The sequence below is a fragment of the Adhaeribacter rhizoryzae genome (assembly GCF_008629685.1).
GTDB classification, from domain to species: Bacteria; Bacteroidota; Bacteroidia; order Cytophagales; family Hymenobacteraceae; genus Adhaeribacter; species Adhaeribacter rhizoryzae.
The window spans coordinates 1-57671 of the sequence record NZ_VWSF01000002.1 but is presented as its reverse complement, the minus strand read 5'-3'; the positions used below and the strand labels follow the sequence as shown (position 1 = coordinate 57671).

At 43.5% G+C, this 57671-nt stretch carries 40 protein-coding genes and 1 tRNA gene; 26 read left to right on the top strand and 15 right to left on the bottom strand.

Going from position 1 to position 57671, the window contains the following annotated elements; all coding sequences use genetic code 11:
- Positions 1-28 precede the first annotated feature (28 nt).
- From F0145_RS03445 to F0145_RS03350, 20 genes are all read left to right on the top strand, one after another.
- Positions 29-589, top strand: a complete 561-nt coding sequence (locus tag F0145_RS03445) for an NUDIX domain-containing protein (RefSeq protein ID WP_150086913.1) — start codon at positions 29-31, stop codon at positions 587-589.
- Positions 590-666: 77 nt separating this feature from the next.
- A complete protein-coding gene (locus F0145_RS03440) occupies positions 667-1467 on the top strand; it encodes a lysophospholipid acyltransferase family protein (RefSeq protein WP_150086912.1) in 801 nt (266 codons plus the stop codon).
- Entirely contained in the window at positions 1409-1696 is a 288-nt protein-coding gene (gene gatC / locus F0145_RS03435) for an Asp-tRNA(Asn)/Glu-tRNA(Gln) amidotransferase subunit GatC (protein ID WP_150086911.1), read from the top strand. The genes F0145_RS03440 and gatC overlap by 59 nt, the downstream gene beginning before the upstream one ends.
- 28 nt (positions 1697-1724) lie before the next feature.
- On the top strand, positions 1725-4775 hold the full coding sequence (locus F0145_RS03430) for a hypothetical protein (protein ID WP_150086910.1): 3051 nt from the start codon (positions 1725-1727) through the stop codon (positions 4773-4775).
- 93 nt (positions 4776-4868) lie between these two features.
- Entirely contained in the window at positions 4869-5585 is a 717-nt protein-coding gene (locus F0145_RS03425) for an ABC transporter ATP-binding protein (RefSeq protein ID WP_150086909.1), read from the top strand.
- Positions 5586-5633: 48 nt separating this feature from the next.
- Positions 5634-6182: a cob(I)yrinic acid a,c-diamide adenosyltransferase gene (locus F0145_RS03420; RefSeq protein WP_150086908.1), complete on the top strand. Its 549-nt coding sequence runs from the start codon at positions 5634-5636 to the stop codon at positions 6180-6182.
- Between the two features lie 88 nt (positions 6183-6270).
- Positions 6271-7335, top strand: a complete 1065-nt coding sequence (locus tag F0145_RS03415; protein WP_150086907.1) for a branched-chain amino acid aminotransferase — start codon at positions 6271-6273, stop codon at positions 7333-7335.
- A gap of 164 nt (positions 7336-7499) precedes the next feature.
- Positions 7500-7958: a hypothetical protein gene (locus F0145_RS03410; protein WP_150086906.1), complete on the top strand. Its 459-nt coding sequence runs from the start codon at positions 7500-7502 to the stop codon at positions 7956-7958.
- A gap of 132 nt (positions 7959-8090) precedes the next feature.
- Positions 8091-9168, top strand: a protein-coding gene (gene prfB / locus F0145_RS03405; RefSeq protein WP_150086905.1) for a peptide chain release factor 2 whose coding sequence is annotated in 2 segments (ribosomal slippage) — positions 8091-8150 and positions 8152-9168 — 1077 coding nt in all. Because the reading frame shifts where the segments join, the coding sequence is not laid out codon by codon here.
- A gap of 1342 nt (positions 9169-10510) precedes the next feature.
- Complete coding sequence (locus tag F0145_RS03400) at positions 10511-13726, top strand: SusC/RagA family TonB-linked outer membrane protein (RefSeq protein ID WP_150086904.1); 3216 nt, start codon at positions 10511-10513, stop codon at positions 13724-13726.
- 16 nt (positions 13727-13742) lie between these two features.
- Positions 13743-15227, top strand: coding sequence for a SusD/RagB family nutrient-binding outer membrane lipoprotein (locus tag F0145_RS03395; protein WP_150086903.1), 1485 nt, complete (start codon positions 13743-13745; stop codon positions 15225-15227).
- 68 nt (positions 15228-15295) lie between these two features.
- Positions 15296-15796: a lipid-binding protein gene (locus F0145_RS03390; protein WP_190277462.1), complete on the top strand. Its 501-nt coding sequence runs from the start codon at positions 15296-15298 to the stop codon at positions 15794-15796.
- Between the two features lie 922 nt (positions 15797-16718).
- On the top strand, positions 16719-19880 hold the full coding sequence (locus tag F0145_RS03385; RefSeq protein ID WP_150086901.1) for a SusC/RagA family TonB-linked outer membrane protein: 3162 nt from the start codon (positions 16719-16721) through the stop codon (positions 19878-19880).
- 16 nt (positions 19881-19896) lie between these two features.
- The gene (locus tag F0145_RS03380; RefSeq protein ID WP_150086900.1) at positions 19897-21366 is read left to right on the top strand and encodes a SusD/RagB family nutrient-binding outer membrane lipoprotein; all 1470 of its coding nucleotides are present in this window, start codon (positions 19897-19899) and stop codon (positions 21364-21366) included.
- 25 nt (positions 21367-21391) lie between these two features.
- Positions 21392-22096 (top strand): immunoglobulin-like domain-containing protein, encoded by a 705-nt coding sequence (locus F0145_RS03375; protein ID WP_150086899.1) that lies wholly within the window; start codon positions 21392-21394, stop codon positions 22094-22096.
- Between the two features lie 56 nt (positions 22097-22152).
- Positions 22153-22647 carry a lipid-binding protein gene (locus F0145_RS03370; protein ID WP_150086898.1) on the top strand — a complete coding sequence of 165 codons (495 nt, stop codon included), beginning with the start codon at positions 22153-22155 and terminating at the stop codon, positions 22645-22647.
- Between the two features lie 106 nt (positions 22648-22753).
- Positions 22754-25246 (top strand): TonB-dependent receptor, encoded by a 2493-nt coding sequence (locus F0145_RS03365; RefSeq protein WP_150086897.1) that lies wholly within the window; start codon positions 22754-22756, stop codon positions 25244-25246.
- A 14-nt stretch (positions 25247-25260) separates the two neighbouring features.
- Positions 25261-26316: a DUF4249 domain-containing protein gene (locus tag F0145_RS03360; protein ID WP_150086896.1), complete on the top strand. Its 1056-nt coding sequence runs from the start codon at positions 25261-25263 to the stop codon at positions 26314-26316.
- Positions 26317-26551: 235 nt separating this feature from the next.
- Positions 26552-27031 (top strand): hypothetical protein, encoded by a 480-nt coding sequence (locus F0145_RS03355; RefSeq protein WP_150086895.1) that lies wholly within the window; start codon positions 26552-26554, stop codon positions 27029-27031.
- A gap of 119 nt (positions 27032-27150) precedes the next feature.
- Positions 27151-28044 (top strand): alpha/beta fold hydrolase, encoded by an 894-nt coding sequence (locus tag F0145_RS03350; protein WP_150086894.1) that lies wholly within the window; start codon positions 27151-27153, stop codon positions 28042-28044.
- Between the two features lie 417 nt (positions 28045-28461).
- Here the strand turns inward: F0145_RS03350 and F0145_RS03345 are convergent, their stop codons facing one another.
- The 5 genes from F0145_RS03345 to lon all read right to left on the bottom strand — a co-directional run bounded on the left by F0145_RS03345 (position 28462) and on the right by lon (position 34447).
- On the bottom strand, positions 28462-29187 hold the full coding sequence (locus F0145_RS03345; RefSeq protein WP_150086893.1) for an SDR family NAD(P)-dependent oxidoreductase: 726 nt from the start codon (positions 29185-29187) through the stop codon (positions 28462-28464).
- A 135-nt stretch (positions 29188-29322) separates the two neighbouring features.
- Positions 29323-30720 (bottom strand): ATP-dependent protease ATPase subunit HslU, encoded by a 1398-nt coding sequence (gene hslU / locus F0145_RS03340; protein ID WP_150086892.1) that lies wholly within the window; start codon positions 30718-30720, stop codon positions 29323-29325.
- Between the two features lie 166 nt (positions 30721-30886).
- The gene (porQ, locus tag F0145_RS03335) at positions 30887-31621 is read right to left on the bottom strand and encodes a type IX secretion system protein PorQ (protein ID WP_262719580.1); all 735 of its coding nucleotides are present in this window, start codon (positions 31619-31621) and stop codon (positions 30887-30889) included.
- A complete protein-coding gene (locus tag F0145_RS03330; RefSeq protein WP_150086890.1) occupies positions 31603-31914 on the bottom strand; it encodes a PorV/PorQ family protein in 312 nt (103 codons plus the stop codon). The genes porQ and F0145_RS03330 overlap by 19 nt, the downstream gene beginning before the upstream one ends.
- Positions 31915-31939: 25 nt before the next feature.
- Positions 31940-34447, bottom strand: a complete 2508-nt coding sequence (lon, locus tag F0145_RS03325; RefSeq protein ID WP_150086889.1) for an endopeptidase La — start codon at positions 34445-34447, stop codon at positions 31940-31942.
- 310 nt (positions 34448-34757) lie between these two features.
- Here lon and F0145_RS03320 point away from each other — a divergent pair, with 310 nt between their 5' ends.
- Entirely contained in the window at positions 34758-36695 is a 1938-nt protein-coding gene (locus F0145_RS03320) for an OmpA family protein (RefSeq protein WP_223815794.1), read from the top strand.
- 561 nt (positions 36696-37256) lie between these two features.
- Here F0145_RS03320 and F0145_RS03310 read toward each other — a convergent pair.
- The 4 genes from F0145_RS03310 to F0145_RS03295 all read right to left on the bottom strand — a co-directional run bounded on the left by F0145_RS03310 (position 37257) and on the right by F0145_RS03295 (position 42497).
- A complete protein-coding gene (locus F0145_RS03310; protein ID WP_150086887.1) occupies positions 37257-38351 on the bottom strand; it encodes a LysM peptidoglycan-binding domain-containing protein in 1095 nt (364 codons plus the stop codon).
- Positions 38352-38355: 4 nt separating this feature from the next.
- Complete coding sequence (gene rseP, locus F0145_RS03305) at positions 38356-39669, bottom strand: RIP metalloprotease RseP (protein ID WP_150086886.1); 1314 nt, start codon at positions 39667-39669, stop codon at positions 38356-38358.
- Positions 39670-39766: 97 nt separating this feature from the next.
- Positions 39767-40924 (bottom strand): 1-deoxy-D-xylulose-5-phosphate reductoisomerase, encoded by a 1158-nt coding sequence (locus F0145_RS03300; protein ID WP_150086885.1) that lies wholly within the window; start codon positions 40922-40924, stop codon positions 39767-39769.
- A gap of 76 nt (positions 40925-41000) precedes the next feature.
- Entirely contained in the window at positions 41001-42497 is a 1497-nt protein-coding gene (locus F0145_RS03295; RefSeq protein ID WP_150086884.1) for a GH3 auxin-responsive promoter family protein, read from the bottom strand.
- A 200-nt stretch (positions 42498-42697) separates the two neighbouring features.
- On the opposite strand from F0145_RS03295, the gene F0145_RS03290 reads away from it, so the two are divergent.
- The 5 genes from F0145_RS03290 to F0145_RS03270 all read left to right on the top strand — a co-directional run bounded on the left by F0145_RS03290 (position 42698) and on the right by F0145_RS03270 (position 50628).
- Complete coding sequence (locus F0145_RS03290; protein ID WP_190277461.1) at positions 42698-43132, top strand: OsmC family protein; 435 nt, start codon at positions 42698-42700, stop codon at positions 43130-43132.
- Positions 43133-43236: 104 nt separating this feature from the next.
- Positions 43237-43725, top strand: coding sequence for a hypothetical protein (locus F0145_RS03285; RefSeq protein ID WP_150086882.1), 489 nt, complete (start codon positions 43237-43239; stop codon positions 43723-43725).
- Positions 43726-44339: 614 nt separating this feature from the next.
- Positions 44340-47351 carry a SusC/RagA family TonB-linked outer membrane protein gene (locus F0145_RS03280; RefSeq protein ID WP_223815793.1) on the top strand — a complete coding sequence of 1004 codons (3012 nt, stop codon included), beginning with the start codon at positions 44340-44342 and terminating at the stop codon, positions 47349-47351.
- Between the two features lie 11 nt (positions 47352-47362).
- Positions 47363-49015 carry a RagB/SusD family nutrient uptake outer membrane protein gene (locus F0145_RS03275; RefSeq protein WP_150086880.1) on the top strand — a complete coding sequence of 551 codons (1653 nt, stop codon included), beginning with the start codon at positions 47363-47365 and terminating at the stop codon, positions 49013-49015.
- Positions 49016-49368: 353 nt separating this feature from the next.
- Entirely contained in the window at positions 49369-50628 is a 1260-nt protein-coding gene (locus F0145_RS03270; RefSeq protein ID WP_150086878.1) for an alpha/beta hydrolase fold domain-containing protein, read from the top strand.
- Between the two features lie 109 nt (positions 50629-50737).
- On the opposite strand, the gene F0145_RS03265 is transcribed toward F0145_RS03270, so the two are convergent.
- From F0145_RS03265 to F0145_RS03240, 6 genes are all read right to left on the bottom strand, one after another.
- Positions 50738-51718, bottom strand: coding sequence for a sulfite exporter TauE/SafE family protein (locus F0145_RS03265; protein ID WP_150086876.1), 981 nt, complete (start codon positions 51716-51718; stop codon positions 50738-50740).
- A 234-nt stretch (positions 51719-51952) separates the two neighbouring features.
- Positions 51953-52588: a peroxiredoxin gene (locus tag F0145_RS03260; RefSeq protein WP_150086874.1), complete on the bottom strand. Its 636-nt coding sequence runs from the start codon at positions 52586-52588 to the stop codon at positions 51953-51955.
- A 74-nt stretch (positions 52589-52662) separates the two neighbouring features.
- Positions 52663-52734: transfer RNA gene (locus F0145_RS03255), tRNA-OTHER, on the bottom strand.
- A 6-nt stretch (positions 52735-52740) separates the two neighbouring features.
- Positions 52741-53304, bottom strand: coding sequence for a hypothetical protein (locus F0145_RS03250; RefSeq protein ID WP_150086872.1), 564 nt, complete (start codon positions 53302-53304; stop codon positions 52741-52743).
- A gap of 138 nt (positions 53305-53442) precedes the next feature.
- Positions 53443-56346 (bottom strand): TonB-dependent receptor, encoded by a 2904-nt coding sequence (locus F0145_RS03245; RefSeq protein WP_150086870.1) that lies wholly within the window; start codon positions 56344-56346, stop codon positions 53443-53445.
- Positions 56347-57075: 729 nt separating this feature from the next.
- The coding region (locus F0145_RS03240) for a transposase (protein WP_150086868.1) at positions 57076-57671 on the bottom strand (596 nt) is incomplete at its 5' end.

Genomic DNA, 57671 nt, shown 5'->3' with positions numbered 1-57671 from the left:
AATACGCTTTATCTAGGCCAATATTTTCATGCACGACGAACACGTTAACCCCTGGCAAACCCTTTCTACCGAATCTGTTTACGACAACCCCTGGATTAGCGTCCGCGAACACCAAGTAATTAACCCTAAAGGAGGCCGGGGCATTTACGGCGTGGTACACATGAAAAACAAAGCCATTGGCATTATTCCCATAGATGCGGAGGGCAATACGTACCTGATTGGGCAATATCGCTATGCCCTAAACGAATATTCCTGGGAAATACCCATGGGCGGCGGCTTAATAGAAATAGATTTGCTGGAATCGGCCAAGCGAGAGTTGAAAGAAGAAACTGGCTTTACGGCCCAACGCTGGACCAATATTGCCCGCCTGCACACCTCCAACTCCGTTACCGACGAAGAAGGTTTTGTTTTTCTGGCCGAAGACTTAATTGCCGGCGAAACCGAATTTGAAGAAACCGAAGACCTCAAAATAAAAAAATTACCTTTTGCCGAAGCCGTGCAGCTAGTGATGGATAACCAAATTACCGACTGCATTAGTGTAGCCGGCATTTTAAAAGCGCACAAAATATTAAGCGAGCGGCAGCCTTAAATGGGCAAAATGCAACATTACGGAATTTTTGGGCCTACCCTGTGGTTTTAACTACAATATTCCTAATTTTGAGGCTGATGAGATTTGTAGTTGCGCTATTCCGGAAAATTTATGCCGCCTGGTGTGTGGTTTCTTTCCTGGTGCCGTTTTTCCTGTTTTATCCGCTATTCTTGCTTTTCACGTCGCGTCCGGCCTGGTACAAATATGCCCATACCCTCAACCGGCTTTGGTCGGCGGTGCAACTGAGGCTCTACGGCTTATCGGTTACCATACACGGGCGGCAGCATATAAACCCCAACAAGACTTACGTATTCACGCCCAACCACAGCTCTTACATCGATATTCCCTTGCTCCTGCAAACCATACCGGGCTTTCTGAATTTTGTAGGGAAAGAAGGTTTGGCCAAAGTGCCTCTGTGGGGACCTATTTACAAAAAATTATATATTACCGTCGATCGGCGCAACCCCGTAAGCAGCGCGCGTTCTTATATTCGTTCTAAAAAAACCGTAGCCGAGGGCCGGAGCATTGTTATTTTCCCGGAAGGTACTATTGCCGAAACGGCCGGCGTAGAAATGCTGCCCTTTAAAGACGGACCTTTTAAATTAGCCATCGAAACGCAAACGCCATTGGTGCCTGTTACCATGCCGTTTAACCATATATTTTTACCCGATGTAGACGGCAAATTTATTGTGCGGTGGCACCCGCTTAAATTAATCATTCACGAACCAATCTCAACGGTTGGTTTAACACTGGCCGATTTACCTGCTCTGAAAAATAAAACTTTTACCATTATTCAAAACGAATTAACCAAACACGTACATGAACATCGATATACAAACCATCCGGAAACTAGCACACTTAGCCCGTCTGGAATTTGACGAAACCAAAGAACAGGAAATGCTGCAGGACCTGAACAAGATTCTGGACTGGATGGATAAACTGCGCGAACTGGATACCTCGGCCGTAGAACCTTTAACCCACATGTCGGAAGAAGTAAACGTGCTGCGCGAAGATGTAGCGTTTAATGCCATTTCGCACGAAGAAGGTTTGCGCAACGCGCCTAAGAAAGATTCCGATTATTTTAGAGTACCCAAAGTACTAGATTAATATTCCGGAATAATATTAACCCGCTTACATGAATATTTCCGTTTTTAGTAATGCCATGAATAAGGATACCCGGTATCCTTTTCTTTTTTTAGTGTTAACCACCTTGGTTGCCCTGGTTGCCGCCGTTTATTATTATTTCACCGGCGAAGACCTGACCGTGCCCTGGGAAATTATTTCGGAAGCCGAAGCCGTTAATTTGCCAATTGACCGCATACAGGTGCTGCTAACAGAAATTCCGGTACAGCTAAAAGGGTTTATTATTACGGAGCATTTCGAAGCCGGACTGCCGCGGCCCAATATTATAGCGGCTACCTTGTTCCTGGATATTTTAGCCATTAGCCTGGTATATTTTCTAACCCTAATCAGCACGTTCCGGCAGTTGGCTTTTTTTGCGGCCATTCTGCTGCTGATGCTGTTTTTAACCACTTTCAACTTCGATTTATTAGGCATTTTTGGCAGCCAGGAGCAATATTTATTAATTTCGATTATTACCTTGCTGGGCGGCACTACCTTTTTATTGCAGGCTTTTTTTACGCAGGTTACTTTTACCGTCCGGTTAATTATATTCACGTTACTCGTAGGCGGCATTGGAATATTTCTCTACGTAGCCTCACCGCTTACCCCCGACCAGGTTACGCTCCATTTATTACATTATAGTTCTTCGGGATGTATAGTAGCCGCGCTGTTGTTTATTTTTTGGGTGGCTTTCGAAAATATTCATGGGCTGCTTTGGTTTAATACCCAGGCCGAAAACCCGGCTCGTCGGTTTGGTTTGTGGCAGTTTTTGCTGATTTGCGGTTTGTATTTATTTAATTTAATTCTGCTGTACGCCCGCATAGCCAATTTATTCGATGTCGAAATTATTCTACTTAACAGTTTCTTAATTCTGCTAATCTCGGCTGTAATTGGTTTTTGGGGTACGCAGCGGCGGGAAAGCGTGTACGCGGGTTGGTTGCCTTTCCAAAACGGAACTTCTATTTTGTACCTGGTGCTGGCGGCTGTTACTTTTTTGAGCATTGGTTATGCTTTTGCTACCGCCAACGATGCCCTGGCCCGCACCTTCACCGACCTGATTGTTTATACCCATTTGGCCTATGGTCTTATTTTTCTGGTTTATATTCTCATTAATTTCGGGAGATTGATAAACCAGCGGTTGCGCGTGTACCGGGTAGTATTTCAGCCAACGGTAATTCCGTTTTATACCGTGTATATCATGGGTACTATTTTGCTTGTAGCCCTTTTATTCCGGACTAATTATGCTACTTACGACCGGGCCGTTGCGGGTTATTATAATTACTTAGGCGATTTTTATAAAGCTACGGATAGTGATATTCTGGCGCTTAAATTTTATTCCGAAAGCAGCGTTTATGAGCACAACAATGTAAAAGCGGCTTACGCGCAATCGGCTATTTACCGCGAAAAAGATTATGTACAAAGCGAAATAAACCAGCTAAACGAAGCTTTAAAACTTTATCCGAACCCTAAATTATACGTGCGGCTGGCGAATAAATACCCTGATCAGCAACACTTTTTCGACAGGATGTTTGCTTTAAAAGAAGGCCTGCGGAAATTCCCCAACAGTGTGCCGCTCCTAAACAACCAGGCTTTGGTTTATGCTTCTACTTCTATGGTCGATTCGGCGGATTATTTCTTTGACCGGGCAGCAAAGCAAGGTAACTGGGAAAGCACCATTACGAGTAATAAATTGGCCTTTTACCTGCTCAGCGGTTTAGGCAAACAAGCCACAGGTCTGGCTAAAGAACAAAAAGCTAAACCACATTTGCCCCTTACAAGTAACTTGTTGCTGCTGGAAAGTTTTACAAAACAAAAACTGGAAACCGCAAACTTAACCATACCTACCGCCAAAATATTAAGGCCCGAAGATTTTACCAGCTTCTACCACGGTATTATCCAGAACCGGATTCCGGCAAATAAAAAAGCGTTGGATCAAATAAACTTCTACTTAGCCAGCGAAGCTAACCAGCAATATCACCTGGATTTAAAACTGATGAAATCGTTGGTGCAGCAACGCCTGAACCAAACTTTGGCCGCTCGCACTACCTTAGAAAACATGGCCGGTACCGAAGAAAATTATTCGGCTTACCTACTGGATTTAATTGGACTACATTTACTGGACCAGAAATTATACCAGGCGGCCGCCAATCATTTTGAGCAAGCGCAAGCCAAAGGCTTACCCGATGCAGCTTTGCATAACCTCTACGCGCTGGCTTTCCTCCCCGACCGGGCCACTGATGCTTTACTGCTCGCCAGCCAATTAGCCGAATCGGATAACCCTACTATTGCGGCCCTGGCTAATCGTTTAGCTTTTCTTTTGCAGGCATCACCCGCGCAAGTAATAGCGAACAACAGCGATACCACCAAAGTACAGTTTCTGCAACTAAACCAATTTAACAACAGCCTTTCCGGCGAAGAATTTGCGTCGGTTGCGAGTACCGTTAAAAATCCGGAGTTGAAAAAATTAGCTCTGAAAGAACTAGCAGCTTACCACATAGCTTACCAAAACTGGCCGGTGGCTATGCAAACCCTTGGAAATTTACTACCGCAATTAGATAAAGAAAACAAATTATTATCGGAAGCAAACGTACTGCAAGCCGAAATAATGCTGGAAAACAACCAATTACCGCAACTGGAAAAAGCCCTTGCGCGCATGTATTTTGAAGGGCCGGATTTGCACCTGAAAAAATATTACCAGGGCGCATTGGCAGAGGGCACCGGCAACATGCAGGAGGCCGGCAAATATTATAACCAGGCCGTTACGGCCATGCCTTACCACGTACCTACTGTACTAGCAGCCGCAGATTTTTTCAGCAACAAGGTCTCGCGCAAAAACCAGGCTTACGATATTTTACTCAACAGCATTACTTATAACCCCAACGAGCCTGCTGTTTACAAAGCCTATATTTTGCAAAGCGTAGAAGTAGGTTATGGCGGTTTTGCCGAAACTGCTTTGGAAGAACTGGCCAAGTTAATTTCACCGGCCGAAATGGTTGAATTCCGCCAAGCTTACGAAGCAAAAGTTACAGAACGACTTAATTCTTTGGGTATTGGCGCGCAATAATAACCCCCGCCGGTAAAGTATAAGCAAGATTAAGTTCTAAACTTTTAATTTAGGCTTCAAAAATGTATCTTGCCAAAGTAACGGCTTTTAGCTATGAGCAAATCACTTATCCTGACACAAGATTTATCGCGGGTTTATCGCATGGGCAGCGAGACTATTCACGCCCTGCGGAGTGTTTCGATAGAAATTGCGAAAGGCGAGTACGTAGCTTTTATGGGTCCGTCCGGCTCCGGCAAATCTACGCTCATGAATATTGTTGGCTGCCTCGATACCCCATCGGGCGGCAAATATATTCTGAACGGTAAAGACGTGAGCAACATGACCGATAATGAACTGGCCGAAGTCCGGAACAAAGAAATTGGTTTTGTTTTCCAAACGTTTAATTTATTACCCCGTTCCTCCGCGCTCGAAAACGTAGCGCTGCCATTAATTTACGCCGGCTACGGCAAAACGGCCCGGAACGAAAAAGCCATGCACGTGCTCGAAAATGTAGGCCTGGCCGAACGTGCCAAACACAAACCCAACGAATTATCGGGTGGGCAGCGGCAACGGGTAGCCATTGCCCGGGCACTGGTAAACGACCCCAGTATTATTCTGGCCGATGAGCCCACGGGTAACCTCGACACCAAGACCTCGTACGAGATTATGGATTTGTTCGAAAACCTGTACGCCAAAGGCAATACCATTATTATGGTTACCCACGAAGAAGATATTGCCAAATACGCGCACCGGATTGTGCGACTGCGCGATGGATTAGTAGAAACCGACCACCTAAATACCGAGATAGCCACCCACCACGAACACGTTTAACCGTACTTGTTTTTGCCGGCTTTGTTTTTAAGCCACTGCCCCACAATTATGAAAATATACACCAGAACCGGCGATCAGGGTCTTACGTCGTTAATTGGCGGTACCCGGGTTCGCAAATCGCACTTGCGCATAGACGCTTACGGCACTGTAGATGAACTAAATTCTTATATTGGTTTGGTTAGCGATCAGCCGGTAAACGCCGCGCGCCTTAATATTTTGCGCGAAATTCAGGACCGGTTATTTACCATTGGCGCTACTTTGGCTTCTGATCCGGATAAAGAAACCAAGCGCATACCGGATTTACACGATGCCGATATTACCTTACTGGAAACCGAAATGGATGCGATGAATGAAGAAATCCCGCCGCTGAAAGTTTTCGTATTGCCCGGCGGACACCAATCGGTTTCTTTTTGCCATGTGGCGCGCACGGTTTGCCGCCGCGCCGAGCGTTTAGTAATTGCGTTGCAAGAAGAATCTTTTGTGGCCGAACTGGTAATTAAATATTTAAACCGGCTTTCTGATTATTTATTTGTGCTGGCCCGGAAAATGGCTTACGAACTCGGAGCCGAAGAAATTCACTGGAAACCACGACTGTAATAAAAATTTAAATTAATATATTAGTTTTGCCGCGTAAACTGCTTTCTTATAAAGCCGTAATTCATAATTTATAATTAATAATATAGTTATGCTCTCGACCCAAACCATCCATATAGAAAAAACTAATACCTCGCGGTTGCCGCAGGTAGATTTTAGTAACCTCGAATTTGGCCAAACTTTTTCTGACCACATGTTTGTGGCCGATTATGCCAACGGCGAATGGCAAACACCCGAGATTGTGCCTTTCCAGAATTTTAGCCTAAGCCCAGCCAACCCGGCTTTGCATTATGGCCAAGCTATTTTCGAAGGCCTGAAAGCTTATAAAAACGAAGACGGTGAAATCAGCATTTTTCGGCCAGAAGCCAACTTGCGCCGCATGAATCTATCGGCCGATCGCTTGTGTATGCCGGCTTTTCCAGAAGAAATTTTTATGGAAGGGTTAAAAGAATTATTGCGCGTAGATGCCGATTGGATTCCGACTACTGCCGGTAGTTCGTTGTATATTAGGCCATTTATGTTTGCCACCGGCGAATTTCTGGGCGTAAAACCTTCCGATACTTACCGGTTTGCCATTATTACTTGCCCCGTAAATGCTTATTATTCTTCGCCGTTGCGCGTGAAGGTAGAAGAAACCTTTGCCCGGGCCGTAGAAGGTGGTTTTGGTTTTGCCAAAGCAGCCGGCAATTACGCGGGTTCTTTGTACCCGGCCAAAAAAGCGGCCGAAGAAGGTTACCACCAGTTACTCTGGACCGATGGTAAAACCCACCAGTACTTCGAAGAATCGGGTACCATGAACCTGATGTTTATTATTAATGATACGCTTATTACCCCGGCTTTAAGTACATCTATTTTAGCCGGCGTAACCCGCGATACGATTATTCAGATTGCCAAAGACCGGGGGTTACCGGTAGAAGAACGCAAAGTTTCGGTGGCCGAAGTTATGGAAGCTGCTCAGAACGGTACCTTACAGGAAGCTTTTGGCTGCGGCACGGCTGCTGTTATTTCGCACATCGAAACCATTGGTTACCGGGGCACCGATTATCAATTGCCAGCAGTTGTTAACCGTAAATATTCGCCGGCGCTAGCCCAGGAATTAAACGACATTCGGCTCGGAAAAAAAGCGGATGTACACGGCTGGGTAGTAAAAGCCTGAAGTAAGTTTTAAGTAATAAGTTGTAAGTAATAAGTCCGGAATGGCTTTGGCTGCCGGGCTTACTGCTTACAACTTTTGCTTTTTACAAGAAACAGTTATCAGTAAACAATTAACAGTTAAAGATAAGAATGCGAATATTGTCTTGTATAGCTTTCCTTTTAGTCATGGCTGGTTGTTCAGCACCTAGAAACGTTGAAGGAAGATATATAAGCAGATTTGCCATATCAGGTTTCTTTATAACAAGCCTAACATTAAAACCTGATTCTACTTTCTGCTATCAATTTGCGGGAGACTTGTTTTTTGACCAAGCAACTGGCAAATTTAATGTTAACAAGAAATTGCTAACTTTAAAATACGATAAAATTAAGGATGATTCCTCCCAAAATTATTATACCTATCAAGATTCATCCGGACAAAATAAGACAGTTTATTTAGGACTGAAGAGAAATCCAGCGGAAAGTTCTAGACCTGAAAAACTTAAGTTTAAAAACAATAAACTGTATATTCTGGATAGTGTAAACAAAATAGTTTCTAAGGAGTCTGGCCATAGTAAGAGAAAAAAGTTCTTATTGTGGGGTGACCAATATTTTAGAAATAGAAGTTATTATCTTGAAAAAAAGTAAGTCCTACTGCTAACTCCAATTAAAGCACATTAAAACGTGCCTTGCAGCGGCTCGTTAACAGTAAAAGCACTTACAGCTAATAGCTAACTGCTAAAAACTAATCACTAACAACTAAATACTAATAACTATAAAATGACCCAAGACCAAGTAAAAGAATTAAAAAGCCGCACCGAGGCTTTGAGGAGGTATCTTTGACTACGATGCCAAAAAAGAAGAAGTAGACGAAAAAGAAAAAACCACTACTGCACCGGGCTTCTGGGACGACCCTAAAAAGGCCGAGGCCTTGTTAAAAGAAATAAAAGCTACTAAAGTCTGGACGAACCAGTACGAAGAAGTAGAAAATGCTGTTTCGGAGTTTGAGGTGCTCTTTGATTTTCATAAAGAAGGCGATGTTTCGGAAGAAGATATTCAGCAGGAATTTGCCAAAGCCGAAACCGCCATTGAGCAACTGGAATTTAAACGGATGCTCAGCAACGAAGAAGACCAGCTCAGTGCCGTACTGGAAATAAACCCCGGTGCGGGCGGAACCGAAAGCCAGGACTGGGCCGAAATGCTCATGCGCATGTATATTATGTGGGCCGAAAAACAAAAATATACTGTACGGCAGCTAAACTACCAGGCCGGCGATGGGGCGGGTATAAAATCGGCGACTTTAGAAATTAACGGCGACTTTGCTTACGGTTATCTGAAATCCGAGATTGGCGTACACCGGCTCGTTCGCATTTCACCCTTCGACTCTGGCGGCCGGCGGCACACCTCCTTTTCCTCGGTGTTTGCTTACCCGCTCGTAGACGAAACCATTAATATTGAAATAAATTTAGCCGACATTGAATGGGATACTTTCCGCTCGGGCGGAGCCGGTGGCCAGAACGTAAATAAAGTGGAAACAGCGGTACGCCTGAAGCACAAGCCATCGGGTATTGTAATTGAATGCCAGATAGAGCGCTCACAGCTCATGAATAAAGAGCACGCGATTAACATGCTTCGGTCCCGTTTGTACCAGATAGAAATTGATAAACGTAACGAAGAGCGCGATAAGCTGGAGAGTACCAAAAAACGCATCGACTTTGGCTCTCAAATCCGGAATTACGTACTGCACCCGTACAAGCTGGTAAAAGATTTACGCACCGGCCTCGAACGCTCCGATGTGCAAAATGTGTTGGATGGCGATATTGATGATTATATTAAAGCATTTTTAATGCAAAGCTGAAAGTAAAATAATTTGCTAATCCAATAATTCAGATAAATGTTACGCTTTAATTAAAATATTACGCAACCTGTAAACCAGTTAAACTTGTTTATGATATCTTATACCAAATAGTAAAAACTAGTTTGCATAGCAGAAAAGAATAGCTAATCTCACTTATCTGGGTCATTCTGGAAGAATCTTCTGAGTTATCTAATTAGAAGATTCTTTCAGAATAACCGAGTTGAGCAGAAGGCAAAAGTATCTTTCATCTATGGCAGGTTATTCATGCTATTTAATATTTGCCTATTCTATAAAGTAGCTTTTCCGGAATATTTTAAAGTTGTTGATATTATCATGCAGAAGATTACTGGTTTTACCTCTTTGTTTAAATCTACTGCCTTTCTAACACCTTAAAATAACAAATTCAACCCTCACATTTTTAACGCCTTGCAGCAGTTTAACCACACAAAGTTGATTTAAAATATTGGCTTTTATTTTTCGGTTTAACTGGCAGATATAACGTTCTGGTAAGTGGTATTACGAATTAATGCGTCGATGCTAATAACTGATTCTGGTTAGTTAAAAATATCCCTTTTATCCCAAAAGACTCGTTCCTATTAACCTATTATTAAGCCAGCATGCACCCGGGATAAACTAACCTCATTTTTTAATTATTCTTATTTTATCAATCTCAGGTTCACTAATTACCTGCACGCTCAACTGCCATGCCCGGGAGCCAAAAATTAGTTAAAAAAATTTGTTAAAGCAGGTAAATTATCTTAAAATTATATATTTAAAATATAGCGCAACTATCTTAAAACCAGTCATCAAAACAGCCTTTTTGTTTCAGATTTTGTAACCTATAATTGAAGTATATATAAATTTTTAAATATTAAGTTAAACTCCTATACTTTTAAAAAAAAAATCCGTATAATTGGGGTAGAAAAGTATGCATGTAGTACTAAATTTAAAAAGATAACTTGTAAACTATGGGGTAACTTTTACATAACTTTTCGAAGGTTGATCCGGCCTGTACAATTAATATTCATAGCCTCTCCATTAGAATTTTGGATAAGGTTTTAATCCATGATTTCTAACCACACCACAAACTGCATAAGTAAATTCATCAAACCTGTTTATAGTTATAGATATTGTATTCCATTTTTTTATAAACCTTATTAGTGTTGTACCATAAATTACTTAAAGTAGTTTATGCAGTTCAACAATTTTAATGTTGAATATTCGTTTAAAAAAACCCTATTATTTTAAAGTTAAATTTATGTTCAGATCAAATCCACCCTAACACAACAACAAACCATTTATTAATTTTATCCTAATTATTAAAAAATTAAAACAAACAAACATGAAAAAAATTCTATTACTAAGTCTTTTTCTGTTAACCATGCTTTCTTGGGAAGCGGCGGCACAGGCAAGGACGATTACTGGCCGGGTTACCGATGCCACTAATAACGAAGGGTTACCAGGGGTTACGGTACTGGTAAAAGGCACACAAGCCGGAACTGCCACGGATGTATCGGGTAATTATTCTATTAATGTACCCGAAGGCGGCACTACCTTGGTATTTAGCTTTGTGGGTTATACCACAACCGAAAGAATAATTGGTAATGCTACTACCATTAATATTAACTTAGGTACCGATGCCAGACAATTAAATGAAGTAGTGGTAACGGCTTTGGGTATTGCCCGGGAAGAAAAAACTTTAGGTTATGCCGCCAGTACCATTAAATCGGAAGATGTAACGCAGGCCCGGCCAAATAACGTAATGAGCGGTATTCAGGGCAAAGTGCCTGGGGTAGCAATCTCCAGTTCCGGTTCGCCAGGTGCTTCTACTAAGGTTATCATTAGAGGGGTTTCTTCTTTTACCGGTGGCAACAACCCGCTTTACGTGGTAGATGGTGTGCCTATTAACAACATCAACTACAACAATGCCAACACCGGTAGCAACGTAAACCAATCTACCAGAGCGGTAGACTTTGGTAACCAGGCCAACGACATTAACCCGGAAGATGTAGAATCGGTTACTGTTTTAAAAGGTGCCTCTGCTACTGCGCTTTACGGTTCGCGGGCTGCCCACGGGGTAATAATGATTACTACTAAAAGAGGTAAGCTCAACGACCGGGTACGCGTATCTTACTCTGGTGCTTATACCGCCAGTAATGTGCTGCGCACCGTGCAAACCCAAAATGTTTTCGGACAAGGCTGGCCGTTGTACGACCCGCACGAAAATGGTTCTTGGGGACCTAGATTAGATGGTGTTGTGCGTACCTGGGGTGCCGAAGTTGATGGCGAAGCCCGCAGAAAACCATTTGCTTATGCTAAGGATAATACCAGAAATTTCTTTGAAACGGGTTCCGAAGTACAGAATTCCGTAACTGTTTCGGGTGGTGGCCAGAACAATGCTTTTGCTTTCTCTTACGCTAATACTAACCAAAACGGCGCAGTTCCTACCGATGTTGACAAATATACCCGTAATAACTTCTCTTTCCGGGGTAACTCAAACTATGGTAAGTTTACTTCTGATTATAATATTGCCTACACCAGAAGAGATGTAAGCGCTATTTTTACCGGTCAGGGTACCAGCGATGGTGGCGCCACTGTATTCCAGGAAATTCAGCAAATCCCGGTTGATGTTCCTATCAGCCAGTTAAAAGATTTAAACAATCCTTACAATACACCAGATAACTACTTTACCGTTTATGCCGAGAACCCATACTTTGTTATTAACAATAACAAAACTACCATGCAGGAAGACCGGGTATTTGGTAAACTCGAATTAGGTTACGAAGTGTTTAAAGGCACCAAAGCCATTGTACGGGCCGGTGGTGACTTTAACAACGCCAGATTCTACGATCAGGGTGCCCGTATTACCTATACACCGGGTAGCTATGGTAAATTAGGAGGCCAGACCGATGTACCGGGCCGCTACGGCGAAACTACCCGCCGCGACCAGCAATTAGATATGAGCGCTTTGTTGCAAGGCAATTATACCCTTAACGAAGATATAACTTTAGGCGGTATTGTGGGCGGTAACTACAACTCCAGAAGCTATAACACGCTTACTTCTTATGTAACCGGCTTAAACGTACCAGAATGGTATAGCTTACAAAATACCAGTGGTACACCGGTAACCGAATCTTTTAAAAATGAGCGGGCTTTATTAGCAGCTTTTGGTAATATTGATTTTGGATTTAGAGATTACTGGTTTGTAAACCTTTCTTTACGCAACGACTGGTCTTCTACTTTGCCAAAAGGCAACAACAGCTACTTCTACTGGGGTGCTAACACCTCTTTGGTATTATCTGAATTGTTACCAAATTTCCAATCAGATAGATTAAGCTTCCTGAAAGTGCGGGGTGCCTGGGGTAAAACCGGTAACGATGCTGCTCCATATTTAGTAAACAGCACTTACCCGGCTACTCAAATTAGCTTAGGTTTCGGTAATATTTATTTACCAGTAGGTGGTGTTGCCGGCCAAACGCAGAGCAACAACCAGGGTAACCAAACTTTACGTCCGGAAATTACCCGGGAGTGGGAACTTGGTTTAGATACCCGGTGGTTCGAAAGCCGCGTAGGTTTAGATGTATCGTACTACGACAGACAAACCAAAGATCAGATTGTAAGCGCTACTGTAGCGCCTGAAACTGGTTTTACCACCCAAACCCGAAATATTGGCAATATTGCCAACCGTGGTGTTGAAGCACGTTTGTCGTTAATACCAGTAAAAACCGATAACTTCCAGTGGGAATTTGCCACCAACTTTACCAAAAACAAAAGTGAGGTGCTGTCGCTTTACGGCGATGCAAAAGAATTCTTAATTACCAGCGTTTACTCCGTTGATTATGTAGCCGAAGTAGGTCAGCCATTAGGTACTTTTAAAGTTCCGGCTTTCAGAACTGTACAGTCTGGCCCAATGGCTGGTAAAGTTATTGTACAATCAAACGGTGTAGAAGCTACCGATGCTACTTTAAAAGAAACCGTAGGTACTTCTAACCCTGATTTTATCCTGGGCTTCTCGAATGGTTTTACTTACAAAGGTATTTCTTTAAATGCCGTTGTTGATTGGCGGAAAGGTGGTCAGTTTTATTCTTACACCAAACAGCTAAACAATTTCGTAGGTAACTCTACCGAAACTACTTACAACTACCGTCAGCCGTTTGTGGTGCCAAACTCCGTAAAAGAAATTCTGCCAACTACTCCGGGCGGCGAAGTTACTTACGTAGAGAATGATATTCCGGTACCATATACCAGCGTTTATAACTACTGGAGCAACGCTTCTCCGGCTCGTTTCCACAACTTTATTTTAGACAGAGACTACGTAAAACTGCGCGAAGTAGTATTATCTTACAATTTACCGGTTAGCCTGGTGTCTAAAGCTAAAATGTCTGGTGCTTCTATCAGCCTGATTGGTCGTAACCTTTTATTATTTACGCCTAAATCTAACAACTTCGTAGACCCGGAAGCTACTAACTACGGCAACGATATTTCTTCTGAGTTAGGTGAGTTTGCTGCTTTCCCAACCATGCGGAACTACGGTGTTAGCTTAAGAGTTACCTTTTAAAGTATAAAATATTAAAATGAAAAGATATAAATTTTTAGCTTCTGTCTTATTGGTGCTGTTTTCTTTTACAGCCTGTGAGAAAGACCTTCTGGATATTAACGATAGTCCGAATAATTTACCTAATGCGGAGCCTAACTTACTTTTACCTTCGGGCATTATGTGGTCGGCAGCCAAAATTGGGGGCGATTTACAGCTTTTTGGTAGCTTGTGGTCGCAGCATTATACCCAAAATAACAACTCCAGCCAGTACCGCACCATTGAGCAGTACAATGTAACCGCTGCCGATTATAACGGTATCTGGACTAATATGTGGGCTGGTGGGTTAAAAGACCTGCAGGTAATTCAGCAAAAAGCCACCACCTCTAATAGCTGGCAGTATTATATTGCCGCAAGAGTAATGGCCGCTTTCGATTACCATGTACTGAACGATATGTATGGCGCTATTCCTATTAGTGAAGGCTTAAGCCTGGAAACGAATGAGAATCCGGTTTTTGTGGAAAACAAAGAGTCTAATGCCATTATTATTAAGATGCTGGATGACGCTATTGCGAAGCAGGCTGAGGCAAAAACCTTACCTTCGATGGGTACCGCCGACTACGTGTTTCAGGGCAATACCGATAATTGGGTAAAATTTGCTAAATCGCTGAAATTAAAAATATTAATGCGCGATTTTGCTGCCAACCAGGCCGCTATTGAAGCCCTGATTACCGAAAATGACTTGTTAACGGTAGACGCTTCAGTTAATGTATTTACAGATGCGGAAAACAAATCTAACCCATTGTATGAGCAAAACAACCGTAAACTGAATACCAGCATTAACCTGCGGGCTAGTAATACCTTGCTTAAATATTTGCAAGCCAACAACGACCCACGCGTAGAGGCATTTTTCCTGCCAACCGATGCACATGTAGGCAACCCTACGCTTCCAAGATTTTCGGGTCTGGAGCAAGGCAATTATTTAGTAAGCCCTACTATACCTAATGTTAATACATCTGGCGCTCGCTTAGCGGCTACCGATGCGGTGTATTTTATGTCGGCGGCTGAAGTATCTTTCTTAAAAGCAGAGTTTTTTGTTAGAAAAGCTGCTCCGGATGCAGCTGCAGCTAAAACCAGTTATGATGATGCTGTTACCAAAGCATTTAGCCGTTGGGGACAAAACGCAGCCACATTCTTAGCTGCCGGAGGCAAATACGCCTTTAATACCGCTGGTACCGCCGAGCAGATGTTGGAGCAAATTATTACCCAGAAATGGGTTGCCGCTACCCGCTCGCAAGCCTGGGATTCGTTCTTCGACCAAAACAGAACCGGATACCCTAAAATTAGCGCTGTAGCTACCACCGATCCTAGTTATGTACCTGGCCAATATACCGTTTCACCAAACAGTATTTTGCCAGCCGGTCAAATTCCAAGAAGATTGCCTTACCCAAAAATCTCAAGAGACTATAACGCCAATACCCCAGCTCCTGAGGCATTAAATAATAAAATGTGGTGGCATAAGTAATTCTTGATTTTAAATAAACAGACTTAAAAATGAATTTAAAAAATATAAAAATTGCCTTTCTTGGGCTTATGGCACTAACCGCTATGAGCTGCGAAACGTTGCCGGACCAGGAAGTTGAAACTTCGGCGGTTTATCCAATTGCCGGCGAATGGTTAACGCATGTTTACACAACTACCAACGGCGGAACCACCTTGGGTCCGGCCGTTGGCGCTACAGCTACCAACGCACTTGGCACCTTGTTCGCTTTCCGTACCTATAATACTTCCGACAATGTAAATAACCAGGCTTGGCTTCGGTTGGGTACAACGCAGGCAGTAGCCATTTTGGGTAAAGCTACCGTTGATGTAAATGCCTTAACCATATCGGGTACAGATATTCCTAACACGGCTGCCGGTAAAGCGGGTAAAACTTTCACTGTTCAGGAAGGTAAAGTAATGTTAGGTGCATCTAAACAGCCAAGCGGCGCTACCGCCGATAGCATTTATGTGCGCTACACCTCTACTTTCGACAATAGTACTTACATTATTACCGGCCACCGCAGAACAGCGTGGGCAGAAGATGAATATTAATATTCATAAATTTTAGTAAATAAAAAAGCCTGCATAAGCAGGCTTTTTTATTTACTAAAATTGTATAAAACTTATAGTTATACGGCTGCCACAAATATATTAACCCACAACAGCCGTTATCACAACTCCCATAAACTTACCAGACCACCACGCTTAATCTTTTTACCATTTATACTAATTATACCTAATAGTATGAAGGCTATTCCATAGAAAAGATCAAATAAATTCCACTTAACGCTGTCATTCTGATTTTCTTGACCTTTTATGGCATCATCTTTAAGTGACTTGGTATTAAAACATCCTTAATTATTAGTGTTTCACAAAAGTAAATAATAGCAGTTTAAGCAACCCACCAGTGTTACTCAGAAGAATTATCTTTGGCTAACTTCTACATAAATTCTTCCTGAATAACAAGGGTGATTACCATAGACTTATAAACAGTATATAAGCAAATATTGCGCTACATCGGCTAACAACAGGCCAGCACCCGAACCCATTCACAAATAGTATTGGTAATCAATATTTTACTTGCCAATACATTTACCATTATGAAAAAAACGTGCTTTTAATCGGCGCTTGGCAGTTATAAAATATTCTGTTTTGTTGCCGGTCTATGAACAACACATGCTCCAAAACAAAAATAATCGTGCCGGTTTACACCCCTATCAAGAAACTTTATTTTTAAAAAATAGTACAAAAAATAAAGTAATTAATTCAAGCCAAATATAGGTCTACAAGCATAATAATTGGTTTACAACTGATTGCCTTTATTTAACACTTGATTCCTGTTATTCGACAATTGACACATATTTATTTATTTAATTATATAAAAAATATTATTTTTAATATATATACTACTGATGCAATTATTTCAAATTCTGGTTTACTGATTAAATTCCAATCTCAACTTAAATTTAACAAAATGAGAAAAATTCTATTACTGAGTCTTTTCTTGTTGTCGGCGCTTTTACAGGAAGCTATGGCACAAAACAGAACAATTACCGGTAGGGTTACGGATGCTACGAATGGCGATGGGCTTCCGGGAGTTACGGTATTGGTGAAAGGCACCCAGGTTGGTACGGCTACCGATGCTACCGGCAATTATACAATTAACATACCCGAAAATGGTACAACCCTGATATTCAGTTTTGTAGGTTATACTACCACCGAGCGTACCATTGGCAACGCCACCACTTTAAATGTAGCTTTAGCCACCGATGCCAAGCAATTAGGCGAAGTGGTAGTAACGGCCCTGGGCCGCGAGCAGGAAAAAAGAACACTGGGGTATGCCACACAAGAGGTAGGTTCAGAGGCGCTTACACAAGGCCGGGAGCGTAGCGTATTAAATTCGTTGCAAGGCAAAGTGGCCGGCGTAAATATTCAAAGCCAGGGAGGTGCTCCGGGCTCCTCAACCCGGGTAGTAATAAGGGGTAATAAATCTTTTACCGGTTCTAACCAAGCCTTGTTTGTGGTAGATGGCATACCAATTGATAACGGCGCTATTGGAGCCAATGATGCAACAGGTTTGCCCGATAACCTGAACAACGGCGTTGATGTGGGAAACCGTGCCAACGACATTAATCCGGATGATATAGAGTCGGTGAATATTTTAAAAGGTCCGGCGGCAGCCGCTTTGTATGGCGCCCGGGCAGCCAACGGCGCCATTATGATTACCACTAAATCTGGTAAAAACGCCAATAAAAAAGCCGAAATTACGGTAGTATCTTCTTATACCGTAGAAGATGTTCTTCGCTACCCAACTTTCCAGAACAGCTACGGACAGGGTTTCTTTGGGGTGCCAGATTTGCTCGAAAATACGAGTTGGGGCCCAAAATTCGACGGCGTATTACGGCCGTGGGGCCATGTGGTAAATAACCAGCAACGCATTAAGCCTTATGCCGCCTTGCCCGATAACGTAAAAGAATTCTTTGATTATGGCTCTAACTTTACCAATACCTTATCTTTATCTGGTGGGGCCGAAAAAGGAAATTATTATACTTCATACTCCAACACCAGGCAAAAAGGCATTACTCCTGGTACCGAATACCACCGCAACTCGCTGGCATTTAAAGGCTCTACTAAACTGGCCAATAATTTTAGTTCTACGGCTTCTTTAACTTACGTAAAATCCGGCGGCGATTTTGCTTTAACCGGCCAAGGCAATTCGGTATACGACCAAATTATTCAAACGCCCCGCGATATTCCTATTTTGGAATTGAAAGACTTAACCAACCCTTTTAACGATGAAACTAATTTTTACTCGCCTTACACCGTTAATCCTTATTGGGTAATTGCCAACCGGACTTACACCAACAATGTAGATCGCTTGTTTGGCAACGTTACGTTGGGGTATAAATTTAACGATAACCTAAACCTGACTTACCGGATTGGGACCGATTTTTATACCGATCGCCGCCAGCAATTCTGGGCAATCCGGGATGTGGAAGGGCCTAATGCCTCTACCAACGATAACGGCATGTACTCCGAAACCCAAATTTATAACCGAGAAATTAATTCGGACCTGATGCTTTCGTACTTCCGTAACCTTACCACCGACTTAACGATGGATATATTGGTTGGGTCTAACGTAAGACAGGTTTCGAATGAGCGCTTATTTGCCCAGGCCGATGCTTTGGCCAACAACCAGTTTCGCTCGCTCAGCAATATTGTAGGTACCCCTTTGGCTTACAGCTACCGCGATAAAATAAGATTGCTGGGTGTTTACGGTACCGCCAAATTTGGTTTCAGAGACTATGCCTGGCTGGAACTTACCGGCCGCAACGACTGGGCTTCTACCCTGCCTATTAATAACAACAGCTTTTTTTATCCGGCGGTTAGCTTAGCCTTTGATGCCGCTACAGCTTTTGATTTTGCGAGCACTACGCCTATAAACGTTGCCAAATTGCGGGCCAACTTTGCCCGTGTGGGTAATGGCGGCGAGCTGCCTTACCAAACCAGATCGGTATTTGTATCGGGCAATATTTCGGATGGTTTTCAGGGCACAGATTTAAATTTTCCGTTTGGCGGAATACCAGGTTTTGAGGTAAGCAATGTTGTGGGCAATCCCAATCTTAGGCCGGAAAAAACAACTTCTTTCGAGATTGGTGCCGATTTACGGTTCTTTGATCAGCGTTTTACCATTGATGCCAGTTATTACGACCAGCGTTCACAGGACTTGATCGTGAGCGTACCAATAGCCTATTCTACTGGTTTTGGGTCGAGTGTATTAAATGCCGGCGACATGACCAACAAAGGCATAGAGCTGGTAGTTGGCGGTACTCCGGTGCAGGTAGAAAATGGGTTTGCCTGGGATATTAGTGTAAACTTTACGAAGAACAACAACCTGGTTACCAAAACTTACAATCACTCGCCCATTGACTTAGGCGGTTTAAGTTCAGCGGCCTTAATTATTAAAGAAGGAGAACCTTACGGTGTTTTTCAGGCCGATGATGTGATGCGTGATCCGCAAGGCAGAATTGTGGTAAACCCCGCTACTGGTCGGCCCCGGGTGGCAGCCGAGCAATCTTTAATACCAACGGTTACCCCCGATTGGCAAGGCGGCGTCGTAAATACGTTCCGCTATAAAGGTGCCCGCCTTTCGGTAGTAGTAGATACCCGCCAGGGCGGAAAAATGTATTCCAGAACCCGGGCTACGCAGCGCTTCGCCGGCACGGCTCCGGAAACACTAACCAACGACCGGCAGCCTTTTATTATTCCGAACTCCGTAGTACAGGTGGGTAATACCAACGAATATATTGAGAATACAACACCTCTTACAAACGATAACCTGTACGATTACTGGGGTAATTTACCAGAAGCCACCAATATTATTGATGCTTCTTTTACCAAGTTAAGAGAAGTAAGCTTTTCTTACAGATTGCCAACCGCCATAACGCAAAAAACATTCTTTGGCAATATTGAGCTTGGTTTATCGGGCCGGAATTTATTCTTATGGACACCGGATGAAAACACTTACATCGATCCGGAAATGAACAGCTTTGGTAACGGCAACGTGCAAGGTTTCGATTATAGCGGCGCTCCTTCTACCCGCACCTGGGGTGCCAACATAAGATTAACATTTTAAAATTTGTACAGGCAAAATGAGAATATATAAAAAATACGTAATCGCAACTGTATTTGCCACTTCGCTGAGCTTTACTTCGTGCGAAAATTTCCTGGATATTAACCAGGACCCCAATAACCCATCAACTTCTACCCCGGCTTTAACCTTGCCGGCCGGTTTTGGAGAGTTGGGTTATGTTCTAGGCAACCAGTTTCAGTTTTTAGGGAATTATTTTGCGCAGCACTGGACCCAGGCCGGCGCCGCCAACCAATATTGCGATTTGGAACTGTACCAGATGACCTCCAGCGACTACGACGACCGGGTTTGGGGCGAACTATACGCCGGGGCACTGAACGATTTTAAATATGTAGCGGACCAGGGTAATGAAAATAATAATCCTAATTATGCCGCCATCGGCGAAATAATGCAGGTGTATACCCTACAGGTTATTACCGATGCCTGGGGCGATGTACCCTTTACATCGGCTTTGCAAAGCTTAACTAACCTGACCCCGGAGTACCAAAGCCAGGAAGAAATTTATACCGGCCTTATTACCATGCTGGATGCCGCTATTGCTAAAATTGATGATGATGCAACGGTTGCTGGTAAAGATGATATTATTTTTGGAGGCGATATGGGCCTTTGGCGTAAGTTCGCGAATACCTTAAAACTTAAACTTTATTTACGCCAGGCTTATGTAAAGCCGCAGGTAGCCGAAGCCGGTATAAAAGCCATGTATGCTGCTAATGCGCAATTTCTGGAAATGGGCGAAACCGCTGCTGTGGCATTTGTGGACCAAACCCAAAACCGCAATCCCTTTTTTCAAACGCAGGTAACTTTTAGAGGCGGCGTAGATGTGGTGGCCAGTAACACGGCGCTCGAACTTTTACAATCTACCAACGATGCCCGCATCGACAAATTTTATGCGCCTGCCCAAGCCGGTACCAACCAAGGTAAATTTGCCGGCATAGATCAGGGAGTAGAATGTACGCCGGCCCGGCAAGGTTTACAGGCCACCAATTATTCTAAGCCCGGCCCGGCTGTAGCCAGTGCTAATTCTGCGGTACCACTTATTAGCGCTGCCGAAAGCTATTTTTTACAAGCCGAAGCGGTTGCCAGAGGTTGGGGAAGTGGTGCTACCGCGGCATCGCTTTACGAGCAGGGCATACGCGCTTCTTTTGATTATTTAGGCGAAAGTGCCGCCGATGCTACCGCCCTGTTGCAAAAACCAGGAGTTGCCTATGCCGGCGGAGCCGTAGAAGCCCAGGTGAACCAAATAATTACGCAAAAATGGTTGTCTTTCAACGGTACGCAAGGGTTCGAAGCCTGGACGGAATACCGCCGCACCGGCTATCCAAATTTTATTCAGGCGTCCGCGGCATCTAACCTGGAAGCCGGCGAACTTCCCAAACGTATCATTTATCCAAACACAGAAGCAACCCGCAATCAGAATTATCCGGGCTTAAAAGAGATTGACGTTCCGGTTTGGTGGGATGTGAAAGACTAATTATTAACTTCTAACTTAAGAGAGCATGATTCTTAAAAATAATATTTTGGCCGCTGCTTTTATACTGCTGGCATCTGTCTTCTTGTTTAGTTGCGAGAAAGATGATGAAACGGCAAATATTTCCAGGGTAACTTCTTACCCTAACTTTAGTATGACGGGTGAAGACTTAGTAGTAACCTGGGTGGGCGCAGGCTTTACCGATCCTGGTGTAAAAGCGGAAGCTGGTGGTAACGACCTGCCGGTTACAACCACGGTTAGTGCAGCCTATTATATTACCCCAGGTCAAACAAATCCGCCAGCTGTACAATATGGCAGTAGCTTTGATGCTGCAAAACCAGGTATTTACACCTTTACCTATTCTGCTACCAATGAAGATGGATTTGCCGGCACTACCACCCGTACGGTAATTGTATTGGATAAGCAACCTAACCCAACTGTAGACTTATCTGGTAACTATACTAGCGGTACGTCGCCGGCCTCAGTAGTAACCAAAGTTGCTAACGGTGTATTTTACGCTACCAACTTTTGGGGAGGAGGCAGTACAGTTGTTCTCGATGGCTATATTCTTACTTCTGATGGAATAAATTTAAATATTCCTATGCAGGAAAGTCAGGTAACAATTTATGGCTACGGTAAGCGGCTGGCCAACGGCGATTTAGACTTAAGAATGACCCGCCCTACCTTCTCGCCACCATTAGTAGATCAGGTAAAACTGTGGGTTAAATCTTAATACACTAATAATTATAATGGTTGAGACAGATATAATATAATAGAAAATAATATCTTATGAAATTCAAAATAATCCCCATACTGCCGCTTTTACTTTCCTTCGTTTTTTTAACCTCTTGCGAAAAAGACGACCCCGAAATTGATTACATGGCAACGTACCCTGTTTCGGGTGACTGGACTGTAAATTATTACGTTGAAAACGATGAGGGAGAATTGGAAGAAGTTGCCAACCACACCCAAATTATTGCTTATAATACTTCGGCCAACGTACCAACCGAAATCTGGATTGATGACCATGGCTCTTTTTGGGATTATAAAGTTAAAACCAGCTTAAACATGACCGATTTAACTTTTTCGGGTAACGAGCTGGACAACGAACATTATGAATCTAAAGTAACCATTACCGATGGCAAAGTAATTAAGAACGGCACCAAGGTAAATGGCATGCAAGCCGATAGTATTTACTTCCGGGTTTCTTTCGATGATGATGAAGAGCCTTATGGCACCATTTACCATGCCGCTGGCCACAGAAGCAACGGCTTCGGCGATTAACCACCTATTATCTTTTAAATAAAAAAGCAGGCTAAAACAGCCTGCCTTTTTATTTACAACCGCTAAATATACTAACTGCTTACCGGCTTATTAAAAACAATCCTTAATGAAGCATAAGTTACTAAAGGCTGTTTTTACATTTATATTTTTTCAGAAAATTTGTTTCGGGTTGGCCAAAGAGGTGGCCCCCACGCTGCCTGTAAATAAGCTAAAACTTAAACCCCAAAGCACTTTACTTTTAATTAATGAAGAAAATAACCCGCTACTGACTAATATTGCCGTAACTACGCCGGCGCAGCAGAATAAAATAAATATTAGCGGCACGGTTAAAGATGCCAAAACCGGCGAACCCATTATTGGCGCCTCGGTTTACGCCGAACCCAGTAAAGCCGGTACCATAACCAGTCGCAATGGCACTTTTACCTTAACGGTACCCGCCGGTAAAATTAAACTTACCCTTACCTACGTAGGCTACCAAAAAGAAACCCGCGAACTTACCCAAACCGAGGACTTAACCTTACATTTTCAGTTACAAAAAGCATCGGCGCAGTTATCCGAAGTAGAAATTAAAGGCGGGCGGGCCGCTAACCACAACGTAGCCAGCGTACAAGCCGGCATCACCAACTTAAATATTATTACCATTAAAAAAATACCCGCTTTTATGGGCGAGGTAGATATTATTAAAGGCCTTAAATTGCTGCCCGGCATCGGCTCTGTTGGGGAGGCCGCTACCGGTTTTAACGTGCGCGGTGGCAGCGTAGACCAAAACCTGGTTTTGTTAGACGATGCCCCCATCTTTAATACCTCGCATTTATTTGGCTTTTTTTCTATTTTCAACCCTAATGCCATCAGAGACCTAACTTTGTATAGGGGTGGTATTCCGGCACAGTTTGGCGGCCGCATTTCGTCGGTGCTGGATGTGAAGCAAAAAGAAGGCGATTTTCAGAAGTTTGCGGTTAACGGTGGTATTGGATTAATTTCGGGGCGGCTGGCCATAGAAGGCCCCATTGTAAAAGATAAAACTTCTTTTATTGTGGCGGGCCGCAGTTCTTACTCTAACTGGTTGCTGCGCAAAATGCCCGATGTAACCTTGCGCAACAGTCAGGCTTCTTTCTACGATTTATCCGCCAAAATAAGCCACCGCTTTAACGACAGAAATAAACTTACGCTCTCGGCTTACCGCAGCCGCGATAGTTTTGGGTTTTCCAGCGATACGCTTTATAACTGGCAAAGCACTACCGCCAGCCTTAAATACACCCATACTTTTACCAGTAAACTGGTTTTAGATGTTACGGGCGTTTATAGCCTTTACGATTTTAATGTATTAAACCAGGAGATAAATAATGCCTCGGCTTACAACAATGGTATTGTATTTAAAAATATTAAAGCCGATTTTTCTTACGCCACCGGCAAACACCAGGTTAATTTTGGCGCCACCGGTATCGATTATAAAATAAACCCCGGTAAGCTAAACCCCAATTCTGAATTTTCGCAGGTAATACCGCTGCATTTGCAACGCGAAAACGCCACCGAAAACGCTTTATATTTTAACGAAGAATACGAAGTATCGCCGCGCTTAACTTTAATGCTGGGTTTGCGCTACGCTGTTTTTGCCAACTACGGTACCGGCGAAGTGTACCAATATCAGCCCGAGGTACCCAAACGCGAACGCACCATTACCGACACCTTATACTACAACAAAGGCCAAATAATTAAAACGTATACTGCTTTAGAACCGCGCTTTTCCTTAAAATTCAGCCTCGCCGAAAACAGCTCAATTAAACTGGGTTACAACCGCAGCCAGCAATTTATTCACTTGGTTTCCAACACTGTGGCCGTTTCGCCCACCGATTTCTGGAAGAGCAGTAATACGCATCTGAAACCCCAAATCGGCGACCAGGTTAGCCTGGGTTTTTTCCGGAATTTCAACCAAAACACCTTCGAACTTTCGCTGGAAGGTTATTACAAAAAAATTCAGAATATGCTGGATTATAAGAATGGGGCTAATTTATTTCTGAATAAAACCATAGAAGCCGATTTATTACCCGGTTTAGGCAAAGCTTACGGCCTGGAAACCAGTCTAAATAAAAATACCGGGCGCTTAACGGGTTGGCTCAGCTATACGTATGCGCGTACGTTAATATCGGTTAAAGGCGCTACGCCGGAAGAAACTATTAACAACGGCGCTTATTACCCCGCTACCTACGACAAGCCCCATACCTTAAATATGGTAAGCAATTACGAGCTAAATAAGCGGTTTAACCTGGGAGCTAATTTTACCTACAGCACCGGTAGGCCTATTACGGCTCCTTTGTCGCATTATGTTATTGGTGGTTATGTGGTACCGGCCTTCGGCGAACGCAACCAATTCCGGATTCCGGATTACCACCGCCTGGATATTTCTTTAACCTTCTTGCCTAATCCGGATAAAAAACGAAAATGGGAAAGCAGTTGGAATTTTTCGGTTTACAATGTTTACGGCCGCAAAAATCCTTACTCGGTATTTTTTAAACAAGAATACGGGTCGCCGCCGCGGGCTTATCAGTTAGCCGTAGTAGGCGTGCCATTACCATCTTTAACTTATGATTTTAAATTTTAGATAATATTAAAGGCATGAAGAAAGCTTATTCTTTTCTGCTGGTTTTAATTATAAGTCAGTTTGTTGGCTGCATCGACCCTTTAGACCTGAAAACCGGTAAAGGCACCGAAAGCCTGGTGGTTGATGGACTGATTACCAACGAGCCCGGACCTTATACCGTTAAGCTTTCGCTGAGTGAGCCTTACACTGCCTACGCTGGTAATGCCAGTTCTTTTGTCAGGAGGGCTACCGTTATTATTTCGGATGATAAAGGAAATTCCGAAACCCTTACCGAGATAAAACCCGGCACTTATACTACTTCGGGCAATAATTTACAGGGGCAGATTGGTAATACCTATACGCTCACGGTTAAAACCCGGGAAGGCCAAGAATATACCTCCGCGCCGGAGCTTTTAGCGCCGGTACCCGACATTACCAATTTGTACCCCGAAGTACAAGAGCAGAAAATATTAAATGCCAGCGGCAATGAAGTTTCGGTGTATAATGTAGCGGTGTATGTAGATACCCCGGACCCCGCCGAACAGAAAAATTATTATTTGTGGCAGTGGGAAGGCGTGCATCGGGTAAATACCCAGCCCTGGAATTACTGCGAAAAGGTAAGAGGTAAATGCATACCCATGCCCAAAGATTGCTGCGAAACCTGCTGGCTAACGGTATTTACCAACAGCATTAACGTAAAAGACGACCGCCTAATTAACGGCCGCCAGCTAAAAAAGCATTTAGTTACCCAAATACCCGTTACCCCGCGCACCTTCGAATCTAAATATTACCTGGAAGTAAAACAATTATCTGTTTCGGAAACTGCCTACGATTACTGGAGCATGCTTAAAACCCAATTATCCAGTGTAGGCAACGTGCAAGACCCGCCCCCGGCCGCTATTGCAGGCAATATGCGCAATGTAAACAACCCCGAAGACAAACCGTACGGGTACTTTGGTGCGTCGGCAGTAGTAAAAAAAGTAATTTTTATCAGGCGCGAAGAATTAGGCATCAATCCGGGCGAGCTAATATTCCCGGACGATTGCCGGGTACTCATGAACAGCACTACCGAGAAACCAGCCTTCTGGTAATTATTCCTGGTGCACAAATTTATGTTGCGGTGAACCAACCCGTAAATTAATCGCTTGGCAAGTACTTTATATTTGCGCCTAGAATAAAGAACTACCAGGCACGGAATATTCTATTTTTCCTTTATTACCTGTTTATACATAGTATATTTATTAGTTTAGGTGCGTTTATATCTTAGAAAAAGGTGATATAAACGCACCAGTGGTAAGTATACACAATAGTTGGGGTTAACTTAATATGGAAATAGCTTCATTAGTTGTAATATTAATAGTAGCGGTTTGTATAATACTTACTATGTTTTTTCTGTTGGGGTATCTAATAAAAAGAAATAAAGCAGGATTAAGGAATGCTGCCATATCCTTTGCTATAGCGGCATTATCCATAGGTATATTAATAAGCGTTGAAGAAATATTTTTCTCTTTTAATAGAGCAAATAAAGAAGAGTTATTAGTTGCATCAAGAGAAGCACCAATCGGAGGAATTCTTTTAAAACTATATACTGACAGTACTTTTGAAATTGGAGGCTTTAGAGAAGTAACATCAACAGGAGTTTACAAATTGAAATCAGACACTCTACTTAGCATAATACCAAACAAAGAACAAAAGCAGGTTGAGGGTTTTACCCAAACTACCTTCATAATTCGTGGAAATTATTTAGAAGAAGTGCCTAATAAAGGAATTAACTTTTTGGAAATTCACCTAAATAAACTAAAATAAAAAAGCTTACCCCAACACTGCACATAAGTTATGCTTCGGCTTTGCCTTGCACACCTCATGTACTAACCGTTAGCGGTCATTGTAACAGACGACAGCACGACAAATAAACAAGTAACAGAATGAAAAGAAAAATATCATACTGCGCACTAACAATGTTGACTTTGATAGCGTGTAACGAAAACAAAATTAAATCCGAAAACAATATAACAATTACAGCAACACCAAATAAGCAAATGACAAGTGAATATTCCGAAGTGAATGGACTTAAAATGTATTACGAAATTTATGGACAGGGAAAACCAATCGTCTTAATACACGGTGGCGGTTCGACAATTCAGACAAATTTTGAAAAAATCATTCCACTACTTGCTAAAAACAGACAAGTAATTGCTGTTGAACTCCAAGCCCACGGACGGACCAATGACCGAAATGCTGACCTAACATTTGAACAGGACGCAGATGATGTTGCTACCCTTCTCAAAAATTTAAAAATTAACAAGGCAGACTTTTTTGGTTTTAGCAACGGTGGAACAACTACTTTACAAATCGCTATCCGACACCCTGAATTAGTTGACAAATTAATTTTAGGTTCAGCACTTGCCAAACGAAACGGAGTTCCTGAATGGTTTTGGGGTTATATGGAAAATGCCAAATTGGAAAATATGCCTGAACAACTAAAAGAAGGATATAAGAAAGTTGCAGCAGACACAAATGGGTTACAAGTTATGCACGACAGAGATGCTAAGAGAATGGTAAACTTCAAAGACATTCCAGACGAGCAAATAAAATCCATCAAAGCCCCAACATTAATCATTATTGGTGATAAAGACGTTATCACACCAGAACATGCTCTTGAATTGCACAGACAAATTGCCAACGCTGAAATAGCAATAATTCCGGGTGGACACGGACAATATATAGGAGAAGTTACAACAATAACACCCGACTTTAAAGAAAGCGACCTTGTAGTTCCAATGATTGAAAAATTCCTTGACAAAAAACCTGCAAAATAGTGCCTACAAACACGAACAAAAGAGAACAACAAACCGCTAAGACGAGTTTTGCGTCAGGCGGGGTAACGTGCAAACTTAGAGCTTTGTGCTTCTATTCAAGTTCAATGCTGGTTGTCAGTTTTGGGTTAGTTGCTGCTTAAGACTGCGGTAAAAGTTATGTTCCGGCACATGCGCAGAAAGCCAGAAATGCAACGCTTTCTCGTCTTCAAAATGCTTCCTCCCTTGCATCTGGCAAGATTTGGTATTATCTGCTTTTACGACTATCTTCCCCAGGTTGTGCAACAAGCACATCGCATATACAAAATTCCTGCTCCGCTGCGGCTTTGCATATACACAGCCCATTAGACTTAATATTTTAAAAGAATAAAAGATTTCTTAAAATACAACTTGCTTAACTCCAGCAATTAATTAAACATCTTAAATCTCATCTACCCGCATCAGCACCGAAGAATATTGCTGCGGCTGTTTAAGCAACTGCAAAATCTTCTTGCCTACGGCTTCCGGATCTAATAATTCTTTATTTTCTTTCAATAATTTAAAGCGTTCTAACTCGCTAAACTGGTCGCTTTCAGCTTCGCGGATGTGGGCTTGCATGGCGGTATCTACCACGCCGGGCGCTAAGGAATAAACTTTTACACCGGTGCCTAGTAATTCCTGTTCTTTCTGGCAGGTAAGCGACAGCATATCCAAAGCGGCTTTAGACGCACAATATGCCGACCAGCCATCCATCGGTCGTTTACCGGCACCAGAACTAATATTTAAGATTATTTTCGGGCATTGCTGGCTATAATAAGCGCTCAGGAAAGTATTCATGAGTATAGCGGGGCCAATTACGTTTACGTCAAAAACAAACTCAAAATTATCAGTGGCCTGGCTACCAATGTAATCAATCTTGCCCAACACACCGGCATTATTTACCAGCACAATTCTCTCGGCTTCTTTTAAGGGCACAAAAACTTTGTGCAGGTTATTACGGAGCGCCGTGGTATCCGATAAATCGAAATGCAAATGGTGGTAGCGGGCGTGCTTCACGGCGCAGTTGCGCGAAATGCCGTAAACGTACGTATTATCGTTTTGCAGGATAGCCTCGGTTAAAGCTTTGCCAATGCCTTTGCTGGTGCCGGTTATAAAATAATATTCCATTATTCTAATGTTAGTGTATCTGGCATTACGCCGTACTTAGGCTTAGGTTTTGTTCTAAACTAGCTTGGCTGTATAAAAAAACCGGACTATTACTATACTAACAGTCCGGTTCAGAATATTTGGGCAAAATAAATACTACAGAATAAACTGACTCAAGTCGCGGTTTTTCACCATGTCGTTTAACCGTTCTTCTACTAATTCTTTTGTAATTAAAATGCGGGCATTGGCGCCGATTTTATCGGGCACATCGTATAATATTTCGTTTAGCAAGCGGCTTACTACGGTGTGCAGACGGCGGGCACCAATATTTTCTACTTCAGAATTTACCTCAAATGCAATTTCGGCTATTTTTTGCAAGGCTTCATCGTCGAAGGTGAGTTCTACGTCCTCGGCTTGCAGCAAGGCTTCGTATTGTTTGGTTAAAGCGTTCTTCGGGAATTTCAGAATGCTGTAAAAATCTTCCTTGGTTAAGCTGTTCAGTTCTACCCGAATCGGGAAACGACCTTGTAATTCCGGAATTAAATCAGAAGGTTTGGCTACGTGAAAAGCGCCGGCCGCAATAAATAAAATATGGTCGGTGTTAATGACGCCGTACTTGGTGCTAACGGTACTGCCCTCCACAATTGGTAATAAATCGCGCTGCACACCTTCGCGGCTCACATCTGGTCCACCGCCGCCTTTGTTGCTGGCGCTGGCTACTTTATCTATTTCATCAATAAATATTACGCCGGCATTTTCCGCCTTCCGGATGGCTTCCTCTTTCACCTCATCCATATCAATGAGTTTTACGGCTTCTTCTTCCAGCAATATTTTGCGGGCTTCGGCAATGGTAACTTTGCGCTTTTTGGTTTTCTTGGGCATCATGCCGCTTATCATTTCCTGAATATTCATGATAGAAGCTTCATCAATGCCCGGTCCCATAATGCCCAAACCACCCGTACTGCTCTGCTGAATTTTTATTTCAATTTTGCGGTCGTCGAGTTCGCCGTTCTGAATTTTAACCCGGAATTTTTCGCGGGTGCGCTCGTTCAATTCCTGGTCGTTATCGGGCATTGCGTTATCATTAGCGCCGTAACCGGCAACCGGCCGGTTGGCAGGTGTGCTGATAGGCGGAATAAGCGCATCCAGAATAATATCTTCGACTATGGTAGCGGCCTGCACTTTTACTTCTTCTTTTTTGCGCATCTTCACCATGTTTACCGATTGCTCTACCAGGTCGCGCACCATGCTTTCTACATCGCGGCCCACGTAACCTACTTCGGTAAATTTAGAAGCCTCTACTTTGGTAAAAGGCGCGTCGGCAATGCTGGCCAGGCGGCGGGCAATTTCGGTTTTACCAACGCCGGTAGCGCCAATCATTAAAATATTATTGGGTACTATTTCTTTCTGCATTTCGGGGCTGGCGTGCATCCGGCGCCAGCGGTTGCGCAAAGCAATGGCCACGTTGCGTTTGGCATCGTGCTGCCCGATTATATATTTATCTAATTCGGCTACAATTTGCGCCGGTGTCAGGTATTTTGCTGATTCTAACATGCTTTCGTAAGTAAATACAGCCAGGCTGTCATTTTAAATGAATATTTTTAATGTACCGCAGCTCCTAAGGAGCTTACGGTAACGTAGATACTGGTTGTGCCAAAATTAAGCCATAAGTTTTAATTACAAGAGTTACAGGCTTAAAAGAATATTTTACCAGCCAGATTCAGGCCGCTTTTTCTTTTTTAGGTTTGAATATTTTCTGCAAGCTGGTACTTACCGTAAAATTATTGCTGGCACTAGCCACGTGGTAAGTTGCCCGAGCATAATCTAACTGAAAAGCTTTTCTCCGGAGCATGGCCCCAAGCGAAAAGCCAGCTGCACCGCCGGCGTTTTCGAGCCGGAGTTCGCGGCACCGAAGATGATTGTAACCTGCCCGCACTGCAAAATTCTTGATCAGTAAAAACTCGGTACCCACTACCAAATGCCGGGCTATTTCGTTGCCTACCGATTTTTTATTTTTCCGGCCTGATTGAGGCGTAACAGTGGTATCGGCGAAAGTTAGGTTAAAGTTTTGGAGGTGATGGGCTGTAAGGGAGAAACGCAGCGGCATGTGCTCCGGCTTGTATGTAAAACCTAATTGGGCATCGAAAGGCAAAGGTTCCGGCTCGTTTCCGTTAAACGATTTTACCTCGTAGCCAATATTTTTTAATACCAAGCCAACGGTTAAATCTTTTTCCGGATGCTTGAATATTCCGCCAATATCGGTTAAAACGGCTACTGCTTTATATTCGGCCATGCCAGCTACCGCCAGTTTAGCCGTTATACCTAAGGTAAAAGCATTTAGGGTAGAAATTCGCGTTAGGTTCAGGTTATAGGCATTTACCGTAAACGTACCTTCTTCCTGGCCGGCGGCATCGCGTTGGGTAAATTCTCCAAAATCTAGGTAAGACAAGCCCATAGCCAGGTGCCGTAATGCTTGAGGTGGGTAGCGTATTGCAAATTGTGGTAAGCAATATCGGCCAGAAAAATCGTGGAGCTGAAAGCAACTTGCTGGTGCATTTGGGGCTGCAGCAGGGCCGGGTTTGCTGTTACCAGGTAAACTTCCGGCCCTTGCCCCATGGTAAAACCGCCCAGCGCTGCTACTTTCGCGTTAGCGGGTAAATTCAGAAAACTAAAAGTAGCAGCGCCTACCTGGCTGTTTGCTGCCAGCCTAATTATAAGCCCTAAAAAAAGCAGCCAATATTTGTGCATATTTTCGGGCAATAATTACCGGGGCTTAAACCACGTAAGTATCGGCTAAAGTTTGGTTAGGTACCGGCGGTTCAATAACGGCTAAATGCAGCGGATTTTTAACCTTTTCGGGCAACAAGGCCAGCTCCAGCACCCCATCTACTTTATCTACATAATGAATATTTAAACCTTTGAGGTATTCGGCCGAAATTTCGCTGATATCTTTCCGGTTCTTCACGCACAATATCACATCGGTAATACCAGCCCGCTTGGCCGCTAATATTTTTTCTTTAATACCACCTACGGGCAATACCTTGCCCCGCAGGGTTATTTCGCCGGTCATGGCCAACCGCGACCGTACTTTACGCTGGGTAAACACCGAAGCTATGGCCGTAAAAATAGCAATACCCGCCGAAGGACCATCTTTCGGAACGGCACCTTCCGGGAAGTGAATATGCAAATCGTACTGATCGAACAACCGGTAATCGATTTCTAAGTCCGAAGCGTGCGCTTTGAGGTAAGAAAGGGCCGTTACCGCCGATTCTTTCATTACATCGCCTAACTGCCCCGATAACGTTAATTTGCCCCGGCCGCGGCTTACAATCGATTCAATAAATAATATATCGCCGCCTACCGAGGTCCAGGCTAAGCCCGTAACCACGCCAGCGGTATCGTTGTCCTGGTAAAGCTCTTTGTCAAATATTTCGGGCCCCAGAATTTGCGCCACATCCGCAGCCTCCACGGTTTTTTTATATTCTACTTCCATGGCTTTGGATTTGGCTATATTCCGCACCAGAGCGCCCAATTTCCGTTCCAGGTTCCGCACGCCCGATTCGCGGGTATAATCTTCGATTACTTTACGGATGGCCCCATTAGCAATAGCTACATCTTTCTGGTCGAGGCCATGTTCGGTTTTTTGCTTCGGCACCAGGTGCTTTTTGGCAATTTCTACCTTTTCCTCAATGGTATAACCCGTAATATCAATAATTTCCATGCGGTCGCGGAGGGCCGGATGAATGGTATCGAGGGAATTGGCGGTGGCAATAAATAATATTTTGGATAAGTCGTATTCTACTTCCAGGTAATTATCTACGAAAGTGCTGTTCTGCTCGGGGTCCAAAACTTCTAATAACGCCGAAGACGGATCGCCGCGAAAATCTGAGCTGATTTTATCGATTTCGTCGAGTACCATTACCGGGTTAGCCGTACCAACTTTTTTAAGACTGCTAATAATACGGCCGGGCATGGCACCCACGTAGGTTTTGCGGTGCCCGCGAATTTCGGCTTCGTCGCGTACGCCACCCAACGACATGCGCACGTATTTACGACCCAAAGATTTGGCAATAGATCGGCCCAAAGAAGTTTTACCTACGCCTGGCGGGCCGTACAAACACAAAATAGGGGCTTTCATGTCGTTCTTTAGTTTCAGAACGGCAATATATTCGATGATGCGCTCTTTTACTTTTTCCAGGCCGTAGTGGTCAGCATCCAGAATTTTTTTGGTGCGCTTCAGGTTAAAATTATCTTTTGTGTATTCGCCCCAGGGCAGTTCCAGCAAAAACTCGGCGTAGTTTAAAGATACCGGGTATTCGGCAGCGGCCGGGTTAATACGCGATAATTTATCCAGTTCTTTGTTAAAGTGTTTGGCTACGGTTTCGGGCCATTTTTTCTTGGCTGCCGCCGTCCGCAACTTATCAATTTCCTGGTCGGGGCCGTCAAAACCCAGTTCGTCCTGCAATACTTTAATCTGCTGACGCAAAAAATAATCGCGCTGCTGCTGATCAATATCGGTATGCACCTTGGTCTGGATTTCCTGCTTTATTTCCAGAAGCTGAATTTCCTTTAGCATGAGTTCCAGCAAGGTAGTGCCGCGTTCCACACCGTCGTTAATTTCGAGCAACTTTTGTTTTAGCTGCACTTCTACGTTAATATTCGACGACAGGAAATGCGTTAAAAAACTCGGGCTATCAATATTATCGAGGGCAATCTGGGCTTCTTGTGGTATTTCGGGGTTTAGTTTCAGCATTTTGGCAGCTGCATCTTTCAACGATTGCACCAACGCTTTTACTTCCCGGCTTTTTTTATTTGGAAACGTTTCGTGGCAATATTTTACCGTAGCGGTCAGAAACGGAATATCCTGGGTTACTTCTTCTATTTCGAAACGGCTCTGGCCCTGGATAATAATGGTGGTATTACCATCGGGCAGCACCAGCATTTTTAATATTTTGGCCATGGTACCTACCTGGTACAAATCCTCGATGGCGGGATCATCGCTGGTGGTATTTTTCTGGGCTACTACCCCAATTATTTTATCGCCCCGGTAGGCTTTGCGCACTAACCGAACCGATTTTTTACGGGTAACCGTTACCGGCAGCACTACTCCCGGAAACAGTACAGTATTACGAACCGGCAATATAGCCAAAGAGGTGGGTAAATTATTCTCTTCTTTGTCTTCAGCGGGGTCGGTGGTAATAATAGAAATAATATCTTCATTTTCATCGGCTAAGTCGGTTAGCATCAGATTCTGAAGAAAGCTTTTTGAATTATAATTCATATAGTATATAGAGTGCCAATTTGGCAGCACAAGTCGGATTAAAGTAAATTAATACGTGAAGGTACTATAAAAACAAGAGACGTGCCAATTCCCGCCGGCTATCTGCCCCTTCCAAGTTAACAAAATTTTAAAATATCCTTACGTTTAAAAGCTAAATCTTTTTTTGTATTTTATACATTAGTAAACACAAATATATGGGTAAAAATAGTAATTTTGTTAGGTTTACCGTTAAGCCTATTATGGTTCTGAACACACATTAGGAGGCATGCAGAAAAACTTTCTTAACAGGTTGCTTTTCTTATTCTTGCTGTTGCCCCCTCTCTTAGCTGCGGCTCAGCAGCAATCTCCTTTTGGGCCTGGTCGCCCACAACCTACTGACAGTACGTTCCGCCAGCTAACACCCAAAGCCGAAACAACTCTGGATTTCCCAAACCTGAATAAAATACCTTACTACGAAAATCGTCGGCAGAAAGGTGCTATCCGGAAGCTGGAAAGAAGAAAAGACTGGGAAAAAGCATTGCCTTTGCTACAAGCTTATGTAAGCAATTTTGGAGTAGAAAATTTCTACAAAGATACGCCGCTGCTGTGGCAGTTGGGTCAGCTTTACGAGCGTACCGGCAATAAAGCCCGGGCAGTAGCTTATTACCGATTGGCGCTAAAACACCACTGCTCCGATGTAAAAAAAATACCACAGTACTTCGATTCGCTCGAAACCGGGCAAAAGGCCTTGTACGTGCCCCTGAAACATTATTACGAATTAGTGGAATACCGCAAAGGCATTAGCGCTTTTCAGCCACCCAAAGGGGTTTACACCAACATGGGCCCAAGTATAAATTCTAAACACGAAGATTACGCCCCGGTTATTGCCCCAGACCAAAAGCAATTAATATTTTCTTCGAAACGCATCCGGCGGAAAGATATTCAAAGCACCCCTAACGAAGATTTATTTTACACCGCTAACCAGGATGGCTACTGGGACGAGGCCAAATCTTTTGGCAAACCCGTAAACAGCATTTACAACGAAGGATCGGCTTGCCTGACCAAAGATGGCCAAACCTTGTATTTTACCCGCTGCGATTGCCCCAATTGCCACGGCAACTGCGATATTTTTGTAGCCAGTAAGCTAAAAGATGGTTCCTGGGGCAATATCCGGAATTTGGGGGCTACGGTGAACAGCAGTGCCTGGGATTCGCAGCCCAGTTTATCGCGCAACGAAGACACCTTATATTTTGCTTCCGACCGGCTGGGTGGCTTTGGCTTATCTGATATTTATTTTACGTATAAACTTAAAAACGGGCGCTGGGCGCCGGCCCAAAATGCCGGACCGGTTATAAATACCCGCGAGAGCGAAGTGAGTCCTTTTATTCATCCGTTGTACCAGGTGTTGTACTTCAGTTCGCGCGGACAATTGTTAAATTACGGCGATTTCGATATTTACAAAACTTACCGGATAAACGGCCGCTGGCAGGAACCCCGCAATATTGGCCCGCTGGTAAACGGCAAAGGCAGCGAATATTATTTCACCATCGATAGCAGTTCTAAAAATTTATATTACGCCCGCTCCGAACCCGACGACCTGAAAAACCTGGATTTGTATTCGTTTCCGTTGCCCATGGAGGCGCACCCGCTGGCTGTAACCCACCTGGAAGGCACTTTAATTGATTCCGTTACAAACAGACCTTTACAGGGCATTATTTCTATTATTGATCTGGAAAACGGTATTGAGGTCGCTTCTAAATATTTGCGCGACGATGGTTCTTTCGATTTTGACCTGATTGACGAGAACCGTTACATGATGATTATTCAGAGTCCGGATTATTTTTCGGTGGAAAAAAAGTTTGACTTGAAACAAGATACGCTTTTTAAAATAATGACCTCGGTAATTGATTACAGCTTACCGCTCATCTTTAAGAATATTGAGTTTGAAGAAAAATCGGCGCAGGTAAAGCCCGGCATGGAAGGTATTCTGGACCGGATTGTTCTGTTTATGGCCGATCATCCGGGGTTTAAACTTAAAATAAGCGGCCATACCGATGCCAGCGGCGACCCGGATTTTAACCTGGACTTATCGCAGAAGCGGGCCGATGCCATCAAAAAATATATTATGCTTAAAGGCAAATTTCCGGAAAGCCGGATTGAGGCCTGGGGCTATGGAAGTTCCGAACCGTTAAAAGAAGAAAATACCGAAGAAGACCGGCGCATTAACCGACGGGTAGAGTTTAAGATTATTAAACCAAATGGGAAATAGTATTGGGTTGAAAGGCTATTTAATTAATATTTTAATTCAATATTAAGTTATTTTCTTTTGAAAGATTTCATCTTTCAATGCTGAGGTGCTAACTAATATTTTAGGTCTAAGTTTGCTCCTGCCCGGCGGGGCCCGTTTGGTCATTCGGGCTGCTCATCTTTCCTTTCCTCCTCCGTCGGAATGCTGCGCACCGGAAACCTGAAAGGCCTTCATCGCCCAAACTGATGTAGTCTGCTTCGTAGCTGCTGGCTGTATATAAAAATGAATGAGGCGTGTTTTAATTGGTATCTAATTATCTGGTTATACCATTATAAAGCGAAACCTGCGCTTTAGGGTACATTATTGGTCATCCTGAGCTTGTCGAAGGATCTATTAAAACTATGAAAAAGTAGATAGATTCAGCTATTTTGCTAGGCTCAACATGACCGCTATAACTTAAGCACATCAACCAATTCTACTATGCTTTTTTCTAAAATTTGCTTTAGCGAGGATAATAAAAAATACTTACCAACTTACCATTAGGGTGATCAACTAAAATTGTAAGAAATTTAAATTTACCTTTTAGTTTCGGGCTTCGGAGGTATCGGTAGCGCTGGGCGGTGGTAAATCGGCCATGATGCGGCTAGCCATTTTGCCCAGGTTGTCGCGCGTTATTTTGTTTATATCGTTTACGTTCGATTCGTAGGGAATTAATATTTTATTGCCCGCTACCAAATCGCCCTGGGCATTGTAAATAGTATAATGCACCCGGAAATTGCGGACAAAATTCTTGGTTGTCCGGTCGATGCAATTATTATAATCGGTAAATATTTCGAACTGATTAATAAATATGAAATAATTAGCGCCGATGCTGTTGCTTAAGGTAGCGAATAAATCAGGGTCATTTGCACGAACACCGTAATATTTTGTTTCGTCGTAAGCAACGCCAACGGGCTCTTCTGTTTTACTTATGCCAACTTTTTCCCGGGTATTTTTTACCCAGGCTTTCAAGCCTTTTTCTTTTGGTGGCGCTATAGCCGGAACAGCCGACGTTTTAATATTCTGGTAGCTGTAGGAAAGCTGTTTATAAATATTATTTGGGTTATAAACGCTATCGGCTACCGGCACATTTACCAAATTAATACTTTGGTAACCCGGTGCTTGCAGCAAGGCATTTAAACGGGCCTGAAAAATATACCTAATCTTCTGCTTCTCAACTTTAGATTGCCAGGCAATGTCGTTGTCGGCATCAGAAAAATAAAGAGCGGGGTCGAACGGCACCACTACCACCCGGTTGCCCGAACTAATTTTTGCCGAAGACAGACTATTTTTTGCAGGAGCTACAACAGGGCTTTCGGTTGGTTTATGAGCCGGTTCAACTGGTACTGTTTCTTCCGCTGCTACATTGGATGCTGCCTCTGGTTTTACCCGGATGGTGGTACCCAATTTTAAATCCGGGCCGTTCCAGTGCTGCAAAGAATAGACGGGTACTTTGTAAAGCCGCGATAACCGGTAATACGTATCGCCTTGTTGCACCAGGTGAAAATCGGTAGCCGTATTACCAACGGAAGCTGCATCTGGTATGGCTTGAGCAAAAGCAGTTGGCGCAAAGACAACGCCGGTTAAGAAAAAAGTCAAGCGACCAATTACCTTAAGAAAGCTTCCTCCCCACCGCATACGCTTAAAAAATTAACTTAAATACATCGTTAAAGATGGCAAACGCCATTAGGCCTAATAAAAGCACCATGCCTACTTTCTGGGCGTTCTCTAAAAACTTATCGGAAGGTTTCTGGCCGCTTACCATTTCGTAAGTCAGGAACATGACGTGGCCGCCATCTAAAGCCGGAATAGGTAAAAAGTTCATAAAAGCCAGCACCATCGACAGCATACCGGTTATAAACCAGAAATTATGCCAGCTAAAAGTATCACCGAATACCTGGGCAATGCCAATCGGGCCGCTTAAAGATTTTGAAGCCGAAGCTTCGCCCCGGAATATTTTAGCGAATCCTTTAATATTGGTCGTAATAATGGAAAAGGCTTTCTCGGTACCGGCCGGAATAGCTTCGGCCAGCGTATAATCTTTTATGGAGTAGTGCAGCAAAGGCTTTCTTTCAAAACCCAGTTTGCCTTCTTCATCAATCTCGGCCGTGAGATTAAGCAACTGGCCGTTGCGATCTACGGTTAGCGGCGTGGCTTTTCCTTTATTGGCCAGCAAAGCTTGCTGCAGGTTATGGAAATAAGGCGTTTCGGTATTGCCTACCTTTACAATTTTATCGCCTGGTTCTAATCCGGCTTTAGCGGCTGGTTTACCGGGCAATACTTTACCTACTTCAAAGGGCAATATTATTTCTACAAACCGCAGCTGATCTTTATTATCGGCCATTTTATCCATTAAATCGGCCGGAATCGGAATATTTACTTCCTGGCCGTTGCGGTTAACGGTATAATAGGCATCTTTTCCCAACAGCACATTCGGGTCGTAGATATCATCAAAGTTTTCGAACGGCTGCCCGTTTATTTTTACAATCTTATCGCCGGTCCGGAAACCCATTTGCTGACCTAGCTCGTTCGGTACCACACCGTATTTTACTTCATTTGCCGGCAAATAAGGTTCGCCGTATTGGTGCGCAAGCAGAATAAAAATAACAATGCCGGTAATTACATTTACAATAATGCCGCCCATCATTACTATCAGGCGTTGCCAGGCTGGTTTAGCCCGGAACTCGTAAGGTTGCGGCTCGGCACTCATGGCCGCCGTATCCAGCGACTCATCTATCATACCGGTAATTTTTACGAAGCCTCCCAGTGGAATTGCGCCAATCATGTATTCGGTTTCGCCAATTTGCTTGCTTAATACCTTCGGCGGAAAGCCAATGGCATATTTCTCAACCCGCATGCCAAACCATTTGGCGGTTAACATGTGGCCGAGTTCGTGTAATCCAACTAAAATTGTAAGGCCCAGAATTAACTGGCCTACCATTACCAAAATATCCATTTATTAATCTTGTAAAATCAAAAAGTTAACCGGTTGTTTTAATTTGTAAAAGCCGGTATAGCTAAAAATGTTTTGTTTCCTTCTTTTCTCTCAATTATCAAGCCAGTACGTTCATCAGCTCTTTGGCCCGTAAGCGCGTGGCCTGGTCGGTTTGAATATAATCGTCGAAAGAAGGTTCCGCAATATAAGCAACTTTTGCCAAGCAATCTGCGATAAGGTCCGACATTGCCAGAAATTTGATTTTATCTTCCAGAAAAGCTTGTACGGCTACTTCATTAGCGGCATTTAGCACGCAAGGCATATTGCCGCCGCGGGTCATGGCTTCGTTGGCCAAAGCTAGGTTCCGGAAGGTTTTGGTGTCGGGTTGCTCAAAGGTTAACTGGCCGTAATTGGCAAAATCAAAACGCGGGAAATTTGTTTTTAGTCTGTTGGGGTAACTTAGCGCGTATTGAATGGGCAGCTTCATATCGGGCAAACCCAACTGCGCTTTAATGGAACCATCTTCGAATTGTACCAGCGAGTGCACAATAGATTGCGGATGCACCACCACCTCAATCTGGTTGTAATTCAGCCCGAATAACCACTTGGCTTCTATTACTTCCAGGCCTTTGTTCATGAGCGAAGCCGAGTCGATGGTAATTTTGGCGCCCATATCCCAGTTAGGGTGTTTCAGGGCTTGCTCTTTGGTAACGTTCTGGAGAAAACTTTCGGTTTTGCCCCGGAAAGGCCCGCCCGAAGCGGTTAATATTATTTTTTCGATAGGATTATGAAACTCGCCGGCTAAACACTGAAAAATAGCACTGTGTTCCGAATCGACGGGGTAAATATTAACGCCTTTTTGCCGGGCCAGGTCGGTAACCAGTTGCCCCGCCACTACCAAGGTTTCTTTATTAGCCAAGGCAATATTTTTACCCGACTGAATAGCCCGCAACGTTGGTTTTAAACCGGCATAACCCACCATGGCTGTTAAAACCACATCGATGGTATCCATTTCTACCACCGCATTTAAAGCATTACTGCCAGCGTATACTTTAATATTGTGCGGGTCCAGAGCGGCAAAAACCGCATCGTAGTAGCTTTCGTTGCCAATAACCACTACATTGGGTTTAAAGGCTAAGGCCTGCTTTATCAGCAAATCGGCATTATTCTGGGCCGTTAGCACCTCTACTGCAAAAGCTTCCGGATGGGCCGATATTACTTCCAGGGCTTGGGTACCAATGGAGCCCGTAGAGCCTAAAATGGCAACTTTTTTCATGCTGTTCTTTCAAAATTGCGCCGTAGCGCTTGTATATTTTCGGGAGAAGTTTTAGCTACTCCTTATTATGCTAATGCTAATTATTCTGGGCAATTAATTTATCGGCAATATTCCGGTCGTTGCTCAGGCGGGGCACTTTGTTCTGGCCGCCCAGTTTGCCAATGGTGCGCATATATTCCTGAAAGGCATTGGCCGGTAATACTTTCACTTTTAAAGTAGCCAGAATATTGCCCGAAATTAAATCGTCGTAATAAGTATTCTGTTGCCGAAGCTGCCAATCCAGTTCTTTCTCGAAAGCAGCCAGATTTTGCGGCGGCCGCGAGAATGCGACGAGCCACTCGTGATGCGATTGCCCTTCGCCGGCGCTTACCAATGGTGCTACGGTAAACTCAATTATTTCAACCTCCGGAAATTTAGCAACCGTTTGCTGCAATGCTTTTTCTACTTCTTCGCCAATAACGTGCTCGCCAAACGCCGAAATAAAATGCTTGATGCGCCCCGACACCACCAACTTATAAGGCCTGGTAGAAGTAAACTTAACGGTATCGCCCAACGAGTAACTCCACAAGCCAGCGTTGCTGCTCACTACTAAGGCATAATTAACGCCTGTTTGTACTTGCTCAATGGTTAAACGCGTTGGGTTGGAATTAAAATATTCATCGGCCGGAATAAACTCGTAAAAAATGCCGCTGTTCAGGAGAAGCAATAATCCGGGGTCGTGTTGCTGGTTCTGGTACGCGAAAAATCCTTCCGAAGCCGGAAAAAGTTCGATGGAATCGACGGGCCGGCCAATGGTTTGAAATAATTTAGCTTGATAAGGCGCAAAATTAACGCCGCCGTACACAAACAACGAAAAATCCGGAAAAACATCTTTTATGGGCCGACCCGTGCGTTGGATTATTTTATCGAAATACATTTGCACCCAAGGCGGAATACCCGATATTAAAGTCAGTTTGCGGTGCAGGGTTTCGTCAATAATTGCATCCAGCTTGGTTTCCCAATCTTCGATGCAATTGGTTTTGTAAGAGGGCAACTGGTTGGTGCGTAAATACCCCGGCACGTGGTGGTTAGCTATACCCGATAAACGACCGGTCTTAATGCCGCCCACTTCTTCCAGTTCCGGACTACCCGATAAAAATATAAGCTTACCATTCAGAAAATGGGCTTTACCGGTTTCGTAAATATAATTCAGCAGCGCTTCTTTGGCTCCGTTTATATGGTTAGGAATAGAATCGCGGGTTATGGGAATATATTTGGTACCCGAAGTTGTGCCAGATGTTTTGGCCAGGTAAATAGGTTTGCCCGGCCACATAATATCCGGTTCGCCTTTTTTTATGCGGTCAAAATAGTTTTTCAAGCCTTCGTAATCGCGTACCGGTACGGCCTGCACGTAATCGGCGTGAGATTTAATTTTAGCAAAGCCGTGGTCGCGGCCAAAAGCCGTATTAGCCGCCCTGGAAATTAATTGCTTAAATAGTAATGCCTGGGTTGCTACCGGTTGCTGCATCCACAAATTATTCCGGCGGTGCGTAGCCGCCGCCAGGGGTTTACTCAAAAAGGCTTTTATACCCATATCCGGCCAATTGTTGTGCTGCTCTTTTTTTAATAAACTGCTAAATTAACAGGAACGCTATAATTACCGGGCATTTTAAAAATAAAAATATCGGAACTGGAAATTGGGCCGCAGCTAAAAAATTTATAAACTACCGGCAAAGTTTTAGAGTAAGAGTAAAAATTAAATAAACCTATAATTAAACCCTTAAACATATTATTATGATAAAAAGCAAAGCAAATGCTATCTGGCACGGTGGCTTAAAAGATGGTAAAGGCAATATTTCGTCGAAAAGCGGCGCCTTGAACGGCCCTTATTCTTTTAAAACCCGTTTTGAAGGCGACGATACCGGTACCAACCCAGAAGAATTAATTGGGGCGGCCCACGCCGGCTGTTTTTCTATGTTTTTGAGCAGCCTGCTCGAAAAAGCCGGTAAACCCGCTACCCGCATTATGACCGATGCTACCGTACACCTGGATGTAACCGATAACGGCCCCGTAATTAAATTAATAGAATTAAATACCGAAGGCGAAGTAGAAGGCATGGATGAAGCTGAATTTCAGCAACATGCCCAGGAAGCAAAAGAAAAATGCCCAATCTCGGCTGCGCTGAAAGCTGTGCCCGAAATAAAACTAACCGCTACTTTAAAAAGATAAAATTAATGGGCATTACCGGAAACAGCCTTAAAAGCAATTTTTTCCAAACACCGAAGAAAGCTTTTTTTCCTATCTTCACGGTTAATTTAATTAAAACATAACGAATGAGATCTTTGGTTCGTGTGGGATTAAGACCTTCCCGTAATGCCCGTTTATCTTTTGGGGTACAATTAATGCTGGTTTTTTTCTGGATTATCAGCGCGCTTTTTATGCTTTTTGGGGATAACCCCACCAACGACAATAACTTTTTGTATTACCTGTTTCTGATTCTGGCGCTGGGCTACCTTTGCTATATTTTATCGCAGAACACCTCCGTATTTGGCACCCAGGCTTATTTTGAGATCACGCCCGATTATATTGTGCAGAAGCAAGGCCATTTCCGGAAGAAAATAGTTATTCCGCTGGCCGAAATAGCTGCCATGCATATTGCTACCTTCGCACTGAAACTAACCATGAAAAATGGCGAGCGCCACTTGCTGGATTTAAAATTAATTCGCCGGCGGCGCAACTTAAAGCTTATTAAAGAGCAACTGCACAACATGGCCCTAAAGTTTGATATTGAACTGACGGAAGGCCCTAATAACCGGCATTAATCTTAATAATTAAATACCTGATTCAGCAACTGCCTGAATAAGTAAAATATTACGTTATTTTATTAAAAACACAAACCCGACTGATAAATATTGGCCGGGTTTCTGTTTTTAATCAAGAATAAGCTGGCTTATACCTTATCCAACATTCTGCTTCAATATTATTACTTATTACAGCTACGAGTTAAGTTTATAAAGAAGGTAAAAAGGGCACTTTCTTTTACCACAATTATTTAACCAGCTAACGCTCCTACAATTAATCTATTACGCAAATTTCTACGTATAGTCATCGGCAAGCGGCAATTAATATATTAAATTTTTACTATAGATAGTCCTGTACTATTAAATATTTGCTAACAAAATACTTGTTTCGTAAAATATTTTGTGATTACATTTATCCAGAATTATATTAAATCTTTATTTTTCACTAAACCGAGAAATCATATATGTAAAAACGAAAATTTACTTCTCCCCCCTTAAATCTTAATTACATTAAAGCTCCCCGGCAGCCCCGCTTTTTCGGTCTGTCCTGGTTGTTATGCCCGTACCGGTGTGAACAACATTTTTACCTATTGTTATTTTTTAAATTTCAGAGTTAATCGCAAACAAATTAAAAAATGAAAAATCCTTTACCAAAGGTTAAATTTTCGATGGTGGCACCAGCAGGGCAATCAGAGAAAAGTAAAATTTTAAAATGTGTTTTTGCTTTCCTATTTCTTCTTTTTGCTTCTTCCGCTGCATTTGCGCAGAAACAAGTATCGGGCCGGGTTACTGCTGCTTCTGATAATTCAGCGCTACCGGGCGTAACAGTGGTGGTAAAAGGCACCAATACGGGTACTTCTACCGACCCTGATGGCAGATATTCAATTGAAATACCCGCCGGGCAAGATGTGCTTACCTTTACTTTTGTTGGCTATACCGCCCAAGATGTTGCGGTAGGTAACCGGACAACGGTAAACGTAACTTTAAGGGAAGATGCCAAAGCCTTGGAAGAGGTAGTTGTGGTTGGTTATGGAACGCAACGCCGCGAAGAAGTAACCGCTGCCGTAGCTAACGTAACGCAAGAAGAGTTCCGGCAATCGGGTGCCCGTAATGCGTTAGATTTAGTACAAGGAAAAGTAGCCGGACTGGTTATTACCAGAAGTAGTTCTAACCCTAATACAGGGGTTGCCATTCAATTAAGAGGAGTTGGTTCTATAAATGGCGGTAACAGCCCTTTGGTTGTAATTGATGGTATTCCGGGCGGTAACCTGGATTTGCTGCAACAAGACGATATAGAATCTATAAGTGTTTTAAAAGATGGTTCGGCAGCCGCTATTTACGGTACCCGGGCTAATGGTGGGGTAATATTAGTTACCACCAAGAAAGGTAAAGCCGGCAAGGCGCAGTTCGATTATAATACCTATTTCAGAAAAGAATACGAAAGAGATCGGCCTGATTTTATGACGGCGGAACAATGGCGGGCCAGAGTTGCCGATAAAATTTGGAACAGACCAGATCTGGGTGCCAGTACAGATTGGTACGGGTTGCTGCTTAATAAGAAAAATCTAACTCAAAATCATAACCTGGCGCTATCGGGCGGAGGCGAAAATACAACTTACCGCGCCAGTATTTTTTACCAGGATTTGCAAGGAATAGCCCGCGAAAACGAGCGTAAACAATACGGCGGACGTATTAGTATTAACCACACTGGCTTCCAGGATCGTTTATCTGCTCAAATAAACTTAGCCACTAACTTTAACAATGCCAATTTGCTTGGCGGTGGTGGCTGGGAAAGTTCTCTGCAAAGAAACCCTACCCAATCGCTTTACAACCAAGATGGAACTTACTTTTTTGAACCAACCACCACCAACCAGGTGGCCAGGTTAGCCCAAGAAACAAATAAACGGCAACAGCAAACCAGTTCTGCCGATGCGAAGTTTTCTTTAGAAACCTTAAAAAACTTAAGAGCATCGGTATTTTTGGCAGTACAGCGCAATAACATTTTAGACGGTGCCTACCGGCTGTTAGCCTCTGAATCTTCTTTGGAAAACGGTGATGCCCCAGGAGGAGGTTATGCTTCCAGAAGTACTTCTTTAAGCAATAACTACACCTTTGAACCCACTATTGATTATAACACCACCATAGCGGGTAACCATTCCTTAAATGCGGTAGTGGGCTATAGTTATCAGTATTTTGTTAATGAGGGATTCGATGGTAATAATCGCGGCTTTGTAAACGATATTTTCCAGGAAAATAACTTAGGCACCGGTAGCCAATTGCGACTCGGAAAATCGGGATTAGGAAGCTTTAAAAACGATAATAAATTAATTGCTTTTTTCGGAAGAGCCAATTATTCCTTTAATAATAAATATTTATTGTCTTTGATTCTGCGGCGTGAGGGCACTTCGCGTTTTGGGGCCAATAACAAGTGGGGTAATTTCCCGGCGGTTTCGGTAGGTTGGAATATTACCAACGAAGACTTTATGGATGCAGTTACTTTCATAGACAATCTGAAATTCAGAGCAGGTTATGGTGTTACCGGTAACCAGGAAATTGGCAATTACAATTCGTTGGTAACGTTAGGTGGCGGCGGTTCTTATCTTTTCCCGGATGGTATTTACCGCGAAACGTATGGCCCTACCCGGAACCCAAATCCTGATTTAAAATGGGAAGAAAAACACGAAATAAACGTTGGTCTGGACTTTAGCCTCCTGAATAACCGTTTAGGTGGTTCCATTGATGTATTTCAGCGCCGGATTGTGGATTTACTAGGGAATTACCAATCGCAACAACCGCCATTTGTCTTAGATAATATTAATGCGAATGTAGGCACCTTGGTTGGTAAAGGAATAGAGCTGACCTTGAATGCCCAAGCTATGAAAGTACAGGATTTTACCTGGAACGTTGATTTAATAGGAAGTACTGCCAGTTCCAGATTAGAGTCTTTTTCTAACGACGTGTACAAAGCGCAGGAAAGAACATTTGGGGGTATTCCGGGCCCGGGCGCTATGGGCGATGCTATTTTAACCCGTGAGGGCGGTAAAATAGGAGAATTTGTGGGCAAGCGTTTTGCCGGTTTCGATGACAAAGGAAATTGGCTTTTCTACAAACGGGATGGTTCTAAGGTACCGGCTAATCAAATAAACCGGTCAGTAGATCCCAATGTAACCGACCTGGCTGTAATTGGCAATGCGGTTCCTAAGTACTTTGCCTCCTTAACCAACGACTTTCGTTATAAAAACTTAGGCTTGCGGGTATTTCTCAGAGGCCGGTTTGGCTACGATATTCTAAATGCCCAGGCAATTCAATATGGTAATACTGTGGCTGGTACCAACGTACTCAATAGTGCCTTTGGCAAGTATGCCGAACTAGCTGGTCAATCGCTCCAATATTCTGATTATTTTATAGAAAAAGGCGATCATTTAAAAGTAGACGAAGTTACCTTAAGCTATGACTTTAAATTAAACACATCGTATGTGCGCAACTTACGGGTTTATGCTACCGGGGCAAACTTAGCTACCATCACGGGTTATACCGGCACCGACCCTGATTATATAGGTGTTACCGGTCTTGGCCCAGGCATCCAGGGTTTAGATATTTATCCTAATACCAGATCATTCCTAATCGGACTTAGCGTAGGTTTTTAAAGATTAAATAAATGAAGCGTATACATAAATTAGTAAAAATAGCGGCGTTGGTACTGCCTTTTATGGCAATAAATGCCTGTACTGATCTGGAAGAGACTCTTTACGATCAAATTGAGGATAGTAACTTCTATAACAACAAAAATGAAGTAATATCGGCGGTGTTAAGGCCTTATACCCACGCCAATGCCTGGAGTTCACCTGGCCAGGACGGTTACTGGCGGTTAAACGAACTTTCAGCTGATCAGTTAGCGTGGCCCACTAAAGGACGCCATGGCTTTGATGGAGGTAACTGGATACGGTTGCATTACCACGAATGGACACCCGATGACGGTACTATTAACGGCGCCTGGCGGCTAATGTGGTGGGGCATGGGTTTGTGTACCAGCCCCATTGAAAATATAGAGGCAAAAAGTATTGCCAGTATGGGTATTACGCAAGCTGAAAAAGATGCTTATATAGCCGAATTAAAGCTATTAAGAGCGTATCATTACCTTAAAATAATGGATTTGTGGGGCAATGTGCCTATTGTAACTAAAGTTGGAGAGCCCATTAGTCCCCCTACTCAGTCGCGCACAGAGGTATTTAATTTTATTGAGAAAGAGATAAAAGATAATATTGATAAGGCCCCAATTTTATCGAGGGAAATGCATGGCCGGATGAGCCAGGCGGGTGGTTATGCAATGCTGGTAGAATTATACCTGAATGCCGAAGTATGGACAGGCACCGCCAGGTGGGATGATGCTATTGCGGCCGCTGATAAGCTAATTTCGGGCGCCGCTGGCGGCATAAGCGGGCCTGCTGCTTTAGACCCCAATATTACCGATACCTATAAACCTACCAATCACACGTCTAAAGAAATTCTATTTGGCATTGCTTACGATTTTCAGAAGGGCAGTTTTGCGCCGCAATGGCCAGGAGATTTCTTTTATTTCAACCAGCGCGACATTTACGGCGGCGGCCGTAACGGAAACGATGGGGTAGTAGTTATTCCGGGCGTTTATACTACTTTCGCGGATAACGACTTACGAAAAAAAGAGTGGATATTAGAAGGGCCGCAGTTCCGCTTTAGCGATCCTACCAAACCAGTGCTTGCTTCGGGCGGCAATGAGTACGATGGACAACCCCTGGTGTTTGTAGATAATATCAGAAGAAATAAAACCCTGCAACCCGGCCAGGACCCAAATACCCTGGAAACCAATATGAACACGGGAGAAGAAAACAGCGGCGTACGGTTTAATAAATATAAATTAGGTGATTTGGCTCATCCAAGTTATAATAGTACCGACTGGGTTTTATATCGTCTTTCGTGGGTTTATTTTGCTAAAGCCGAAGCCATAATGCGTAAAAATGGCGGCAATGCTACTGCCGAGGCCGTTCAGTTAATTAATACGGTTAAAAGCCGGGCTTTTGCCCCCGCAGATTGGGCAACTGTGCAATATACTACCGCAACTTTAACCCTAGACGAACTATTAGCCGAAAGAGGCCGGGAGTTTATTTTTGAAGGCTGGCGCCGGCAAGACTTAATCCGGTTTGGTAAATTTGCCACTGCTTCCTGGTGGGATCACAAACCAAGTGCTAAATTCAGAGAATTATATCCTGTTCCAAGACGACAAACTATTCTGAATACTAATTTGAAGCAGAACAGTGGTTATGAAGGATTATAATTAGTAATTATTACTTAATAAAAAGGCTCCGTTATAGTAATATTTCGGAGCCTTTTTATTATGGTTTTTATCCGGCTTTCTTTATTGCTGCTGCCTGCCTTTTCCCTGCTGTCTTTACGATATTACCTGGTTCCTGGGGTGGCTGGAAAGAAAGCTATCCAACATTTATAAATACTTTAGATGCAGGTTTGCGGGCCGGAACCTACACAGCCAATACCTGGGTAAAACTTACCGGTAAAACGTTGCCTGAACTGTGGCAAAACTATGCACAAGACCCAACTTTGTAACCTTAATTAAAGCTTATATTACAACCTATTTGTTAAACAACCATTCGGTACCTTTTCATTAGCTAGATGAAGAAACACTTTATATTCTTGTGTTTATTATTAAATCAATTGTGTATAACCCAAAGTTATGCCTACCCAAAGCCGCCCGTTATAACAAACTTACAGCAATGGCTGGCCCAGGATCGTAATTTACGGCCAGACTTAGCCGACCAAGCATTTGCCAGGCGGCCGCTAACCCGTAAACAGGCTGCGCTTGCCACCAAATTATTACTCCAGGACCAGCGTAATTACATTAAAAATACCTGGGCAGCGGCCTGGGAACAAAAAGAATTTAAATCGGGACCTTACCAGTTTAAGTACGAGTATAAGGTATTTGGCAAAAAGCCGCAGGATGGCCGGAGCTTGTATATTTCGCTGCACGGCGGTGGCGGCACTACTGCCGCAATAAACGACCAACAATGGCGGAACCAAATTAAATTATACACCCCGGCAGAAGGCATTTACGTTGCCCCGCGTGCCCCCACCAACACCTGGAACATGTGGCACCAGGATCATATTGATGTTTTTTTGAATCAGCTTATTCAGGCGGCCATTGTTTTTGAGGATGTGAACCCCAATAAGGTGTATGTTTTGGGCTATTCGGCAGGTGGCGACGGCGTATTTCAGTTGGCCCCCAGAATGGCCGATTATTGGGCAGCGGCGGCCATGATGGCGGGGCACCCCGGCGATGCCACCGCATTAAACCTGCGCAATATTGGATTTACGATTCACATGGGCGGAAAAGATGCAGCCTATAAACGAAACGATCTGGCAAAAGAATGGGCAATATTACTCGATAGTTTAAAACAAACCGACCCGAAAGGTTTTGCCCATGAAGTCCAGATTCACCAAGATCGGCCACATTGGATGAACCGGCAAGACACTGTAGCCATTACCTGGATGGCCAAATTTAAACGCAATCCGTTGCCGCAGAAAGTGGTCTGGCAACAGGACGATGTGGTGAAAGACAGATTTTACTGGCTGGGTGTCCCGGCTTCAGAGGCTAAAGCAGGGCGGCAACTAATTGCTACTTTAGAAAAGAATGAAGTTAATATTTTAAAAACGGACTACGATACGGTGCTTGTAAATTTAAATGATGCCATGCTAAATTTAAACAAACCCATAAGCGTGCGTTGGGAAGGTGAAGAAATATTTAAGGGCAAGGTTAAAAGAAATTTATTACTAATTTGGCAATCTGTGGAAGGCCGGAGTGATGAAAACTTAATATTTAATGCCCAATTGTTCCTCAGCAACAAAAAGGTTATTTCAACCGCGTTATCAGAATAAGCCTTTGGTTTTAATAAAAAAGGTAAGCCCCTACTTTTGCTGTAAAGCATCCAAAATCAGGGGCTTACCCAGCAGAACTCCTGCCAATATTTTAAATTAAAAAGGGCGCTTACTTTAAGAAAGCCAGAAACAAAATCCGGAGGCTTACCAATATTACAATTACACCTACCAAAATCATCAGCGATTTAACGGGTAAGCGCTTCGATAAATTAGCCGCAATGGGCGCCGCAATAACGCCTCCTACAATCAGGCCGGCAATTATTTGCCAGAAACTAATACCAATCATGGCAAAAAAGGTAAGCGAACTGGCAAAAGCAATAAAAAACTCGGCCAGATTAACCGAGCCAATGGCAAAACGCGGCGAACGGCCACCCGCAATCAGGCTCGATGAAACAACCGGTCCCCAGCCACCGCCGCCCACAGAATCCATGAAGCCCCCAAACAAAGCCAAAGGCGCAATGCGGCCGCTTTTTAATCTTTTCCGACGCGGCTTAAAAGCTTTTATAATAATTAATACACCCAAAACCAAGGTATAAACCGCTACCAAGGGTTTCATCAGGTAACTGTAAGTTTCGAGCGACGATAAAATATAGGCCCCCAGAATGGCTCCGGTAACTCCTGGCAGCAACAGCAACCGGAAAAGTTTTTTATTTACGTTTTTCAGTTTCAGGTGCATTAACCCGCTGGCACCGCTCGTAAATATTTCGGACATGTGTACGCTGGCACTGGCTGCCGCCGGCGGTACGCCAATGGTTAACAAAAAAGTAGTAGAGGTAAGTCCGTAGGCCATTCCCAAAGCTCCGTCTACCATTTGGGCCAGGAACCCGCCCAGCACATACAAAAGAAATACGCTGGTAATATTTTCGGCCATAAAATCGCCGGCCAGGGTTCCGGTAAATGGCTTAAATAACATTATAACCGCTAAAATAATTACAACCGCCAGAGCGGGTAAGTAAAAAAGAAAATCCGAAGTTTTCTTACGCTCCTGCGCTGCACCAAGTTTAATTACTTCGGGTAGTGGTTCAGGCAACGTAATTACCGTAACCTGTTCTTCAGAACTTTTAATTAAGCCAGCGTTTTCCTTTGTCATGTAAATATTATTTGGGGAGTTCAGCAGTATCTTTCTAAAATAGCGGGTATAAAAAACAAAAAGCCGCAACGCGTGGGTTTATAAAAATAGCCCAGTAAAACCAAGTCTAAAAGTAATAAATAATTGTATACTTTGTTAATAGACAAACTAGATTTATCAAAAAAATAAAAACCGGTAAAAAATAGCACCCTTAAAAATCAGCTTAAGTTAGCGCCACCTTTTACCGGTTATAGCTTATAAATTTGGCTGCGGCGTGGTGCGCAGGTAAGGCTTAATTACTTTATGGCCTTTCGGGAATTTCGCCGGAATATCTTCGTCTATTACCGCCGGTACAATAACGCAATCCTGCCCATTTTGCCAATCGGCGGGAGTAGCTACGCTGTAGTTAGCGGTTAGCTGCAACGAATCGATTACCCGTAATATTTCGGCAAAGTTGCGGCCGGTTGATGCCGGGTACGTCAGCTGCAATTTAATTTTTTTATCGGGCCCAATAATAAACACCGATCTTACGGTTGCTGTGTCGCTGGCATTCGGATGAATCATGTCGTACAGGTTCGCGATGGTTTTATCGGGGTCCGCAATCAGCGGGAAGTTTACGGTTGTATCCTGCGTTTCGTTGATATCCTGAATCCAGCCGGCATGCGAATCAAGCGGGTCTACGCTAATGGCTATTACTTTGGTGTTGCGTTTATCAAACTCACCTTTAATACGGGCTACTGCGCCCAATTCGGTGGTACAAACCGGGGTATAATCGCGGGGGTGCGAAAACAAAACGGCCCAGCCATCACCAATCCATTCGTGAAAATGGAGGGTTCCTTCTGAGGTTTCTGCGGTAAAATCCGGTGCTATATCGCCCAATCTTAATGTCATAACAGTATAGATTTAAAGGTTTCGAATATTTTTATAAACTTATAAAATATTCTGTTGAAAGTAAATATTAAAAATAGCCGCGAGCGGATTCGAACCGCTGTAGCAGGTTTTGCGGTTCTAAGCCTCTCCGCTCGGCCACTGCGGCTATTTTATTACCCAGCTAGTTTTTGCTTAGGGGTATTTAATCTTTGTTGTTGCTGCCAGATCGTAAATACATAATCTATGGGCTTAATATTTTCCAGAATTATACTTAACTCCTGTTCCAGGGCGGTTAAATCCGCTACTTTCAGATTAACCTTCAGAATATTTGATTCTAACTCGGCCCGGGAACGGTATTGCAAAAAATAACTCTTGCGCTGTAAAGTAGCCGTAAAAATATGAAAAGCCTCGCCGGAACCTGGTAACCGAAAAGAAAGCTCCTCGCCAAAATTTATACCGATTACGGCTGGCTCGGCTCCACCCAAACCGGAGCCCGTCTCAGGCTGTTGCAAGCGTTTGCGAATAAATTGCTCTAACGCTACCACGTTGCGCACCTGATTCCGGAACGAGATCTTCATATTTTCTATCTCTTTCAGGTGCAACCGCGTTATCACAATCGGCGTTACTGCCCGATGTTCTAGCGGATTACTTTCTGCCTCAGGTTCCGTGGCCCGGTTGCGGTTAAAAAATAATGGATTCTTGCTAAGAAAAGATTGATTATTTTGTACTAAGTTCATGTTGCTGCGATTAACTTATAAAAAATTGCTTTTAAATTACCGGCATCTCTTTATAAGTTAATGCCGGCTTTAGCCCTGCGGACTACACCTATCTTTGGTACACATTGTTTTCAGATTAAATATTTAAGATTTAGTATTTTATTTTTTCAGAAGACCATCTACGGTAATGGCCACATAATATAACCCGCCAATGGTAGGGCCGGCGGCGTATTGAATATAGCGCTGGTTAAAAATATTGGTACCTCCTAATTTTACCGAGGTTTTCAGTTCGGGTACCCGGTACGTTACTTGGGCATCAAAAGTGTGGTAAGCTGGAATGGTACCATTAGCCAACGTGCTTTCCCATAAGAAAGAATCCTGCCAGCGCCAAACCAAATTAAAGCCTACATTTTTAACTACTTCGCGGTTCGCAATAGATAAGTTAGTAGTCCATTTTGGGGTATTAAAACCGGTTACAAATATATCGGCTTGTTTATTCTCCGAAATATTGTTGTAGTTTACGTTACCGGCTACGGCAAATTTCTGGTAAAAATTATAGGTTAAGCCTAACGATGAGCCGTAATTATTATATTTGTTTTTAGCATTGGTATACACCCGGTAGCGGGTTTGCTGCGCCGAGCGGTTAGCCGCTAACGATGCAATAACCGCTTCATCGGTACCAACTTGCGCTTGCAAAGTAGGATTGGCTTTGGTGTACGGCACCGCTACTTCTACCTGGCCCAGAAAACCGTCGTACTCGTTCGCGTAAGCATCCACATCTAATATTAATTTATTATCGAGCCAGGTACCTTTATAGCCTACCTCAAACGAATTAATACGCTCGGGCCGGGTTGCCGATAAATTAGTGGCCTGTAGTAAAGCCCGATTTTTTAAAGCCGCTTCAGTGGCATTGGCGGCGGCGCCGTTGGCTACATCTTTGTTTACAGCCGCATTAAAAGTATTAATAGAAGCTTGGGTATAAGAATTATCTAGGTAATTCAGGCCTTCGTTAATATAGCTTAAGCCCCCTACCCGCCGCACGTTACCGTTATTTACGTAAGAAACCGCTTCAAAAAGCGCTGGGAACCGGAAACCGTTCTGGAAAGAAGCCCGGAAATTGTGGTTCTGGGCCACGGTATAAACCGCCGCAATTCTGGGGTTAGGCTTCGGGGCAAACTCCGGGTTGTAATCTAAGCGCAACGAGCCAAATAATTTAAGTTTATCGTCGAAGAAAGTTTTGGTAACCTGGGTAAAACCGCCAAACTTCTTGTAATATACATTATTGCCGCCGGGCTGGGTTCTTTCGGCGATTGGGCGCGAGAAATCCACAAAATTATTACCGTCCGGAATTACTTCGTATATCCGGGCATCTACGCCCACCAAAAAATTGGCAAATTTAATACGGTCGGTAAAATCCCATTGGGCTTCGGTGTGGTACAGGCGACTTTCCTGCTTTAACCAGGCACCGCCGGTAGCCGGCGCACCTGCTACTACTTTGGCATGATCCCAGTTGTTTATTTTCCGGATGGTATTTTTCAGGTTATCGAATTCCGGCGTGCCAGGCTCCACCCGATTTTTATCGGCTACCTCACGGGCCAGTTGCATGGCAGTAGCCAAATCAGTACCGTTGTTTAATTCAGTTTGTAAAGCACCTTTAAAGTTAGCGCCCCACTCGGCGTTAGAACCCCCGCTGGAAATTTCCAGATTGTCAACCATTGGCTTCAGGTTATAAGAATCGCCGGTATTTTCGATAGAAGCATAAGATCTAACGAAATAATTAGCACCTTTTAACTCGATGTGATGATTTTGTACCACCACATTATCTAGCTGCACTTTATTACCCCGCTGGAAAACGCCATCCATTTTACCAACCCGGTAGCCATACGACAGCTCCGCTTTTTCGCCTATCCGGTAATGCAAAGCCGCATCAAATTTTAAGTTATCTACATAAGGGCTCACCACATCTTTTTCCCAATAACCAGTTCTTCTTAAAATAAAGCTCTGATTAGGTTTGCCGTTGTAAATAATGCCACTAACGGTTACGGGGTTAGCACCGGCATCGTCGCCATATTTATTCCAGGCATCATAAGCCGGGTTATTGGCACCAGCCAGTTCCGGATACAAAGGGTTGGCCGTACTTAAATTATTGGGGTTCTGGTCGTTAGTAGAACTGCCGCGCCAGTCGGTGCCACGCATGTAGCTGCCGTTTACTTTAAAAGCCCATTTATCGTTAAAAGCTTTGGCGTAACGAATAGCGGTTTCGGTTAAAATGCTGGGGTCGTAGTCTTTGCCATCTACGTGGTTAATACCGGTTTTCTGGTAAACACTCAGTCCCTGGTGTAAAAACGGGCTTTTGGTAATCAGGTTAGCCATACCATTAATGGCGTTCATGCCGTACAAAGCCGAAGCCGCACCCGGCGTAATTTCTACGCTGGCAATATCTAACTCGGTGGGGCCGATGGCATTACCGAGTGGGACGCCTAAGGTAGCTGCCTGCATGTCAATGCCATCTACCAGTTGCATAAACCGGAAGTTGTTCGGAATATTAAAACCACGGGTATTGGGTACTTTAAACGTTAGGCTGGAGGTGGTCATCTGCACGCCTTTCACGTTTTCCAGGGCATCGTAGAAGCTGGGCGCTGCCGTTTCCCGGATAGCCCGAATATCCAGTTTCTCAATGGCTACCGGGGATTTCATTATACTTTCTTCTACCCGCGAGGCTGTTACCACTACCTCTTTGCCCAGGTACGTTTGGGTATTCAGGGCAATATTTACTTTAGCGCCTACGCCAGTAACCTGAAATTCCTGGGTCTCGAAACCAACTGAAGAAAATACCAGCGTAAACGGAAACCGTAGCCGGGTTTTAAAAAGAAACTCCCCGTTATTATTGGTAATGGTACCGGTTACGCCACCTTTAACATATACGCTTACGCCCGGCAACGGCACTTTCGATTCCTGATCGGTTACCTGCCCGGTTATTTGCACAATGCTGGTTTCCTGCGCTAAAACAACAAACAGGGGAAGAAATACGCCAATATATATAAGTAATAAAACTTTTTTCATGATTTAAATTGATTGGAACAAGAACGCCTCAATAATTACTTCTAAGCAAAATAGCAGCAACAACAACTTGTTAGACTGTTAGCGGCGGAGCAGGAATCTGAATGAGTGTTTAAAACAATCTTTTTCATGGTGTTAAATTATAACGAACTACTATTTACACAAAGTCTATAGATTATATAGACAAATATAAAAGAGTTTTTACGCAGCAACCAAATTTTGAGCTATAATATTTTTGATTTTATTTTTTATCTGCTCTGCGGCGCAGATACAAGCAAGCAGATCTATAATATTAAACTGCTAAAATATTAAGCTACAAGAGATTGGGAGCAAGGCTATTATTGCGCTTTTAAATAAAGCTAAGGCCGTGCCACTCGTCGCTGTCATTCAGAAGGAAACTTGTTCGCAGGTAGCCAATAAGATTCTTTTGGAAGTCATCGAACTCTGCGGAATGACCGAGGTAAGTGGGTATTCTTTAGAAAATATTAACTAGAAAGTTAATGTGCAATTTCAATTAGATAAGGGTATTATACCAACTCTTATTATCGTTATTCCAGAGGAAGGCTGAACAGTCATTATTTTAAGATTAAGGTTCTTTGTTGTCTATTTAGGATGATTTGGTATTGAGTGGTATTTTTTCGGCCTGTTTAGCTTTCGTTGGTGCGGCTTTTTTCATCTTGATGAGTTTAACCCTTCTGCCCTCCGGGCACCTTCCCTAAATTAGGGCTACGATTAGGACACAAATTTTTGGGCCAGGGTCCACCCGTGCAAGATATGCTGAAAGTAAAGCCAACCGCGCAAAAGGGTAATCACCCCCGCCTGCTTTTCGTGGGGTTTCCACCCGCCTAATCGGGCTATTATCCAGTAGCACCATTGTAAAGAGTCTTGGGGGTAAGGATTCCGCTGCTTGGCTGTTTTTCCTTCATAGCGTTTTTGTAAAGCCTGCATACAAGCGACTTCCTGCTGGGTAAAGCTTTCTGCCAGCGGCACGGCTTCTTTCTGTTTAGAAGCCAGGTGCAAGAGCATTATCTTGCTAGCGGCAAACAAAGCCAGCAGCGTGAGTTGCACTAAAGCTTTGCCGGTTTCTAAATCCAGCAGTTCCACCTGCAAGCCTTTCTGCTTTAACAGCCGGAAGACCTGCTCAATGTTCCAGCGTAAACTATACCAGTAGATTAGCTGCTGCGCCTGTTGTTGGGTTTGGACTACATGGGTCGTGAGCAAGCGCCAGTAAATGGGCGCTTTCCCGGCGGGTGCATCTATTTCCTTGGCTTCTACCACATACAGGGCTTTGCCCACGCCTTTCATAACTAACCCCACTTTTGCCCAGC

Coding starts and splice junctions, on each gene's coding strand:
- F0145_RS03430 (WP_150086910.1), top strand. CDS start 1,725: ATGAATATTTCCGTTTTTAGTAATGCCATGAATAAGGATACCCGGTAT.
- F0145_RS03355 (WP_150086895.1), top strand. CDS start 26,552: ATGGAAATAGCTTCATTAGTTGTAATATTAATAGTAGCGGTTTGTATA.
- F0145_RS03410 (WP_150086906.1), top strand. CDS start 7,500: ATGGCTGGTTGTTCAGCACCTAGAAACGTTGAAGGAAGATATATAAGC.
- F0145_RS03385 (WP_150086901.1), top strand. CDS start 16,719: ATGAGAAAAATTCTATTACTGAGTCTTTTCTTGTTGTCGGCGCTTTTA.
- F0145_RS03260 (WP_150086874.1), bottom strand. CDS start 52,588: ATGACATTAAGATTGGGCGATATAGCACCGGATTTTACCGCAGAAACC.
- F0145_RS03270 (WP_150086878.1), top strand. CDS start 49,369: ATGAAGAAACACTTTATATTCTTGTGTTTATTATTAAATCAATTGTGT.
- F0145_RS03395 (WP_150086903.1), top strand. CDS start 13,743: ATGAAAAGATATAAATTTTTAGCTTCTGTCTTATTGGTGCTGTTTTCT.
- F0145_RS03365 (WP_150086897.1), top strand. CDS start 22,754: ATGAAGCATAAGTTACTAAAGGCTGTTTTTACATTTATATTTTTTCAG.
- F0145_RS03400 (WP_150086904.1), top strand. CDS start 10,511: ATGAAAAAAATTCTATTACTAAGTCTTTTTCTGTTAACCATGCTTTCT.
- F0145_RS03275 (WP_150086880.1), top strand. CDS start 47,363: ATGAAGCGTATACATAAATTAGTAAAAATAGCGGCGTTGGTACTGCCT.
- F0145_RS03310 (WP_150086887.1), bottom strand. CDS start 38,351: ATGCGGTGGGGAGGAAGCTTTCTTAAGGTAATTGGTCGCTTGACTTTT.
- F0145_RS03245 (WP_150086870.1), bottom strand. CDS start 56,346: ATGAAAAAAGTTTTATTACTTATATATATTGGCGTATTTCTTCCCCTG.
- F0145_RS03415 (WP_150086907.1), top strand. CDS start 6,271: ATGCTCTCGACCCAAACCATCCATATAGAAAAAACTAATACCTCGCGG.
- F0145_RS03445 (WP_150086913.1), top strand. CDS start 29: ATGCACGACGAACACGTTAACCCCTGGCAAACCCTTTCTACCGAATCT.
- F0145_RS03390 (WP_190277462.1), top strand. CDS start 15,296: ATGGCACTAACCGCTATGAGCTGCGAAACGTTGCCGGACCAGGAAGTT.
- gatC (WP_150086911.1), top strand. CDS start 1,409: ATGAACATCGATATACAAACCATCCGGAAACTAGCACACTTAGCCCGT.
- F0145_RS03300 (WP_150086885.1), bottom strand. CDS start 40,924: ATGAAAAAAGTTGCCATTTTAGGCTCTACGGGCTCCATTGGTACCCAA.
- F0145_RS03265 (WP_150086876.1), bottom strand. CDS start 51,718: ATGACAAAGGAAAACGCTGGCTTAATTAAAAGTTCTGAAGAACAGGTT.
- F0145_RS03350 (WP_150086894.1), top strand. CDS start 27,151: ATGAAAAGAAAAATATCATACTGCGCACTAACAATGTTGACTTTGATA.
- F0145_RS03375 (WP_150086899.1), top strand. CDS start 21,392: ATGATTCTTAAAAATAATATTTTGGCCGCTGCTTTTATACTGCTGGCA.
- F0145_RS03295 (WP_150086884.1), bottom strand. CDS start 42,497: ATGGGTATAAAAGCCTTTTTGAGTAAACCCCTGGCGGCGGCTACGCAC.
- F0145_RS03280 (WP_223815793.1), top strand. CDS start 44,340: ATGAAAAATCCTTTACCAAAGGTTAAATTTTCGATGGTGGCACCAGCA.
- lon (WP_150086889.1), bottom strand. CDS start 34,447: ATGAATTATAATTCAAAAAGCTTTCTTCAGAATCTGATGCTAACCGAC.
- F0145_RS03425 (WP_150086909.1), top strand. CDS start 4,869: ATGAGCAAATCACTTATCCTGACACAAGATTTATCGCGGGTTTATCGC.
- F0145_RS03380 (WP_150086900.1), top strand. CDS start 19,897: ATGAGAATATATAAAAAATACGTAATCGCAACTGTATTTGCCACTTCG.
- F0145_RS03345 (WP_150086893.1), bottom strand. CDS start 29,187: ATGGAATATTATTTTATAACCGGCACCAGCAAAGGCATTGGCAAAGCT.
- F0145_RS03290 (WP_190277461.1), top strand. CDS start 42,698: ATGATAAAAAGCAAAGCAAATGCTATCTGGCACGGTGGCTTAAAAGAT.
- rseP (WP_150086886.1), bottom strand. CDS start 39,669: ATGGATATTTTGGTAATGGTAGGCCAGTTAATTCTGGGCCTTACAATT.
- F0145_RS03330 (WP_150086890.1), bottom strand. CDS start 31,914: ATGCACAAATATTGGCTGCTTTTTTTAGGGCTTATAATTAGGCTGGCA.
- F0145_RS03285 (WP_150086882.1), top strand. CDS start 43,237: ATGAGATCTTTGGTTCGTGTGGGATTAAGACCTTCCCGTAATGCCCGT.
- F0145_RS03360 (WP_150086896.1), top strand. CDS start 25,261: ATGAAGAAAGCTTATTCTTTTCTGCTGGTTTTAATTATAAGTCAGTTT.
- F0145_RS03250 (WP_150086872.1), bottom strand. CDS start 53,304: ATGAACTTAGTACAAAATAATCAATCTTTTCTTAGCAAGAATCCATTA.
- hslU (WP_150086892.1), bottom strand. CDS start 30,720: ATGTTAGAATCAGCAAAATACCTGACACCGGCGCAAATTGTAGCCGAA.
- F0145_RS03370 (WP_150086898.1), top strand. CDS start 22,153: ATGAAATTCAAAATAATCCCCATACTGCCGCTTTTACTTTCCTTCGTT.
- porQ (WP_262719580.1), bottom strand. CDS start 31,621: ATGGGCTTGTCTTACCTAGATTTTGGAGAATTTACCCAACGCGATGCC.
- F0145_RS03440 (WP_150086912.1), top strand. CDS start 667: ATGAGATTTGTAGTTGCGCTATTCCGGAAAATTTATGCCGCCTGGTGT.
- F0145_RS03420 (WP_150086908.1), top strand. CDS start 5,634: ATGAAAATATACACCAGAACCGGCGATCAGGGTCTTACGTCGTTAATT.